Origin of the sequence: Actinoplanes italicus (assembly GCF_003001815.1) — a bacterium.
Classification (GTDB): domain Bacteria; phylum Actinomycetota; class Actinomycetes; order Mycobacteriales; family Micromonosporaceae; genus Actinoplanes; species Actinoplanes italicus.
Genome location: NZ_PVMZ01000019.1, coordinates 111,932 through 169,021, shown reverse-complemented (window position 1 = coordinate 169,021; position 57,090 = coordinate 111,932). Strand labels below are relative to the sequence as shown.

General features: G+C 70.7%; 53 protein-coding genes (2 of these 53 only partly in view). 30 read left to right on the top strand and 23 right to left on the bottom strand.

All coding sequences use genetic code 11. From position 1 onward, the window contains the following. Positions 1–184 carry the 3' end of a methyl-accepting chemotaxis protein gene (locus CLV67_RS36840; RefSeq protein ID WP_106326973.1) on the top strand. Its footprint begins 1,781 nt before the window's first position, so the window shows 184 of its 1,965 coding nt (coding positions 1,782–1,965); its start codon lies off the left edge, out of view; the stop codon is at positions 182–184. On the opposite strand, the gene CLV67_RS36835 is transcribed toward CLV67_RS36840, so the two are convergent. Continuing rightward, positions 178–1,191 (bottom strand): AraC family transcriptional regulator, encoded by a 1,014-nt coding sequence (locus CLV67_RS36835; protein ID WP_106326971.1) that lies wholly within the window; start codon positions 1,189–1,191, stop codon positions 178–180. The two genes, CLV67_RS36840 and CLV67_RS36835, sit on opposite strands and share 7 nt — an antisense overlap. A 32-nt stretch (positions 1,192–1,223) precedes the next feature. Then, positions 1,224–1,523: a hypothetical protein gene (locus tag CLV67_RS36830; protein WP_146169437.1), complete on the bottom strand. Its 300-nt coding sequence runs from the start codon at positions 1,521–1,523 to the stop codon at positions 1,224–1,226. Between the two features lie 96 nt (positions 1,524–1,619). Between CLV67_RS36830 and CLV67_RS36825 the strand changes: the two genes are divergently transcribed. Genes CLV67_RS36825 through CLV67_RS36815 form a run of 3 tightly spaced genes read left to right on the top strand, consistent with a single transcriptional unit; the run spans position 1,620 to position 2,701 of the window. Beyond that, positions 1,620–1,985, top strand: a complete 366-nt coding sequence (locus CLV67_RS36825) for a DUF2089 domain-containing protein (protein WP_106326967.1) — start codon at positions 1,620–1,622, stop codon at positions 1,983–1,985. Next, complete coding sequence (locus CLV67_RS36820; RefSeq protein ID WP_106326965.1) at positions 1,982–2,248, top strand: hypothetical protein; 267 nt, start codon at positions 1,982–1,984, stop codon at positions 2,246–2,248. The genes CLV67_RS36825 and CLV67_RS36820 overlap by 4 nt, the downstream gene beginning before the upstream one ends. Before the next feature lie 24 nt (positions 2,249–2,272). Further along, positions 2,273–2,701, top strand: coding sequence for an SHOCT-like domain-containing protein (locus CLV67_RS36815; RefSeq protein ID WP_106326963.1), 429 nt, complete (start codon positions 2,273–2,275; stop codon positions 2,699–2,701). Between the two features lie 7 nt (positions 2,702–2,708). Here the strand turns inward: CLV67_RS36815 and CLV67_RS36810 are convergent, their stop codons facing one another. Further along, entirely contained in the window at positions 2,709–3,122 is a 414-nt protein-coding gene (locus CLV67_RS36810; RefSeq protein ID WP_106326961.1) for a DUF6188 family protein, read from the bottom strand. Positions 3,123–3,208: 86 nt separating this feature from the next. After that, positions 3,209–5,203, bottom strand: a complete 1,995-nt coding sequence (locus tag CLV67_RS36805; protein WP_106326959.1) for an Hsp70 family protein — start codon at positions 5,201–5,203, stop codon at positions 3,209–3,211. A gap of 99 nt (positions 5,204–5,302) precedes the next feature. Here CLV67_RS36805 and CLV67_RS36800 point away from each other — a divergent pair, with 99 nt between their 5' ends. Further along, positions 5,303–5,758, top strand: a complete 456-nt coding sequence (locus tag CLV67_RS36800; RefSeq protein ID WP_106326957.1) for a hypothetical protein — start codon at positions 5,303–5,305, stop codon at positions 5,756–5,758. A gap of 5 nt (positions 5,759–5,763) precedes the next feature. Here the strand turns inward: CLV67_RS36800 and CLV67_RS36795 are convergent, their stop codons facing one another. The 5 genes from CLV67_RS36795 to CLV67_RS36775 all read right to left on the bottom strand — a co-directional run bounded on the left by CLV67_RS36795 (position 5,764) and on the right by CLV67_RS36775 (position 15,195). Continuing rightward, a complete protein-coding gene (locus CLV67_RS36795; RefSeq protein ID WP_106326955.1) occupies positions 5,764–7,233 on the bottom strand; it encodes a dynamin family protein in 1,470 nt (489 codons plus the stop codon). Beyond that, positions 7,230–9,014: a dynamin family protein gene (locus CLV67_RS36790; RefSeq protein WP_239166670.1), complete on the bottom strand. Its 1,785-nt coding sequence runs from the start codon at positions 9,012–9,014 to the stop codon at positions 7,230–7,232. The genes CLV67_RS36795 and CLV67_RS36790 overlap by 4 nt, the downstream gene beginning before the upstream one ends. A 61-nt stretch (positions 9,015–9,075) precedes the next feature. Then, positions 9,076–10,254 (bottom strand): hypothetical protein, encoded by a 1,179-nt coding sequence (locus CLV67_RS53815; RefSeq protein ID WP_106326950.1) that lies wholly within the window; start codon positions 10,252–10,254, stop codon positions 9,076–9,078. A gap of 121 nt (positions 10,255–10,375) precedes the next feature. Next, on the bottom strand, positions 10,376–12,631 hold the full coding sequence (locus CLV67_RS36780) for a helix-turn-helix domain-containing protein (protein ID WP_106326948.1): 2,256 nt from the start codon (positions 12,629–12,631) through the stop codon (positions 10,376–10,378). Positions 12,632–12,657: 26 nt separating this feature from the next. Continuing rightward, entirely contained in the window at positions 12,658–15,195 is a 2,538-nt protein-coding gene (locus tag CLV67_RS36775; protein ID WP_106326946.1) for a tetratricopeptide repeat protein, read from the bottom strand. 21 nt (positions 15,196–15,216) lie between these two features. On the opposite strand from CLV67_RS36775, the gene CLV67_RS52235 reads away from it, so the two are divergent. Further along, complete coding sequence (locus CLV67_RS52235; RefSeq protein WP_170154144.1) at positions 15,217–15,369, top strand: hypothetical protein; 153 nt, start codon at positions 15,217–15,219, stop codon at positions 15,367–15,369. 17 nt (positions 15,370–15,386) lie between these two features. Here the strand turns inward: CLV67_RS52235 and CLV67_RS36770 are convergent, their stop codons facing one another. Beyond that, positions 15,387–16,082, bottom strand: coding sequence for a hypothetical protein (locus tag CLV67_RS36770; RefSeq protein ID WP_106326944.1), 696 nt, complete (start codon positions 16,080–16,082; stop codon positions 15,387–15,389). After that, positions 16,079–16,573: a GNAT family N-acetyltransferase gene (locus CLV67_RS36765; protein WP_106326942.1), complete on the bottom strand. Its 495-nt coding sequence runs from the start codon at positions 16,571–16,573 to the stop codon at positions 16,079–16,081. Before CLV67_RS36765 ends, CLV67_RS36770 begins: the two co-directional genes overlap by 4 nt. Positions 16,574–16,631: 58 nt before the next feature. On the opposite strand from CLV67_RS36765, the gene CLV67_RS36760 reads away from it, so the two are divergent. After that, entirely contained in the window at positions 16,632–17,201 is a 570-nt protein-coding gene (locus CLV67_RS36760) for a TetR family transcriptional regulator (protein WP_106326940.1), read from the top strand. On the opposite strand, the gene CLV67_RS36755 is transcribed toward CLV67_RS36760, so the two are convergent. After that, a complete protein-coding gene (locus tag CLV67_RS36755) occupies positions 17,173–17,730 on the bottom strand; it encodes a TetR/AcrR family transcriptional regulator (protein WP_106326938.1) in 558 nt (185 codons plus the stop codon). The two genes, CLV67_RS36760 and CLV67_RS36755, sit on opposite strands and share 29 nt — an antisense overlap. An 85-nt stretch (positions 17,731–17,815) precedes the next feature. Here CLV67_RS36755 and CLV67_RS36750 point away from each other — a divergent pair, with 85 nt between their 5' ends. Further along, a complete protein-coding gene (locus tag CLV67_RS36750) occupies positions 17,816–18,703 on the top strand; it encodes an SDR family oxidoreductase (protein WP_106326936.1) in 888 nt (295 codons plus the stop codon). Here the strand turns inward: CLV67_RS36750 and map are convergent. After that, positions 18,700–19,497, bottom strand: a complete 798-nt coding sequence (map, locus tag CLV67_RS36745) for a type I methionyl aminopeptidase (protein ID WP_106326933.1) — start codon at positions 19,495–19,497, stop codon at positions 18,700–18,702. The genes CLV67_RS36750 and map overlap by 4 nt on opposite strands. 89 nt (positions 19,498–19,586) lie before the next feature. Here map and CLV67_RS36740 point away from each other — a divergent pair, with 89 nt between their 5' ends. The 3 genes from CLV67_RS36740 to CLV67_RS51310 all read left to right on the top strand — a co-directional run bounded on the left by CLV67_RS36740 (position 19,587) and on the right by CLV67_RS51310 (position 20,648). Beyond that, positions 19,587–19,856, top strand: coding sequence for a helix-turn-helix domain-containing protein (locus tag CLV67_RS36740; protein WP_106326930.1), 270 nt, complete (start codon positions 19,587–19,589; stop codon positions 19,854–19,856). Between the two features lie 270 nt (positions 19,857–20,126). Continuing rightward, positions 20,127–20,456 carry a hypothetical protein gene (locus CLV67_RS36735; protein ID WP_146169435.1) on the top strand — a complete coding sequence of 110 codons (330 nt, stop codon included), beginning with the start codon at positions 20,127–20,129 and terminating at the stop codon, positions 20,454–20,456. A 3-nt stretch (positions 20,457–20,459) separates the two neighbouring features. Next, positions 20,460–20,648 (top strand): hypothetical protein, encoded by a 189-nt coding sequence (locus tag CLV67_RS51310; protein WP_146169434.1) that lies wholly within the window; start codon positions 20,460–20,462, stop codon positions 20,646–20,648. A 16-nt stretch (positions 20,649–20,664) separates the two neighbouring features. Here the strand turns inward: CLV67_RS51310 and CLV67_RS36730 are convergent, their stop codons facing one another. After that, a complete protein-coding gene (locus CLV67_RS36730; protein WP_106326925.1) occupies positions 20,665–22,362 on the bottom strand; it encodes a polysaccharide deacetylase family protein in 1,698 nt (565 codons plus the stop codon). An 87-nt stretch (positions 22,363–22,449) separates the two neighbouring features. On the opposite strand from CLV67_RS36730, the gene CLV67_RS36725 reads away from it, so the two are divergent. After that, entirely contained in the window at positions 22,450–23,127 is a 678-nt protein-coding gene (locus CLV67_RS36725; protein ID WP_106326923.1) for a hypothetical protein, read from the top strand. Here CLV67_RS36725 and CLV67_RS36720 read toward each other — a convergent pair. Next, complete coding sequence (locus CLV67_RS36720; protein ID WP_146169433.1) at positions 23,093–24,460, bottom strand: hypothetical protein; 1,368 nt, start codon at positions 24,458–24,460, stop codon at positions 23,093–23,095. The genes CLV67_RS36725 and CLV67_RS36720 overlap by 35 nt on opposite strands. Before the next feature lie 199 nt (positions 24,461–24,659). On the opposite strand from CLV67_RS36720, the gene CLV67_RS52870 reads away from it, so the two are divergent. The 9 genes from CLV67_RS52870 (at position 24,660) to CLV67_RS36675 (ending at position 34,882) form a co-directional block, all read left to right on the top strand. After that, positions 24,660–24,887, top strand: coding sequence for a hypothetical protein (locus tag CLV67_RS52870; RefSeq protein ID WP_203737472.1), 228 nt, complete (start codon positions 24,660–24,662; stop codon positions 24,885–24,887). Positions 24,888–24,897: 10 nt separating this feature from the next. Beyond that, on the top strand, positions 24,898–25,875 hold the full coding sequence (locus tag CLV67_RS36710) for a DUF1152 domain-containing protein (RefSeq protein WP_239166669.1): 978 nt from the start codon (positions 24,898–24,900) through the stop codon (positions 25,873–25,875). Positions 25,876–25,912: 37 nt separating this feature from the next. Beyond that, positions 25,913–27,100, top strand: a complete 1,188-nt coding sequence (locus CLV67_RS36705) for an ROK family transcriptional regulator (protein ID WP_106326917.1) — start codon at positions 25,913–25,915, stop codon at positions 27,098–27,100. 36 nt (positions 27,101–27,136) lie between these two features. Next, positions 27,137–27,964, top strand: coding sequence for a LacI family DNA-binding transcriptional regulator (locus tag CLV67_RS36700; protein ID WP_106326915.1), 828 nt, complete (start codon positions 27,137–27,139; stop codon positions 27,962–27,964). 248 nt (positions 27,965–28,212) lie between these two features. Next, the gene (locus CLV67_RS36695; RefSeq protein ID WP_106326913.1) at positions 28,213–29,733 is read left to right on the top strand and encodes a GGDEF domain-containing protein; all 1,521 of its coding nucleotides are present in this window, start codon (positions 28,213–28,215) and stop codon (positions 29,731–29,733) included. A 707-nt stretch (positions 29,734–30,440) separates the two neighbouring features. Further along, positions 30,441–31,439, top strand: a complete 999-nt coding sequence (locus CLV67_RS36690) for a glycoside hydrolase family 26 protein (RefSeq protein ID WP_106326911.1) — start codon at positions 30,441–30,443, stop codon at positions 31,437–31,439. A gap of 68 nt (positions 31,440–31,507) precedes the next feature. Further along, positions 31,508–32,431 (top strand): CE1 family esterase, encoded by a 924-nt coding sequence (locus CLV67_RS36685; protein ID WP_106326909.1) that lies wholly within the window; start codon positions 31,508–31,510, stop codon positions 32,429–32,431. A gap of 463 nt (positions 32,432–32,894) precedes the next feature. Beyond that, positions 32,895–33,227, top strand: coding sequence for a hypothetical protein (locus CLV67_RS36680; RefSeq protein ID WP_146169432.1), 333 nt, complete (start codon positions 32,895–32,897; stop codon positions 33,225–33,227). A 38-nt stretch (positions 33,228–33,265) separates the two neighbouring features. Next, positions 33,266–34,882 carry a hypothetical protein gene (locus tag CLV67_RS36675; RefSeq protein ID WP_146169431.1) on the top strand — a complete coding sequence of 539 codons (1,617 nt, stop codon included), beginning with the start codon at positions 33,266–33,268 and terminating at the stop codon, positions 34,880–34,882. 96 nt (positions 34,883–34,978) lie between these two features. On the opposite strand, the gene CLV67_RS36670 is transcribed toward CLV67_RS36675, so the two are convergent. From CLV67_RS36670 to CLV67_RS36650, 5 genes are read right to left on the bottom strand one after another with little or no spacing between them, the layout of a single operon-like run. Then, a complete protein-coding gene (locus tag CLV67_RS36670; RefSeq protein WP_146169430.1) occupies positions 34,979–37,522 on the bottom strand; it encodes a carbohydrate binding domain-containing protein in 2,544 nt (847 codons plus the stop codon). After that, positions 37,519–39,960 carry a glycoside hydrolase family 2 protein gene (locus CLV67_RS36665; RefSeq protein WP_106326899.1) on the bottom strand — a complete coding sequence of 814 codons (2,442 nt, stop codon included), beginning with the start codon at positions 39,958–39,960 and terminating at the stop codon, positions 37,519–37,521. Before CLV67_RS36665 ends, CLV67_RS36670 begins: the two co-directional genes overlap by 4 nt. Further along, a complete protein-coding gene (locus CLV67_RS36660) occupies positions 39,957–40,778 on the bottom strand; it encodes a carbohydrate ABC transporter permease (RefSeq protein WP_106326897.1) in 822 nt (273 codons plus the stop codon). The genes CLV67_RS36665 and CLV67_RS36660 overlap by 4 nt, the downstream gene beginning before the upstream one ends. Beyond that, positions 40,775–41,698, bottom strand: a complete 924-nt coding sequence (locus CLV67_RS36655) for a carbohydrate ABC transporter permease (RefSeq protein ID WP_106326895.1) — start codon at positions 41,696–41,698, stop codon at positions 40,775–40,777. Before CLV67_RS36655 ends, CLV67_RS36660 begins: the two co-directional genes overlap by 4 nt. Next, positions 41,695–43,005, bottom strand: a complete 1,311-nt coding sequence (locus CLV67_RS36650; protein ID WP_106326893.1) for an ABC transporter substrate-binding protein — start codon at positions 43,003–43,005, stop codon at positions 41,695–41,697. Before CLV67_RS36650 ends, CLV67_RS36655 begins: the two co-directional genes overlap by 4 nt. Positions 43,006–43,196: 191 nt before the next feature. Here CLV67_RS36650 and CLV67_RS36645 point away from each other — a divergent pair, with 191 nt between their 5' ends. Next, positions 43,197–44,423, top strand: coding sequence for an ROK family transcriptional regulator (locus CLV67_RS36645; RefSeq protein WP_106326891.1), 1,227 nt, complete (start codon positions 43,197–43,199; stop codon positions 44,421–44,423). Beyond that, positions 44,420–45,247, top strand: coding sequence for a LacI family DNA-binding transcriptional regulator (locus CLV67_RS36640; RefSeq protein WP_106326889.1), 828 nt, complete (start codon positions 44,420–44,422; stop codon positions 45,245–45,247). The genes CLV67_RS36645 and CLV67_RS36640 overlap by 4 nt, the downstream gene beginning before the upstream one ends. Positions 45,248–45,256: 9 nt before the next feature. Here the strand turns inward: CLV67_RS36640 and CLV67_RS36635 are convergent, their stop codons facing one another. Continuing rightward, positions 45,257–45,847, bottom strand: coding sequence for a GNAT family N-acetyltransferase (locus CLV67_RS36635; RefSeq protein WP_170154143.1), 591 nt, complete (start codon positions 45,845–45,847; stop codon positions 45,257–45,259). Positions 45,848–45,863: 16 nt separating this feature from the next. Between CLV67_RS36635 and CLV67_RS36630 the strand changes: the two genes are divergently transcribed. Beyond that, positions 45,864–46,469 carry an HAD-IA family hydrolase gene (locus CLV67_RS36630; protein WP_106326885.1) on the top strand — a complete coding sequence of 202 codons (606 nt, stop codon included), beginning with the start codon at positions 45,864–45,866 and terminating at the stop codon, positions 46,467–46,469. Between the two features lie 37 nt (positions 46,470–46,506). On the opposite strand, the gene CLV67_RS36625 is transcribed toward CLV67_RS36630, so the two are convergent. Continuing rightward, entirely contained in the window at positions 46,507–46,932 is a 426-nt protein-coding gene (locus CLV67_RS36625) for a DUF6069 family protein (protein ID WP_106326883.1), read from the bottom strand. A gap of 108 nt (positions 46,933–47,040) precedes the next feature. Here CLV67_RS36625 and CLV67_RS36620 point away from each other — a divergent pair, with 108 nt between their 5' ends. From CLV67_RS36620 to fxsT (CLV67_RS36600), 5 genes are all read left to right on the top strand, one after another. After that, the gene (locus CLV67_RS36620) at positions 47,041–48,177 is read left to right on the top strand and encodes a sensor histidine kinase (RefSeq protein ID WP_239166668.1); all 1,137 of its coding nucleotides are present in this window, start codon (positions 47,041–47,043) and stop codon (positions 48,175–48,177) included. Further along, positions 48,165–48,827 (top strand): response regulator, encoded by a 663-nt coding sequence (locus tag CLV67_RS36615; RefSeq protein ID WP_106326881.1) that lies wholly within the window; start codon positions 48,165–48,167, stop codon positions 48,825–48,827. The genes CLV67_RS36620 and CLV67_RS36615 overlap by 13 nt, the downstream gene beginning before the upstream one ends. A 61-nt stretch (positions 48,828–48,888) precedes the next feature. After that, positions 48,889–51,015, top strand: a complete 2,127-nt coding sequence (gene fxsT / locus CLV67_RS36610; RefSeq protein WP_170154142.1) for an FxSxx-COOH system tetratricopeptide repeat protein — start codon at positions 48,889–48,891, stop codon at positions 51,013–51,015. Positions 51,016–51,074: 59 nt separating this feature from the next. Further along, positions 51,075–51,551, top strand: a complete 477-nt coding sequence (locus CLV67_RS52230; RefSeq protein WP_170154141.1) for a toll/interleukin-1 receptor domain-containing protein — start codon at positions 51,075–51,077, stop codon at positions 51,549–51,551. Positions 51,552–51,610: 59 nt separating this feature from the next. After that, the gene (gene fxsT / locus CLV67_RS36600) at positions 51,611–54,103 is read left to right on the top strand and encodes an FxSxx-COOH system tetratricopeptide repeat protein (RefSeq protein WP_170154140.1); all 2,493 of its coding nucleotides are present in this window, start codon (positions 51,611–51,613) and stop codon (positions 54,101–54,103) included. A gap of 5 nt (positions 54,104–54,108) precedes the next feature. Here the strand turns inward: fxsT (CLV67_RS36600) and CLV67_RS36595 are convergent, their stop codons facing one another. Beyond that, positions 54,109–54,906: a hypothetical protein gene (locus CLV67_RS36595; RefSeq protein ID WP_106326873.1), complete on the bottom strand. Its 798-nt coding sequence runs from the start codon at positions 54,904–54,906 to the stop codon at positions 54,109–54,111. 192 nt (positions 54,907–55,098) lie between these two features. Here CLV67_RS36595 and CLV67_RS36590 point away from each other — a divergent pair, with 192 nt between their 5' ends. Then, positions 55,099–57,090, top strand: the 5' portion of a protein-coding gene (locus CLV67_RS36590; RefSeq protein WP_106327103.1) for an ATP-dependent Clp protease ATP-binding subunit. Its footprint extends 435 nt past the window's final position; only the first 1,992 of its 2,427 coding nucleotides appear in the window; the start codon lies at positions 55,099–55,101; its stop codon lies off the right edge, out of view.

Genomic DNA, 57,090 nt, shown 5'->3' with positions numbered 1-57,090 from the left:
CGAGATGAGCCGCAGCGTCAACGAGGCGGCCGGCAACACGGGCCTGGTCACCGAGGCGATCTCGGACGTGGCCGCGTCGGCGCGCAATGCCACGGCGAACGCGCGCAGCGGTCAGGACGCGGTCGGTGACCTCAACCGGCTGGCGGGCGAGATGACGGCGCTGGTCAACAACTTCCGCTACTGAGGGGAACGGGCCTGGCGGCGCAGCGCGGTCGGGCTCATCCCCCACCAGCGGCGCGCGCAGCGGCTCAGCACGGCCTGTTCGGCGAATCCGAGCAGGCGGCTGATCTGCGTCAGGGGCATGTCGGTCGAGGTCAGATAGGCACGGGCGCGCGTACGGCGTACGTCATCGAGGATTTTCGCGAAGCTCTGGCCCTCCGCGTCGAGCTGGCGCTGCAGGGTTCGCGGATGCACCGCCAGAGCCCGTGCCACGTCGCCCAGCTCGACCGGGCCGGTGCCCAGCGACTGCGCCAGCACGGCACGCACCCGGGCGGCCGGGCCGGTCCGCGGATCGGGCGACTGCCGGGACAGGAAGGCGAGCGCCAGGCCGCGCAGGGTCGCGTCGACACCGGCGAGCGGCCGTTTCAGCAGGCTGGAGGGCAGCCGCAGCAGCGCCTGAGGCCGGCCGAACCGGACCGCGGCGCCGAAGGCCTTTTCGTAGCGGCCGGGCGGCGCGACCGGGCGGTGCGGCAGGTCCACCGATCGCAGGCCGTAGCCGTCGCCGACCAGGAAGCCGACGGCCCGGTGCACGAACAGCATCGTCATGTCGGTGGCCTGCGGCAGCGGGCGCACGCCGGGGCCGAACGAGTAGAGCAGCGCGGTCACGCCGGGCACGCCGTCCGGGTCGGGCACCAGCGACACGCTCAGGTCGCGGGCGTGCACGAACATGTAGCGCGAGGTGCATTCGAGGGCGTCCGCCACCGACGGCGAGTGCTGGATGGCGACCGCGAGCGGACCGAGCATGCTCAGCTCCTGGACCGACGCGACGCGCAGGCCGAGGTCGGGGCAGCGCAGTGTGGATGCGGCGATCTCCAGGACGGCGGCCAGGGCGGCGTCCTCGACGAGCAGGTCGTCGGCGTCGAGCGCACCGTCGGGGAGCCCCGCCTGGCGGGCGAACGCGTCGGCGTCGCCGCCCAGGGCTTCGACGGTCTGCCGGAACTTCTGCAGGCCGGCCGACCGAACCAGGGACACGCCACGAGGGTCACAGACTCGCGGCGGCAAGGTCAAATCAGCAGCGAGGCAGCGGCTCGCCGGTCGCGTCGTGCAGCACGTAGCTGTAGAGGCACCGCCAGCGCGGTCAGCAGGAGCACGAGCACCGGCACGAACCCCACCCAGGTCGGCCAGGTCCGTCCTTCGCTGATCCGGTACCGGGCGAACGGCCCGGCCACGAGCGCGGCCATCGGCAGCGCCGCGACGAGCCACCACAGCCAGGTGCCGAGAGCGCCGGCCACCCCGACGACCAGCCACACCGCGACCACCACGGCGTTCAGCACCGCGACGCGGCGCACGGTTCCCCACTTCACGATCACATTGTCGTACGGACGGCACGCACCCTCCGTACTGAAGAAAATTAAGGTACTGCCCTTGAAATGTTGAGAATATCAATGTACAAATTGAACATGGACTGGCAGGAACTGACCGACCTGACGCAGGGGCAACCGTTCACGGTCGAGCGCGTCCGCCTCACCGGCAGCGGGATCGCGGTGGAGGGCAGCTTCGAGCCACCGCAGCTGGCCCAGCTCAGCATCGACGACCAGGTGTTTGTGGCCGCTTTCGTGCGGTCGCACGGCTCGATCAAGGAGATGGAGCGGATCTTCGGGGTCAGCTACCCGACGATCAAGTCGCGGCTCAACCGGATCGCCGAGCGCCTGGATTTCGTCGACACCGACCCGGCCCCCTCCGGCGCGGCGGACACCGTCGACCGGTTGCGACGCGGCGAGATCACCGCACAGGAGGCCCTGGCCGAGCTGAGGAGGCCGCGATGACGCCGAGTGTGGTGACCGTGCGCTGGCGCCGGCCCGACGGCACCTGGCGCCGGGTCAACGTCTCCGTCGCGCCGGTGCTGCTGGCCCTGTCGCCGTTGCTGCTGCTCGCCGTGCTGGGAGCGCTCGTCGTGCACCGTGCCGTGCGGGCCGACATCGACGTCTCGGAGGCGGCGCGTGGCCTGCGAGGGCTGGTGCGGGCGCTGCCCGGGGCCGAGTTCGCGTTCGAGCAGGGCAGCACGGCCGTGCTCGTGAGCGTCATCTGAAACCCTTTCAAGGAGGAAACGATCATGAACGAGGAGCGCCGCCAGATCCTTCAGATGCTGGCCGAGGGCAAGATCACCGCCGAGGAGGCCGAGTTGCTGATCGACGCCCTGGAACGCCAGGCCGAGCCTCCGCCCGGTGAGCCGGCGCGCCCGAAGGCCCGCCCCAAGTACCTGCGGGTGGTGCTCAGCGCGCCGGAGGGCGGGGAGTCACCCTCACCGAGCCGGATCAACGTCCGGGTCCCGCTTCAGTTGCTGCGGGCCGGAGTCCGGCTGACCAGCCTCATCCCGCCGCACGCCCTCGACAAGGTCAACGCACAGCTGCTCCAGGCGGGCGTGCCGATCGACCTGGCCCAGCTGAAACCGCAGCACATCGAGGACCTGATCGAACAGCTCGACGACCTCACCGTCGACCTGGACGACCACGACTCCAAGATCCGCGTCTTCTGCGAGTGACCCGGTGTCAGGGGTAGCTCTGGCCGTCGGGCTGCCAGATCGCCAGGCCGCCGCCGGGCATGCTGACGATCAGCAGTTCGGCGTCGGACTTCAGCTGCCACGACTCGTACATATCGCTGCACGGCACGATGAGACTGTCGTCGCCGAACGCGATCGTCAGATCGCCGTCCCGGTCGACACTGGCCGCGGTCACGGTCGTCCCGAGCACCCGGATCAGCTGCTCGGCCACGGTCAGCCCGATCGGGTCGCCCCGCAGCTGCGACCCGTCCGGCTGCGGGAACCGTAGTTCGCCCTCGATCGTCAGCTCGTGGTAGGCGTCGTCGTCGAACTCCAGGCGGACGCCGATGCCCATCCGGAAGGCCAGCAGGTGGTGGCCGGTGAGGGCGCTCAGCAGCTGGTTGGTCAGTTCGATGTCGTCCATGGCTCCTCCGCGGCCTTCATTGTCGCGCGATCCTGGACGCTGGTCACCGCCCGCGGTCGTCCAAGATGGGGTCACGAGGCGCGGGACTACTTGCGGGTGATCGGGACGCAGTTGCCGGTTCTGTAGGTCGCGTTCTCGTCGGGTACCAGGCCGTGGCCGGCGAGCGCGATACGGGCACAGACCTTGGGCGCGTCGCCGATCGCGTTCTTGTAGCGGTTCTCGCCGGTGTCCAGGACGGACGGGTTGCGGTCCTCCACGTACCAATCGCCCTGGTCCTTCTTCGGGGCGTGCGAGCCCATGTCGTGGTCGGCGGGATAGGTGCCGTCGCCGCCGTAGACGTGCAGGTGGTAACCGCCGCTCACGTCCGGGGTGTCGCCGGCCCACTCGACCTCGTAGTCGATGGTGAACTTGCCGTCGGCGACGACCGCCGAGGTGAGGCAGACCCAGCGCGGGTTGCTCTTGATCTCGTCGGTGCACTGCTCGTCGGCAGGTTGCACGGAGGCGGCCACCGTCGGCGAAGCGGTCGCGCCGGTGAGCTTCCTGTCTCCCGCGCCGTCGGAACCGAACTGGGCGTAGGCGATGCCGGCGGCAACTCCGATCACGATGATCGCGGCCGCCGCGACGGCCAGGGTGCGCCTGCTTCCCGTACGGTTGCGGGCGGGCTTGCCGGTGACGGTGGACCAGGCCGATGCCGGCGCCGGTGCGGATGCCGCGCCCGCGGTCGGCCGCGTGGGGCGGGGTGGGACGCCGTGTGGTGACGGGCTCACCGGGTTGTTGACGCGCGGATAGGGCGCGGCGGCCGGCGGAACGGGAAGCGCGGTGCCGCCGCCCGAGACAGAACGTTCCGTCCCGTAGGCCGGCACGGCCGGCGCCGATCGTGCGACACCACCCGCCGACGAGGGAGAACGTTCCGTCTCGAAGGGGGGTTGCGGCGCTTGGCGTGTCGGCGGCGCCTGGCGCGTGGGCGGGGCGGTGGCGGAGGCTCGGCCGGCCACCGGCCGCCCGATGACGGTCTGGGCCGTTGCGCCGCTGGCCAGCCATGCGGCGCCGAGGGCCACGGCGTGCTTCGGGTGGGCGTCGACGGCCACCGGGCGGCCGAACTCGGTGCCGACGAGCTGGGCGACGATCGGCATTCGGGACGAGCCGCCCACCAGCAGGATCGAGTGCAGGCGCTCGGGCGTGCAGTCCGCGGACCGCAGCGCCCTCGTCAACGCCTCCACCGAACCGTAGAGCGCCGGCCGGACCATGGCCTCGAACTCGGCGCGCGTCAGGCGTACCTCGGTGGCGTGGTTGGGCAGTAGAACCGGAATCGTGGTGTCCGTGTCGGAGGAGAGCGCCTCCTTCGCGTTGACGCACTCTTCACGCAAGCGTGCCACGGCCGCGGTCGCCGTCGGGTCGTCCTCGTCCAGTTCCTCGAGCTTGCCGCCGAGCGCGGATCGGACGTGGTTGAAGACGGCGGCGTCGAAGTCGATGCCGCCGAGGCGCTCGATGCCCTCGGGACGGCCCAGGATGTCGAAGCCCATGCCGGTCTTGCGCAGCACGGCCGCGTCGAAGGTGCCGCCGCCGAGGTCGTAGACGGCGACGATCGCTCCGGGTTCGATGCGTTGCTGCTGGGCGTAGCTGACGGCGGCGGCCTCCGGTTCGGTCGTGTAGATCACCGGGCCGTCCAGGTCGGCCATCCGCACGGCCTGGCGCATCAGATCTGTCTTGTACGGGCCCCAATTCGCCGGATACGAGACGCAGATGGCCGCCGGTGCGCCGCCCTCCCGGCCGATCACCTGGTCGGCGACCGCGCGCAGAAGCCTGGCAGCGAGTGCCTCGGCCGACTGCGGTACCCCGCCGAGCAGGATCGGGGTGCTGTCGCCCACCCGGCGTTTGAACTCGCGGGCCACCCGGTGTGGTTCGGTCAGGCCCCGGCGGCTGGCGGCCTCGCCGGTCAAGAACGTCTCGTCCTCGCGCAGCAGCACCACCGACGGTACGGCGGCGGCGCGGCTGCCGAGCGCGACGATCTCCGCGTGGCCGTCGCGCCAGGTCGCGGCGGCGGTGTAGGTGGTGCCGAGGTCTATGCCTAGTGCGTACATCGCCGGGTGCTCCGTATCGTGTCGTGGTGGACCGGTTGGGGGGAACGCCGGGGGGTTTCCCCGAGACGTGCGGGCACTCGGCGCTCATAAGGTAGGTGCATGGAACCCGCCCGTCCTCTCCGCGAGGTGTTCGCCGAGCTCGCCGGCACCGGAAGCACCGGTGACCCGGGCGGTCTGCTGCGGGATCTGCCGGACGAGCTGGTCGCCGAGGCGGTGGTCAGTTACGCCGAGACCGCGCCGGTGGAGATCGCGGAGCATCTGGCGTCGTTCGTGAGCGCGCACAGCGCGGTCGGTTCCGAGGCGCCGGCCCTGGCGGGCTGGCTGGATCTGCTGGCCACGGCACCCGTGGAGGTGACCGAGGAGCCGGAGCTGGAGTTCGGCGCCGGGGCCGCCTCCGACACCACCACCGACATCGACGATGTCGAAGTGACCGGGATCGACGAGATCGCGGACCTGGACGAGGCCGGTGACCTCGAGAACTGGGACGAGCCCGTGATCGAAGGGCTGGACGCTGACGAGGACTGGCCGGAGATCGACGACGATCTGCTCGAGTGAGCGGGTCATCGCCGTCGCTCCAGCCCGGCGAGCATGCCCTCACAGGAACGGATCGCGACACGAGCGGCCACGGTCATCTCGTACGAGGTGAGTGGGTTCTCGGCACGGCGTTGCCAGCGGGCCAGTGCCGCCAGCGCGCCCGCGGACTGTTCGGTGGCCGCGGCGTCCGGCGGCAGCCGCAGACGGTCGGCGACCGTGCTGCCCGAGCCGCCGATCAGGCACTCCAGTTCGGCGACCACCTCCGGCTTGCCGGTGATCCACCCGGCTCGGAGACTCGACAGCACGCGCAGTTCGTTGAACGGGTGCGCGGACGCCATGATCTCCTCGACGCCCGCGGACACGGAGTCACTGCCGGTCCGCGGGCGCAGCCGCGTGATGTCGGCCAGCGCGAGCAGCGCGGACCGGCTCTTGAGCACGTCACGGCGTTCCAGGAACAGCGAGCCGATGATCTCGCGGAGCTGGGTGAGGCCACTGCGGTCGGCGAGTTCGCGGGACAGGCCGGTGGCGGTGCCGGCAACGTCTCGTCGCAGCAGGGTGCTTGCCAGCCGTACGCCGAAAAGTCCGAAACGGGCCAGCAACGCCTGCCGCTCCAGATCGGTGAGGCCCAGCTCCGGCATGGCCGACGCGAAGCGGTCGGCGGAGAGCAGCAGCTCCTCGGCCTGTTTGACCGGCAGGGCGGCGACCTTGCGCAGCTGTCCCACCTCGACCTCGGTGAGCGTCACCGCGGTCTCGGCGAGCAGGCCCGCGACCGGCACGACCGACTGCACCAGCCGCCGCACGTTGGGGTCGGTGCCGAGACGCGCGGCGATCCGGCGGGCCGAGGCCATCGAGTCGGGCCGGCCGGCGCCGATCTCGTCGGCACGTGACAGCACGCCGATGGCGTTGACCGGGCTGGGCCGGGCGACTTCGGTGTCGTGGAAGGCGCGCAGGAACTCGACGTCGCCGGGATGCAGGTGCCGCAGGAGGTAGACGACCGCGTCGGCGGGTGTCTCCTCGTCGTCGGGTACCAGCAGGTCCCAGGTGTGCCGGGAGTTCTGGTCGGACAGCGAGCCGATGCCGGGTGTGTCGATCAGGGTGAGGGTGCGCAACGCCTGCGACGGCCAGGTGACGGTGAGCTGGGCCAGGTCGTCGGCGCGCAGGCCGTCGAGGTCGATGTCGATGGCGCCGTCGTCGCGGCTGAACCGCAGCCGGTGCGGCTGTCCCTGTTTCGGGACGGCCTCGACCTGGTAGGTGTGGCCGTCGCGGTACCAGGTGACGATCCGGGTGCACTCGCCCGCGTCGGTGGGCGCCAGCCGCTCCCCCACCAGCGCGTTGAGCAGCGTGGACTTACCGGCCTTGACGCGTCCGGCGACGGCCACACGCAGTGGCGCGTCGAGACGGTCGCGGACGGCGGCGAGGCGGGCCGCGTCGGCGGTGCCGCGGTAGACGGTGATCGCCTGGTCGAGGGCGGCGCGGGTGCGGTCGACGAGGTTCATCCGGCCACCGCCTGCACGCGCTGGCGCAGCTGGCGTACGCGGGTCAGTTCGGCGTCGACGTCCTTGAGCCGTTTCTCGCGGTCGGCCTGGGTGCGTCTGGCGGCCTCGGCGGCGCTGGCCAGGGCCTGGGCGTTCGCCCGGTTCAGTTCCTCGGCCAGCCCCTGGTAGTGGTCGCGCAGCTGCCGCTGGACGCGGCGCAGGGTGTCGCGGGAGTCCTTGTTCGCCACGAAGCTGACCTCGTCGCAGTAGCGGCGGATGGCGTTGCGTGCTTCGGCGCGGCGCTTGGTGAGCTGGCGTTTCTTCTCGTCGCGCAGGCCGCGGTGTCCCATCACGAGGCCGATGCCGATGCCGATCGGGCCGAGCGAGACGCCGACCAGGCTGCCCAGGATGATGAACATCAGGGCGCCGCCGTACGCGCTCTTCAGCGCCACCATGGCCTGTTTGGCGATCCGCATCCGCTGCAGGTTGATCTTGTGCTGGAAGTCGGCGACGCTCGCGAGCGGGGTCGGGTCGGCCACCGCCGGGCGGCGCATCAGCATCGTGGACGCCTCGTGGAAGTGGTCGCCGACCCGGCCGCTGAGCTCGGCGGCCCGTTTGCGCAGCAGCTCGTAGTTGAGCAGCAGCTCGTTGGCCATCCGGGCCTGGAGCCAGGCCTCCATCTCGGGCCACGTGTCGGCGGGGTCGGCGTCGTCGATCGCCGTGTCGCCCTCGGCGATCACCACCCGTACGCGGGCGCGCAGGTCGTGGTCGACGTCGGCGGTCAGGTCGGTGACGCCGTCGCTGAGGGTCTGGTTCCACTTGGCGGCGGCGCTCTTGAGTGACTCCACCCGCTCCTTGACGCCGGTCAGCTCGCCCACCACGCGGGCCGCGGCCTCCGGGTCGGCCAGCGCGGCGCGCTCGTTGGCGAAGTGGCTGTCGAGCTGGTCGCAGAGGGCGCTCGCCTCGGCCATCGCCTCGGTCGCCAGCCGCTCGGCCGCGGACCGGCCGATCCGGTCGTTGAGGAACCTCACCAGTGGGGTGAAGCCGGACTCGGTGTTGAGCGCGGTGTCGTTGACCTTCACGGCCCGGGAGCGCAGCACCGACGACACCGGCATGAGCGGCATCGGGCAGTGCGCCGCCAGGTGCTTCTCGTCGAGCTCCCGGATGCGGCGCCAGGCCGGGTAGAAGTCGGTCTTGGTCAGGACGCAGACGACCACCGGGCACAGGGCGTGTGCCCGCTGCAGGAAGTCCACCTCGCTGCGGGTCAGCTCCTGCGCGGCGCCGGTGACGAAGACGACGGCGTCGGCCATCGCCACGGCGGCCAGGCTGGCGGCGGCGTGCGGCGAGTTCAGGCCGCCCACGCCGGGGGTGTCGACCAGGATCAGGCCGCCGGCGAGGATCTTGCGCGGGATGCGGACCTCCACCCCGGTGACCCGGGTGCCGTCGGCGCCGGCCCTGTCGCCGCCCTCCAGCACGTAACGGCGCACGTCGGCGACCGGGATCGTGGTCCGGCGGCCCGGCTCGAACAGCAGGGCCGCCTGTGGTTTCTCGCCGTGCCGCACGTAGGTGGGCACGGCGGTGGCCACGTCGTCGTCGACCGTGCAGACGGCCGCGCCGACCAGGGCGTTGACCAGCGAACTCTTGCCCTGTTTGAACTCGCCGGCCACGACCACGTGCGACACGGGGTCGGCCAGTGATTCCTTGGCCGCAGTCAGCCGGGCGGCGGCGTCCGGGCGGTCGTAGGCCGTACACGCACGCAGGGCCAGATCGATCACGGCGACCGCCTTCGCGACGTCTGCCACGGCTCCTCCATTCAACGAGCAGTCAGCGGGCCGGTCGGCCCGCTGACGTGGTGTGCCGGGATCAGGCGTTGATGACCGAGTCGTCGACGTCCTCGACGGTGTCGTCGTCGGAGCTGACCGTCGTGGTGTCGATGTCGGTGACGCTGGTGTCGTTGTCGTTGACCGTCGTGTCGTTGTCGTTGACCGTCGTGTCGTTGTCGTTGACCGTCGTGTCGATGTCGGTGACGGTCGTGTCGTTGTCCTCGTTGTTGCCGCTCGCGTCCCCGACGCCGGCGATTGCCGACCCGTCGTCGGCACTGTTGTTGGAGACATTGGAGGCGTTGCCGCCGCCGAAGGTCACCGCGGAGTCCTCGATCTCGGCGTCCGGCAGGTTGTTGACGTCGCCGTCGCCGAAGTTGAACACCGACTCGTCGGCGCCACCGTCGACCTGCGCGGTCTGGTTGCCGTCGCCGACGACCGCGTCGTCGAGCTCGTCGGCCACGATCCCGGTGTTGACGCCGGTGTTGACCGCGCCGGAGATGTCGTCACCGGCCTGGACCGCGCCGTCCCCCGTGTTCGCCTGGCCGAAGTTGTTCCCGTCGACGAGCAGGCCGCCGTCGCCGCTGACCGAGTTGACGTCGCCGTCGATGACCGACGAGCCGTCGCCGGTGGCCGCGTTCACGTCCCCGTCGCCGGAGTTCGCGACCGCACCGTCCCCGGTCGCGGCGTTCACGTCGTCGCCGCCGGCCACGGCGCCCTCGGCGGTCGCCGCGTTGACGTCGTCGCCCCCGGCCACCGCGCCGTCGCCGGACGCGCTCACGTTGCTGGCGTCGATGTCGCCGAAGACGTTGCCGTCCACGTCCAGGTCGAAGCTGTTGTCGGCGATGCTGGTGACGTTGAGGTCCAGGTTCTGGGTGATCGTCTCGTCGCCCTCGTACGTGGCGTAGGTGACGTAGTTGAGGTGCTGCACCACGTGCTCGACCGACTGGGTGCCGGCGGCCTGCGCGGGCGGGGCCCCGCCGCCACCCGGGCCGCTGCCGGTGTAGCTGTTCAGGGCCGAGCGCGCCTCGGCCGGCACTCCCGGCTCGGTGGCGGCGTCGCCGACCACGGCGGGAACGTTCACGCCGGACAGGTCGACATCGGTGAGGCCCTCGGTGGTGAGGATGCCGTTGGGGTCCTCGGAGTAGCGGGCCGCGAACTCGCGGTCGGACAGCAGGTTGACGACGAACTCTTTGAGAGCGGCGGTGGCGTCGGTGGTCATTTCGGTCTCTCCTCGCTTGGTGGACTGGCACCAGCGTGCGACCCCCGGACCGGTCCGGGCATCGGGGTGTCCCCCGTGGTATAGGGGGTGCGCTAGGGGATCCCTAGGTACTTGTCCTAGATCAGTCGCCGAGCATTTCGCGCAGCATCGCCAGCAGCTCGGCGCGGGTGTTCGCGCCGAGCTTGCCGCGGATCCGGGCGACATGGTGCTCGACCGTCTTCGGTGCGATGTAGAGCTGCGCGCCGATCTCCCGATGGGTGCTGCCGGCGAGCACCAGCCGGGCCACCGTCACCTCGCGTTCGGACAGTCCTCCGGCCGCCTGTCGCGGGGTGTCGGTGTCCGGTTCTGACAGCTCACGGGCACGTTCGAGCAGGCGACGGGCGGCGGTCGCGTCCGAGGTGCGGATCGCCGCCTGCCCGGCCAGCCGCGAGCCCTCCCACGGCAGCTGCGCCGCAAGCAGGTCCTCGGTCGCGGCGAGCACCGCCTCGGTGTCGACCTGCCCGGCCAGCACCGCCGCCCAGCGCCCGGCCGCGACACACTGCGCGAACGGCCGTGGCTCGGCGCTGTCCACGCCGGCCAGCCGCCCGGCCACCTCGGCCGCGGCGGCCGGGTCGTCGGTGGCGATCGCGGTCTGCAGCCGCAGCCAGTCCAGCGCCACCACCCAGCTGACCGGCCCGCCCAGCCCGGTGACGATGTCGTCGAGCAGGCCGACGATGGGTTCGACGCGGGCGAGCCGCCGCAACCGGGCCGCGGCGACCGCCAGTTCCTCGACCACCTCGAGCTGCCACAGGTCGACGACCCGGCGGGCGAGCAGCGGCTCCACGCCGGTCCAGGCGTCCCGCAGCCCGGCGATGTCACCGCGCCGGCGGGCGATACCGGCGGCCAGCGCGGCCCGCACCAGGCGGTCCCGGCCGGACGTCTCCACACCGTCGGGACGGCGCAGCTCCCGCAGGGCGGTCTCGTAGCGTCCCGCCCGCATCCGCGCCCAGGCCAGCAGCAGCCGGTGCCGCTCGTCGGCGACCGGCCCGCCGATCCGCGCGGCCCGGGCACGGGTCAGCTGATGTTCGGCGGAGGCCACATCTCCGGCGGCGACCGCCACGACGGCGGCCAGCGCGTGCGGGGTGTCCGGCAGCACGACCTGCGGTGTGCCCCGCTCGGCGGCCTCCGCGGCCTCGATGAGCAGCGGCAGGGCGACCGCGGGTTCCCCGGCGGCGAGCACGCCTTCGGCGAGACGCAGGAACGCGGCCGGTGCGACGGTTGCGGCCGCCTCGCGGGCCTCGGCGATCTGTCCGATTCCGACCAGCGAGGGTACGGCCAGAGCCGGCCCCGGAGCGGGCGCCGCGTTCAGCAGCGACGCCGCACGGGCGGCCCGTCCCTGGTGCGCGGCGACCGCGCCCGCGAGCAGCGCCGGCCGGCCGCCGCCCTCGGGAACCTCGGTCGTGAGCCCGAGCAGCGCACTCGCCTCGGCCCGGCCGGGCGCCAGATCGACGGGCTCGGCGCCGGCGTCCGCCGCGTCGTCGAACCAGCCGAGCGCGGCGGCCGGGTCGGAGAACCGCAACCGCTCGCCCGCCTGCCGATAGACGCCGGCGGCGATCGCGCTGCTCGATCGCGCCGCTCTCAACTGCCCGGCCGCGGTGATCGGGTCGGCGCCCGCCTCGATCAGCGCTCCCGCGACCGCGTCGTGCAGCCGCCGCCGCTCGGCGCCGGGCAGCTCGGCGAGCACCGCCTCGGCCATCGCGGGGATCATGCGCTCGAAAAGGATCAGACCTTCGTCGCGCAGTGTTCGCAGTGCCCCGGTCAGGGTGGTCACATCGATGCCGCAGGCCGCCGCGACGATCCGGTCGGCGAGGTCGAGTCGCAGCGCCAGCACCCGGGCCGCGGTGACGACGACGCTGTCCAGGACGGCGAATCGCCGCTGCACCCGGGCCAGCAGCGGGGGCGGTGTCGATCCGGCGGGTGCCGCGGCCAGGGCGGCGGCGATGGCCGGCAGCCCGGCCGAGGCCTCGTGGACGGCGGCCGCGACGTCCGGCGACACCGGGCGGCCGGTGACCGTGGCGACCAGGTTCGCGATCCGGTCGCGGTCCAGCGGGCCGAGCACTTCCACACCGTCGGCGGAGGCGGCCTCGTCGAGTTCAGCCAGCTCGGGCCGGTCGACCGTGGGCCGCCGCGACAACAGCACGGGCACTCCGGCCCGGCAGGCGGCGGTCAGTTCCCGCAGCGCCGCCGCGTCCAGGCGGTGGGCGTCGTCCACGACGACGAGCCGGTTCCCGGCCTCGGCGAGCGCGGCGGGCCACCAGAGCGGTCCGGTCACGGTGGCGGCGAGCGTGCGCAATCGATGCGTACGCCCGGAGCCGTCCACCCCCACCACGACCGTCACCCGAGCCGCCCCATATCGACGGGACTCTACTCCCTGGAACGGTGCTCGCGGATCGCCGCGACGAGCTCGCCCTGACCGGCGGTCCACGGGTCGTCAGGTCCCAGCACACGGAGCATCGCCTGCCAGAGTCCTTCCGGGACGGACAGCATCAGGTCCTCCGGGTCGCGGATCAGTGCACGCAGGAACGCGGCCTGAGCCGTCATCGGATGCGCCGGGCCGACCACCCGGATCAGGTCGTCGAGCACCTCCTCGGGCTCGCCGCGGCCCGCGTCAACGAGGTTCAGCCGGGTCCGTAGCGTCTCCGGATGGTCCGGGCCGAGGATCCGCAGCTGATCGTCGAGCAGGGCGGCGAACCGTCCGGCCGGGTCGGTCTCCCGGCCGGACCGCGTGGTCGCGTGGATCAGTTCGCTGCGGGTGGAGAGGGTCTGCGGATGGTCCGGTCCCAGCACCCGGATCCGGTCGGCGAGCAGGGCCTCGAACTCCGCGGCGGCCTGCTCCGGGTTCTCCGCGGCGCTGCGCCACCGGGCCAGCTCGTGGCGGCTGCTGAGGGTGTCCGGGTGATCGTCTCCGAGGACCTCGCGGGTCTTCGCGAGGACGTTCTCGAACTCGTCGGCGGCGGCTGCCGGATCGTTCTCGCCACGGCAGGTGGCCAGGTTGTGCCAGGCGGTGAGGGTGTCCGGGTGCGCCGGCCCGAGGATCGCGGTCCGCGTCCGCAGGATCGACTCCAGCTCGGCCGCGGCGCTGTCGAAGTCGCCGTCGCGCATGTGCTGGCGGGCCAGGGTGTGCCGGGCGGTGAGCGTGTCCGGGTGGTCGTCACCGAAGACACGGCGCCGCGCGTCGACCAGCTCACGGGCGGTGGTGGTGCTGGCGTGGTCGCCGGTCTCGCCCTGCCAGATCGTCCGGTTGCCGAGGGCGGCCAGGGTGTACGGATGGTCGGCGCCGAGCCGCTCGGCACTGAGCGCGTGCAGTTCCCGGAAGTGCTCGGCAGCCGCCGCGACCTGCCCGGCCTCCCCCAGGCTGCGCCCGGCCACGGTCAGGACGGCGTGGTACTCGTCGCCGGTCCACAGGCTGCCGCCGGTGTGGCGGTCCAGTGCGGCGGCCGACGCCCGGAAGCTCTGCGCCCGAGCCCCTTCGTCGTACGGCCACGCCGCCAGCAGCGCGTCGCCGGCCGCCCACGCCACCGCGTCGAGCCGGTCGGGGTCCGTCCGGTCGCGGACCGCGCGTTGCACCAGGTCGTGCACCCGTACCAGCCCGTCCTCGAAGGTGACGAGGCTGAACAGGTGCAACCGGCGAAGCCCGTCGCGGATCTCGTCGGCGCCGCGCTCACGCCACTGCGGTGCGCCGCTCTCGGTCGGGCCGGTGTAGCTGAACCAGGTGCGGGCCGGTTCCGCCGTGAACACGTCCGCCGGGATGCCGCCGGAGTCGAGCACGCCGGCCATCTCCAGCAACGGCCGCGCCAATCCGGCCGGCGACGACCGGTCGGCCGCCTCGATCGATAGTGACCAGGTCACCGGAACGGTCCACCGGTAGTCACCGGGCACCCGGTCCTCGGCCGGGAACAGGTCGTCCATCCGGCGGCGCCGGTCGGCGAACCGGCGCCGGTACTCGGTGCAGCTGATGTCGAGATCGGTCATGTAGGCGGCCGCCTGCGCCATCGCCACCGGCAACCGTCCCAGGTCGGCGCTGACCCCGGCCACGTCGTCGGCGAGCCGCCCGGGCAGGGCCGCCCGCAGGTATCCGCCGGCCTCCGCCTCGGTGAACACGCCGATCTCCACCGGTTCGCCGTGCTCGACGGCCGCGGTGTCACGCAGTCTTGTGGTGATCAGGATCTGCCCCGCGGCCGTACCGGCGGGCGGTTGCAGTCCGCGCAGGTCACGCGGGTCGGCCAGGTCGTCGAGCACGATCAGCCACGGCCGGGATGCGGTGGCCAGCCAGCTCAGGAAACGCTGCGCGGCCCGTTCGGGGTCGGCCGGGGTGGCACGGGAGAGTTGCTCACCCGCATCGGCCCAGCGCGAGACGATCGCGTCACGTGATGACGCGTCGGCCCAGATCACCAGGTCACCGGCGGCGAGCCGGGCGCGCGCGTGAGCGGCGGCCAGCTGGGTCTTGCCGACACCGCCCAGCCCGGACAGCACCCGGACACCGGCCTCCGCGACGGGACGGGACTGGAAGTGGGTGGCCGCCGGTGGGATCAGCCCGATCAGCCGTACCGCTGATGTCGATGTTCGCCGTCCGGCCTCGTAGAGGCTCCGCCACTGAGCCGGGTCACGCTGCTCGGCGGTCAGTGGCCGGCCGCTGCGGCGGGCGTGCCGGACACAGGCGTCGACGAGCGCCGCGACCGTCGGCCAGCTCGCGCCCGGCTTGGTGAGGGCCTCGTCGAGGGTGGACCGGCCGACGTGGTGACCGCCGAGATCGGCGTCCTTCTTCAACTGGGAGCGACTCGGTTCACCGGCGGCGAGATGCAGCCGTCTCAGCTGGTCGAGCAGGGTCGTGGTCAACGGCTCACCGTCCGGCGTCCGGATCCGGACGGCACCGGACGGCCTGCCGCCCAGCCTTGAGGGCATCGAACCACCGAAAGGATCGTCATGATGCTCTCCGACCTCCTCTCCACCGTCTGGACCTGGCTGCCCGAGGCGACCGTCCTGCTGCGGTTCGTCACCGCGTCGATCGGGTTCGGCGTCGCTGTCGCGGCGATGGTCCGCAGGCTCCGCCGGCGCCGCACCCGGCAGCGACTGTAGACGGTGGACGATCGGGCTCACCCGTCCGTGTCGGGCCGCGGGCGGAGGCTGTCGGCGTGGTCCATCGCGGCCCGCAGTTGCTCGTCGTCGAGGCGACGGGCCGCCCAGGCCAGCTCGACCAGGTCACGGGGCCACGGACGGGAGCCGGTCCACGGCAGCTCGGCGACCTCACGGTCGATCAGGACGGCCAATTCAAGAACGGGGATTCCGACGGTACGGGCGAACGCGTTGACATAGTCGTCGGACAGCGGCACACGCTCGGCGAGGGCCATCCGGTAGGTCGCGGTCGACATGTACGGCCCGGCACCGAGCTCGGTCAGCAGGGAGTTCCGTACACGCAGATTGCGGTTGGCCAGCAGGCGCCGCAGGATCGTGCCGGCCGTCAGCTCCTGACCGTCGGAGGGGAACGGCGTGGTCCGCCTCACCGGACGAGCCGGGAGCCCGTCGACGAAGTCACGCAGCCGGGCCCGCCCCTCGGCGTCGAGTTCGTGAGCGCGCCAGGCGACCAGGGACTCGACATCCCAGGGCCCGGTCAGCTCGGCGGGCGCCAGGTCGTCGGGCAGCGTCCGGCCGGCGAAGACGAACAGGTCGGCGGTGTGCAGCCCGAGCACCGGGGCGAGCCGGCGCAGCGTGTCGTCGCCCGGTTCCGCGAGGGTCACGGCGGCTCCGCGGCGCTCCAGCAGCCGGGCGACGCGGATGCCGAACGGTGTCACAGCTTCTCCAGGGTCCAGGTCTGCCCGGCGACCTCGTGGCCGAAGCCCGGGTGTGGCTCCTCGCCGGCCAGGACGAACCCGGCCGCCTCGTAGATCTTGCGGGCCGAGCTCAGCCCCGCGACGGTCCACAGTGTCACCCGTTCGTAGCCGCTCGCGCGAGCGAAGCCGAGGCACTGCCCGACCAGGCGGCGACCCGCGCCGAGCCCCCGGGCCGCCTCGGTGACGATGAGGACCCGCAGTCTCGCGGTGCCGGGCTCCTTGTCGGCCACCAGCATGACGCAACCGACGCGTTCGCCGTCGGCCTCGGCGATCCAGGCGGCCTCGCGGGCCGGGTCGTGACCGGTGGCGTAGTCGGCGACGATCCGGGCGACCAGCTTCTCGAACCCGGTGTTCCAGCCGAACTCGCGGTGGTAGACCTCCCCGTGGACCATCACGATCCAGCCCAGGTCGCCCGCCCGGTCCGCGGGCCTGATCTCCAGATTCGTCGACATGAGCGCCGCCTTCCCCACCTACTGAAACGACTGTTTCAGTAGCGGGTAGGCTACCCCCGTGTCCGAGAGACCGACAACCACGTCCCCCCGGCGGGCCGAGCTGCTGGAGGCGGCGTACGCGTATGCGCTGGCACATGGCCTGGCCGACCTGTCGCTGCGACCGCTCGCCGCCGCCGTCGGCTCCAGCCCGCGCGTGCTGATCTTCCTGTTCGGCAGCAAGGACGGCCTGGTCCGGGCGTTGCTGGAGCGTGCACGCGGCGACGAGCTGACCCTGCTGGACCGCGCCGGGCAGCTCAGCGGGAGCGAACCGATCGGGCTCGCGCCGGCGGTCGAGCGGGTGTGGGCGTGGCTCGCCGCCGAGGAGCACCGGCCGCTGCTGCGGCTGTGGGTGGAGGCGTACGCGCGCTCGCTCGTCGAACCGGACGGCGCCTGGGCCGGCTTCGCCCGCGCCACGGTCGACGACTGGCTGACGGTCCTGGCCGCCTGCCAGCCCGACGACGAGCGGGACAGCCCCGAGGGCCTGATCCGCCGCACCCTGGCACTCACGGTGTTGCGCGGAGCCCTGCTGGATCTGCTGGCGACCGGTGACACCGACCGGGTCAGCGCAGCAGTGCGCGCAGCCTGCTGAACACGGAGTATTGGATGTCGGCGAAGGTGCGCTTCTCCCCGTCGGCGACCCACACCGCGAACGCGGTCCGGAAGACGGTCACGGCGGATTCGGCGGCCAGTGCCGCACTGGCCGCGTCGACACCGCGGCTGGTCAGCGCCCGGGTCAGGGCGAACGCCAGCGACGAGAGCTTGAGCAGCTCGCGCTCCTGCAGCGCGATGTTCGCGATGATCACCGCCTGACGGGCCCGCGACCAGGGGCGGCGCTCCTCCGGGAAAAGGGTGGCCGCGCCGTCCAGAACGCCGCTGATCAGGGCCATCGGGTCGTCACCGGACTCCGGCAGGCCGCCCAGGAAGGCCCGCTCGAACTCGTCCTGGTCGACGAAGAGCACCTCACGCTTGTCGGCGAAGTGGCGGAAGAACGTCCGTTCGGTCAGACCGGCGGCCGCCGCGATCTCCGCGACGGTCGTTCCGTCGTACCCCTGCGTGGTGAAAAGGCCGAGTGCCGCCTCCCGTAGGCGTTCGGAAGCGCCGCCCTGCCATCTCCCCATGATCCTCATCATAGTGATGTCAGGGACTGACATCGCGAGGTAGTGTCATGTCAGTCCCTGACATCACCTTGCAGGAGGTCGCGCCATGCGCGTGTTCGTAACCGGAGCCAGCGGCTGGATCGGCTCGCACACCGTCGACGAGCTGCTCACCACGGGCCACGAGGTTCTCGGCCTCGCCCGCACCGACGCCGCCGCGGCGGCACTGCGGGACAAGGGGGCCGGCGTGCTGCGCGGCGACCTCGACGACCTGGACGCCCTGCGGCGCGGCGCCACCGACGCCGACGCGGTCGTCCACCTGGCCAACAAGCACGACTGGGCGAACCCGGCCGAGTCCAACCGGGCCGAGCGGAGCGCCGTGCAGACCCTCGCCGAGGCTCTGACCGGCTCCGGCCGCCCGCTCGTGTTCGCGTCCGGTCTCGCCGCCCTGGCGCTGGGCCGGCCGTCCACCGAGAACGATCCGTCACCCTTCAGCGGTCCGGAGGCACCGCGCGGCGGCGCCGAGAACCTTGCCTTCGAGTACGCCGAACGAGGCGTCCGTGCCATCGCGGCGCGCTTCGCCCCCACCGTGCACGGCACCGGCGACCACGGTTTCGTCGCCATCCTGACCGCGGCCGCCCGCCGCAACGGCGTGGCCGGCTACATCGGCGACGGCTCGTCCACCTGGTCGGCGGTGCACGTCCGCGACGCGGCCCGCCTGGTCCGGCTCGGCCTCGAGCAGGCACCGGCCGGCACCCGGCTGCACGCGGTCGCCGAGGAGGCGGTGCCCACCCGGGACATCGCCGAGGCCATCGGCCGGCGCCTGAACCTGCCGGCCAAGCCGGTCGAGCCGGACGAGCTCGGCTTCCTGGGCCGCTTCTTCGGCACGGACATGGCGGCGTCCAGCGAGATCACCCGGACCGCGTTCGACTGGCACCCGACCGGCCCGGCCCTGCTGGAGGACATCGCGGCCGGGGCGTACGACCACGCTGTTTAAGCGGCGGCCGCCGGCTCGGTGGTCTGGCCGGGGCGGCGGGTCAGCACCCGCGGCCCGCCGGCCGTGATGGCGACCGTGTGCTCGGAGTGGGCGGTGCGTGAGCCGTCGGCGGAGCGGATCGTCCAGCCGTCGTCATCGAACCTGATCTTGTCGGTCGAGCGGCAGAACCACGGTTCGATGGCGACGGTCAGGCCCGGGTCGAGCCGCATACCGCGACGCGGCCGGCCGCTGTTGGCGACATGCGGGTCCTCGTGCATGGTCCGGCCGATGCCGTGGCCGCCGAACTCGCCGTTCACGCCGTAGCCGTAGGTGCGGGCCACCTCGCCGATCGCCGCGGAGATGTCGCCGAGCCGGCCGCCGGGCTGGGCGGCGACGATGGCGGCCTCGAGCGCGACCTCGGTGGCCTCGATCAGCTTCAGATCCTCGGGGTCGGGCGTGCCGACGACGAAGGAGAGCGCGGAGTCGGCGACCCAGCCGTCGATGCCGACCGCCATGTCGATGCTGAGCAGGTCACCGTCGCGCAGCACATAGTCGTGCGGGAGCCCGTGCAGCACCGCGTCGTTGACCGACAGGCACAGCACGTTGCGGAACGGGCCGCGCCCGAACGAGGGAGCGTAGTCCCAGTAGCACGACTCGGCGCCGCGCTCCTTGATCCGGCCGCGGGCGTGGTGCTCGATCTCCATCAGGTTGACGCCGACGGCGGCGAAACCCTTCAGCTCGGCGAGCAGTTCGCCGACGAACTGGCCGGTCACCGCCATCCGGCCGATCTCCTCGGCGGACTTGAGCTCGATCACGACGCCTCCCCTTTCCCGTGCGGTACTTTAATACCGGTATTTTTATACCACGTCAGGCCCGGGCCGATCCGGAGGGATATCCTGCTCGCATGGTTCGCCAACCGCTCACCGCCGAACAGATCGCAGCGGGCCAGCGCCTCGGAGCCGCCCTGCGGTCCGCACGCGCCGGCCGCAGCCTCGTCGAGGTGGCCCTGGCGGCAGGCATCTCCCCCGAGACCTTGCGCAAGATAGAGACGGGTCGGCTCCCGGCGCCGGCGTTCGGCATCGTCGTCTGCCTGAGCCAGGCCCTCGACGTCCCGCTGAGCGACCTGGCCGACGTCTGGCTCGCCGCCGACACCCCGATCCGCCAGGCCTCCTGACCCGGCGAACACGCCGCCATCGTCCGGACCGTCAGCCAGTCCGGCGCAGGAGCCGGCTTTCGCGCGTCACCCGTTCGGATGACTGGAGACAGCCGGCCCGATGTCGTCGGCAAGCTCAGCGCGCCCGGCTCATAGCATGATCACCCGCTTCGCAGGTGTCCGATTACCGTCGCGGCGCGTTCCGTTGATTACGGTTCAATTGATCTCACGCGAAGGCCTCGGCGCCGTTCCCGTGGATCGACGCCGACCCAGGCAACCTGGGAGGTGCAGATGATCGAGGGCTTTCTCTTCGGCGTCGTGTTCTCCTGCGTCATGGTGCTGCCGTTGTACGCGATCACTCGCTTCGCGTTCCGGCGCAGCGTCCTCCTGCGGCGAATCCCCGTGGTCCGCCGGCTCCCGTTCCCCATCGCGGCACTGTTTCCCGCGCTGTTCCAGATCGGGGTCAGGTCCGGTCCGTCAGGTAATCAGGAGGCCGCCTGGCGGACCGCCGACCTGGCGGCCCTGGCCGGCAGCCTCACCGCCGCAGCGGCACTGATCCTGGTCTGGTGGCTGCTGGCGGTCAGCCGGAAGCCCTTCGGCAACCACACCGACGAGAGGTGAACGATGCGCCGAGTCTTCGATATAACCGCGGTGATCCTGCTGGTCACCCTCTCGACCATCTTCATGGTCATCGCCCTGCTCTTTCCCGCCCGGGGCGTCCGCCTGGCCGCCAAGCACATCGCCCAGGCGCTCGGCAACGCGGCGACCAGGATCAGCACGCCTCAGGTTCCCCCGCACCACCATCCGCGGTGAAGGCCGTAGCGCGGGGTCACCAGTGCAGCGGCAGGGCCTCGATGGCGGTGGTCAGTTCGGCGGCGAGCAGGGTGTGGTCGTCGAGGGACGGGTGCCAGTCGCAGCCGAGCTGGTCGAGCTGACTGCTGTAGTGCAGGGACCGGACCCGGGTGTCACCGGCAGCGTTACGCCCGGCGACGACCTGCTCGATCGAGTCGGCCATGGCCGTGGTGTTCCACAGGGTCGGGTAGGTCAGGATCAGGTGCGCTGCCGGGCCGTACCGCTCCCGCAGCTTGCCGACGAAGCCCTCATAGGCGGACCGGTAGTCGGCGGCCAGTTCGTCGATGGTCGCCCACTTCTCGCCGGCGTGTAGGTCGGTGGAGAAGTCGTTGATGCCGAGGCCGATCACGATGACCTGCGGCTTCCACGAGGCCGGGCGCGGCAGGGCGGTGGTGTCGACGGCCTGTAGCGTGCGGTCGTACCAGGTGCGGTAGTCGGTTCCGGCGTCGCCGCCGTTGTAGTTGCGCACCATGCCCCGGCCCGACCAGGCGTTGAGCTGGTAGTCGGCGCCGAGCCCGCGGGCGGTCAGCGCGCCGAAGGTCCGGTCGGCGTTGCTGTTGCGGTCGACACCGCCGATCGCACTGCAGTCCCGGCTCGTCGACATGTTGCCGTAGCCGGCGGTCCACGAGTCGCCGATGAACTCGATCTGCCGGGTCCGGGCGGCCGGTTTTCCGAGGATCAGGCCGCCGTCACCGGCGACGAAACCACCGAACTGCCCGGCGGCCCAAGGGCTTTCGGTACGTTTGGCGACGCGCACGGTGTGCTCACCACGGCCGAGCCCGGTGATCCAATGGGTGGTCCGCCCCGGTGTCACGAGGTTGACGGGCTCCCGGTCGTCGACCCGGATCTCGTAGTCGTTGACCGCGTCGTCGAGGACGATCCCGACACTGCCGCCCCGGAACCGGCCCTCGAAGTAGACGCCCGGCCAGGTGTAGCGCACGGCGCCGGCCCGGTCGTCGACCCGTCCGGCGGTGTGCGCCCGCTCCAGCGGCCGGGTCTCCGGCGCGCCCGGCGCCACTGCCCGGCCGGTCACCGGGGAGATCTTGCCGGTGCAGAGCCCGCGTTCCCGGAGTTCGGCGACGACCTGCGGGATGGCCTGGACGGTTGCTGGCGGCCAGTCGTGCATGAGGATGACGTCACCGGCCTTCATGCCGCGGGCGGACGCGACGATCTCCTCGACGGTCGCGTTGTTCCAGTCCTTCGAGTCGGCGTCGGTGTTGATCTCGGTGAGCCGGTAGCGCCGCTCGACGGCCCGCAGCGCGTCGTTCGTGTCGAGGTAGGGCGGCCGGAACAGCGCCGGGGCGACACCGGTGGCCCGGCGGATGACGTCCTGGGTGCGGGCGATCTGGTCGGCCTGCTGCTCGGCGGTCAGCTGGGTCATGAACGGGTGGTCCCAGCTGTGGTTGCCGATCCACATCCCGGCTCTGACCTGCGCTCGGGCCAGCGCGGGGTTGGCCTCGACGTTCTGACCGGTGTTGAACATGGTGGCCCGGGCGCGGGCGGCGCGCAGCGCGTCCAGCAGCGCGGTGGTGTTCCCCGGTGTCGGCCCGTCGTCGAAGGTCAATGCCACGTATCCGGCACAGTCCCGGCCACCGGCCCGCGCCGCCGTGGGCGCGGCGGTGAGTCCCGCGAGGACGGCGAGGGCCACGAACCCGTGCAGATACGTTCGCTTCATACCGTTCCTCCGAACCGGGAGCGCTCCCAAAACGTCGCCCGAGCATAACGCTGCATCGCCGATTATCAATGCCCGTACGATCCTCCGGTGGAACGATCACGGCCCGAGGGCTCCCTGTTCGTCATCGGCCTGTTCCTCGACCGGCACACCGACGCACAGTCCCTCGACCTCGTCGGCGCGGCGCTGCTCGCCCGGGGCGCCCGGTTCACCGGCGAGGCATGGCTAGGTACCACCGATCCCGGCCCGTTCGACTACGTCACCGATCTCGCGCTGGTGTCCGTCGACGACTGGCCGGCGCCACGGGAGGACCTGCGCCCGTACCGGACATGGCTGATCATCGACGGGCTGGGACCCGCCGTGCTGAGCTTCGGCAAGGGCGACAAGCTGGGCGGACGCCCGGTAGAGATCCTTCTCGAGACCGACCTGTGCGACGTCCCCGGTGAATATCTGGACGACGACGAGCGTGCCGAAGCGGCGCAGCGGCGGCGGTCGGTGGTCACGCTCTGCCGGGAGCTGTGCGAGGAACTCGATCCGGCGTACGGCACGATCCACGTGGAGGAACCGACTCCGACGCCGACCAGGATGCGGGCCGGCGAATTCTTCTGGCCACTACCCGACGATCTGTTCGTGTCCGCCCGGCTCGGGCTCCCGGAAGCCGGGATGCACGAGAGCGCCGGCGCCAGGGACCCGGCTGCGCTGAAGGAGCTGTGGCAGCGGATCGGTACGGCCGTCAGCGCGCTGGGCTGGGCGGATCGGAGCGGGTGACGGCGCCGACCAGGCCCTTGCCGCCGGACGACTCGACCAGGTCGAGCGTGTTCGGATCGATGCTCCAGGCGTCCGCGACCCGCATGACGTCTCGCTCACTGACACCGGACCAGTCGTCGGAGACCGCAGCGGGCACGTCCAGCTCGGCCTCGACCGGTGTGAGCGGGCCCTCCTGCTCGAACGTGCCGCTGCACCCGTCGTAGAACATCCGGCGGACGAGACGACCCCCGATCGCGTACGCCCACTGGTGCGTGTCCGACACCCGGTAGCTGCCGAAGTACTGGACCTCGGTGCCGAGCCGGCCACTCAGCCACGCCACCGACCTGCCGCCGAGGTCGAGCAACTGCCCCACGACGAAAACCCAGCCGCCTGTCGGCGGAGAGACGAAGACCTTGCGGTCGTACGCCGACTCGACGCCCTCGTCCCAGTCGGACTCCACCCGGTCGTCCAGCCCGACGGCATCCGCGACCTCCTCGGTCGTACCACCGCGGACGGCCAGCCAGGAGCACTTGAACCCGAAACGCGCGCCGGTGGGCGTACCCGGGGGAAGGTGTTCGTTCGGTAGTTCCGGAATCATCCGTGCCACCTCGGCGCACACCGCGGCGAGGCCGTCGATGCGACCTGTCGTCTCCTGCCTGCCCGCGTAGCGGTTACGGCGGCAGCCGGCGCCCTTGATCTCGACCGTGCCGTCGGACAGCTCGTCGAGTGTCACCTCGGCGTTGCCGTGCAGCCAGTGCGGGTCGACCCCCGCCGCGACCAGCGATTGCCGGTACTCGGGCGCGCCGGTCCGTTCCGCGTCGGCATCCGCGAAGGCCTCCCGCACCACCGGCAGCAGGGATCGCTCGTCGGGATCGGCGACACGGGCCGGGCCGACGGTGTAGGCGCCGATGTTCGGCATCACGACCAGCCGGCCGGTCGCCGTCGTGAAGATCATGACCCGGCGGACCATCGGCCACCGTGGAGCGAGCGACTCCACGTAGCCGAGCAACGTGGCGCCCAGCGCGGCCGGACCGTCGGCGGCCGGCACCCGGCGGATCTCGGCGTCCGGGTCATGGCTGTCGGCCACGACATTCCAGACACCGTCAGAGAGGTAGGCACGGACCCGCTTCTCCGGCCCGTACCGCAGCATCGTGACGCCGACGACGTCCTCGCAGAACACCTGCCACGGCGACCGCTCACGCGGGGAGGTGCCCACCGAAGGACGGGCGTGCAGCGCGAGCATCACCGCACCGAGCCGTTCACCGGAGACGCCGTCCTCGACGGCGACACCGGTGCTGGCCCAGCCGCGTGTGGCGTACATCCGGCCCTGAAAGACATGGATCTCGATACCCACGGGCGCCAGTATGGTGCACCGATGGCCGACTTCGCCGTCCCACCGTCGTTCGCAGCGAGCCCCCGCTGGTGGAGGCACGACACCGGCTGGCTGGACGGATTGCCCGCCCTAGTCCGGTCACAGTGCGCACGCTGGGACCTGACCGTCGACGGCGAACCGGCGCACGGCTCCAACGCCGTCGTCGTCGCGGCGGCTCGCGGTGCCGACCCCGGTGGACGTGCCGAGCACCGCCACGGTCGTCGCCGAGCGGATGACCGCGCTGGAGACGGCATCCGGCCACGCGGTCGACCCGGTGTTCGTCCGCGACCACGGTCGGGACTGGGTGCTGTTCCGGACCGTCGACTACTGGCTGTGGGGGCTCGGCGCCGGACTGACCGAGGATCCGGTCCGCTGCCACCGGCTGGCCGGGATCTTCGCCGATGGCTGATCATGGTGCAGTGACCGATTCTGATGCGCCGTCGTTCTCGCTGGCCACTCCCCCGCTGTTCGCCGCGCTGGCGCCGGCCCGGCGGGTGCTGATCGCCGGTGCGGGCGGCGGCTTCGACGTCTACGCCGGTCTGCCGCTCGCTTTGGCGCTGTGGCAGGAAGGCGTGGACGTACACCTGGCGAATCTGTCGTTCTCCGAACTCGAACTCGTCGACCGGTCGTCGTGGGTGGACCGGCACGTCGTCGAGGTGACCCCCGCGACCGCCACGCCGGACTGGTACTTCCCGGAGGGGACGCTGGCGAAGTGGCTGGCCGCGCACGATCTTCCCTCGACGGTGTACGCGTTCCCGCCGCTCGGAGTGCAGACGCTGCGCGAGGCCTACCGCCACCTGATCGAGCGCCTCGGCATCGACGCGATCGTGCTGGTCGACGGCGGCACCGACATCCTGATGCGCGGCGACGAGAACGGGATCGGCACACCGGTCGAGGACCTGACCAGCGTCGGCGCGGTCGCCGGGATCGACCTGCCGATCAAGCTGGTGACATGTCTCGGGTTCGGCATCGACGCGTACCACGGCGTCAACCACGTGCAGGTGCTGGAGAACCTCGCCGCGCTCGACCGGGAGGGCGGCTACCTGGGCGCCCTGTCGATTCCCCGTGACAGCCGGGAGGCGCGGCTCTACCGGGACGCGGTCGCCGACGCGCAGGCCGCCACACCGCAGCGGCCCAGCATCGTCAACGGCCAGATCGCCGCCGCGATCGCCGGGGAGTTCGGTGACGTCCAGTTCACCCGGCGCACCAGCGGCAGCGCCCTGTTCGTCAACCCGCTGATGGCCGTCTACTTCACGGTCGACCTGGACCGGCTCGCCGCCCGCTGCCTCTACCTGGACCGGATCGAGCAGACCGTCGGCCGCAGCCAGGTGATCACCCGCATCGAGAAGTTCCGCGACGAGGTCGAGACCCGGGTCCCGCGCGTCTACCCGCACTGAAGGACGGGCTGAGCGCGGGGACGATACGGTTTCGCCCATGGCACGTCGAGAAACCCCCGCTGCCGGGCCCGGCAGCCGCGCCCTGGTCGTGGATGTGATCCGTTCGGCCAGGTCGATCAGCCGGGTGGAGCTGGCCGAGGTGACCGGTCTGACCCAGCCGTCGATCTCCAACATCGTGCGGGTTCTCATCGACGACGGCGTGATCCACGAGACCGGTTCCGCGGACTCGACACGTGGCAAGCCCCGCATCCTGCTGTCGATCAACCCGTACAGCCGCTTCGGTATGGGTTTTCATCTCGGTGCCGAGACGCTGACGTGCGTGGCCGTCGACCTGACCGGTGGTGTGGTGGGCCGAGAGGTGGTGCCGCTGGCCACCGGGGAGAACGGTGGTGACCTGGCCGGACGGCTCGTGGCCCGGTTCGCGGACTTCACCGACGGGCTCGACCTGCCGGTCAACCGGATCGAGGGCCTGGCCATCGTGGCGCCGACCGCCCGGCCCGGATTCGAGTCGGCGGGGCCCGACCTGGCGGCGGTCCGGGCCGAGCTCGCCGACCGGCTGCGGATGCCGGTGCTGGTGGAGAACGACGCGGCGGCCGCTGCCCTCGGCGAGTTCTGGAGCCGCCGGGTGTCGCGGGAGCAGGCGTTCGGCAGCGTCTACCTGTCCACCGGGATCGGCGCGGGCCTGGTGTTCAGCGGCGCGCTGTTCCGGGGCGCGAGCTTCGACGCCGGCGAGCTGGGCCACCTGTCCATCCGCTATGACGGCCGGCCCTGCCCGTGCGGCAATCAGGGCTGCGTGGAGCGGTACGCCTCGATGGCGGCCGTGGTCGAGGACGCCCGCCAGGATCCGGAACTGGCCGGGCGACTGACGCTGGACGGGAGCGTGTCGTCGGCGTACGACGTCATCGCCCGTGCCGCCGTCAGCGGTGACCCGCAGGCGTTCGCCCTGATCGACCGGGCGGCCACGCATCTGGCCGTCGCCGTGGCGTCGATGGTCAACCTGCTCGACCTGGGCCGGCTCGTCCTGACCGGCCCGGCCGTCGCGAGCGCCGGCTCGATCTACGCCCGCCGGCTGCGCTCCCACCTCGCGCGGACCGCGCACGCCCGCAACCGCCACCCGATCGCCGTCGAGCTGTCCGCCCAGCCTCGAGACGCCGCGAGCATCGGCGCGGCGGCCCTCATGGTGCAGGCGGCCATCGCGCCGGGGCACACCACGAGCGCCCACTAGTCTTTACGGACGGTGACATTGAGTACGGAGGAATCGGTGGCAGAGGCGCAGCGGCGGGTCGGCCTGGTTCTGGCGCGGGCCTCACGGGTGCTCGGCGAGGAGCCGTTCTATCACGAATTCATCGAGGGGCTGGAGCGCGTGCTCACCCCGACCGGCGTGTCGGTGCTGGTCAAGGTGGTCACCGACCGGGAGGCCGAGAACGAGTCGTACGAGCGGTGGGCCGAGCACAAGCGCGTGAGCGGTGTCATCCTGGTCGACCTGTCGCCCGACGACGACCGGGTGGAGCTGGTTAAGCGGCTGGAACTGCCGGCCGTGGTGCTCGGCGCCCCGTCGACCGCTTTCGGGCTGCCGACGGTGTGGACCGACGACACCGACTACGCGCGGGAGGCGATCCGGTTCCTCGCCGACCGCGGTCACCGGGTGGTCGGGCAGCTCAGCGGCCCGCTGTCGTTCGTGCACACCCGGCTGCGCCGCGACGGCGCTCAGGCGGAGGCGGAGACACTCGGGGTCTCGCTGATTCAGGCCGAGGGCGATTATTCGTACGAGTCGGGCCGCGCCGCGACCGTCGAACTGCTCGCCGGCAAACCGACCGCGATCGTCTGCGACAACGACGTGATGGCCCTGGCCGTTCTCGACACGCTGCGCGAGCACGACCTGGCCGTGCCGGGTGACGTCTCGGTGGTGGCGTGGGACGACTCCGGCCTGTGCCAGCTCGCCGTGCCGGCCCTGTCGGCGATCAGCCACGACGTGGTCCGGATCGGTGAGATCGCGGCGAAAGCCATGCTCGACGCGATGGCCGGCGAGCCGCCCGCGGTCTACCAGGCGCCCCCTGCGCACATCGTCGCCCGCGACAGCACCACCTGATCCCACCTGACCCTCCCGCCACCCGAAGCCACCTGGCCCTGCCGCCACCCGAAGCCACCTGGCCCTGCCTCCACCCGAAGCTGCCTGGCCCTGCCTCCACCTGAACCCAGCTCGAGCCTGACGCCAGCTGAATCCAGCTCGGCAGTCCCGCTTCCTGCTCCCCGCTCGGCCATCTCGCCACCCGAGTTCAGCTCCGCGGGCCGGTTGCCTCATCTCAGCTCGGCGGGTCCGCTGCCGATCAGGGGCCCGTGCAGGGAACCCTCACGCGCGCCGGCTTCGCCGTGCCGCCCGCCGTCTCGGGCGTGCTGGCGCTGCTCAGCGTTCTCTGGTTCGCGGCCAACGCCCCCGCGCCCTGGGGCCCGGGCTGGATCGGCTGGGTGTTCGCGCCGCTGGTCATCGTCATCAACCAGGCCCAGCTGGCCCGGCTGCGGCGTGATCCTGGCGTCTCGCCGGAGGGCCGCCGGTTCTGGCTGCACCTGGCGATCGCCCAGGTCGTGATCGTGCTGGCCACAATGGTCACGGCCTGGGACACACTGTCGCGTGCCCAGACGGTCACGCTGGCCGGACCGGCCAACACCCTGTTCGGCATCGCCATCGTCACCGTGCTGTGGGCGTTGATCCGGCTGCCTGCACGCGACTCGATCCGGGGCACCGCGATCGTCCGGTTCGGGCTGGACGCCGCCGTCGTGATCTTGTCGGTCGGGCTGTTCGGCTGGTTCCTGTACTTCCGCAACTACGACCAGCTGGTCTCAGCGGTCGGCGCGCCCGGACCGGTGCTCGGGCTGATGCTGTTCGCGTGCGCCGCGGCGCTGGCGTTCAGCAAGCTTGCCATCGCCGGCGCCCGCGGTGTCGACCGGCGGACCATGTACTTCCTCGGCGTCTGCGTCGTGGTGTCGTCGCTGGTCGGCGGGCTGTTGCCGCGCTTCGCCACGCGGCCCGACCTGAACGCGATCGGTGTCAGTGTGCCGCTCACGTTCTTCCTCTTCAGCCTTGCCATCGAACGTGAGCGTTCACTCATCGGGCGGCCCCTCACGGAACGCGGGCCACGCCGGCCGTTCAGCCTGGCGCCATACCTGGCGGTCGCCGCGACCGACGGGCTGCTGCTGCACACCCGCGGTAGCTCGGCGACGGTGGTCGTGGTCGCCGTGTCCCTGACCGCGATCGTGGTGGGCCGGCAGATCCTGGCGTTCTACGACAACGCCCGGCTGTTGCGCGAGCTCGACGCCAGCCTCGAGGAGGTCCGGCAGGCGCAGGCGCAGCTCGCCCACCAGGCTGACCACGACTCCCTCACCGGACTGGCGAACCGGCGATTCTTCGAACGGCGCCTTTCCGCCTCATTGGTCGCGGGGCAACCGTTCGCCGTCGTGCTGATCGACCTCGACGACTTCAAGGGCGTCAACGACACGCTCGGCCATCACGTCGGTGACGCCCTGCTGATCGCGGTCGGTGACCGGATGCTGTCCAGCGTGGGCGACGACGATATGGTGGCCCGGCTGGGCGGGGACGAGTTCGCGCTGATCCTGGGCCCGGACTCGGCCGTCGATCCGGCGGCGGTGCTCGACCGACTGGCCACGGCCCTGGCAGTGCCGGTCACGGTCGGTTCTCATGAGCTCCCGGTACGGTGCAGCGTCGGCTGGGCCGCTCACCAGCCGGACACCGACGCGGTCGAGCTGCTGCGCCGCGCCGACGTGGCGATGTACGCCGCGAAGGGCGCCGGCAAGGGCCGCACCGCCGCCTACGACGCGACCATGGACCTGGCCTTGCGCTGACCACACCCACCCCACACTGCTCCGCCGCCCCGCCCTGCTCCGCCCCGCCCTGCTCCGCCGCCCCGCCCTGCTCCGCGCACCCGTCGCCGCGATCTTGCGAGGTTCCGGCCGCCATCACGGCACAACCCCACAAGATCGGCCATGAAACGGCCACACCACACGGCGACCACCAGGACACGGGGCGCCGTCGGTCCAGCGACCAAACCAGCGAACCCGCGTCCACCGACGCGACGCGACGCACCATTCGCCGCGACCTTGTGAGATTGCGGCCGCTAACACGGCATAACGTCACAAGATCTGCGAGGAACAGGCGACGCCGCGCGATGGCGCGACCAAACGGCGGCACCAGACCAACGGGGGCGCAGGCAGAACAGGCGCGGGCGACACGACAGCGCGGCGCGAGTGGCTACGCGCGCGGCGCGGAACCGCGAACGGCGCGGAACCGCGAACGGCGCGGCGCGGCGCAGAACGGCTACGCGCGGTGCGGAACCGCGAACGGCGCGGCGCAAAACGGCTACGCGCGCGGCGCGGCGTGGCGTGGCTGTGGGCGCGGGTGGAGTGATGACTACGCGGTGGAGGTGGGGCGCCGTGGTGGACGTACCCGCGCAGGGTTTTTCTTAGATTATTAATCTAATGTTGACACGGCAGCAATGACTGACGCATGCTGGGCCGCATCGAAGAACCCCGTAGGTCCCCAACGGAGGTAAATGGTGCGAATCCCCCGTCCCGCCATCGCCCTGGTCAGCACGTTGGTGCTGCTCGGCGGCGGCATCGTCTACACGGCCTCGACCGCCAACGCGTTCACGGCCACGTCCAAGGCGACCGTCATCAACTACCTGCGGTCGATCACCGGTACGTCGATCGTTTCCGGACAGCACAACAAGGAGCCGGCGACCGCGCCCGGCGCGTACACCCAGCAGGTCAACGCGGTGACCGGCCAGTGGCCGGGACTCTGGGGCGGCGAGATGATGTTCCGCTCCAGCGACCAGGCCAACCGGCAGCGCGTCGTCGACCAGGCCAAACAGGAGTGGGCCAACGGCTCGCTGGTGGCTCTCACCTGGCACGCCTGCTCCCCCACGGTCGGCGCAACCTGCGAGTTCGAGGGCGGCGTCAAGACCCGGATCACCGACGCGCAGTTCCAGCAGGTCGTCACCGGCGGCACCGCGCTGAACACCACGTGGCGCAGCCGGATGGCCGCGGTCGTGCCCTACCTGCGGCAGTTGCGTGACGCCGGGATCCCGGTGTTGTGGCGGCCGTTCCACGAGATGAACGAGACGTGGAACTGGTGGGGCGGGCGGCCCGGAGCCAACGGCGGCGCCAAGATCTACCAGCAGATGAAGGACTACTTCGACAGCCAGGGACTGACCAACCTGATCTGGGTCTGGAACGTCCAGGACAACCCGACCGCGAACTGGTCGCAGTACTACCCGGGCTCGAACTACGTCGACGTGGTGTCGCTGGACGTCTGGTACAAGAACCACCCGTCGTCCGGTGACTACTCGCAGATGCAGTCGATCGCGGCCGGCAAGCCGATCGCGATCGCCGAGATGGGCAAGGTGCCGAACGCGTCGCTGCTCACCTCGCAGCCGCGCTGGGCGTACTTCATGGTCTGGTCCGAGCAGTTGCGCGGTAGCAACAGCAACGCCGAGATCCAGGCGGCGTACTTCCATCCCCGTGTCCTGAATCAGGGCGAAGTCCGGTTCTGATCACGCCGACGCCCGTCCGGGTCACCTTCCCGGGCGGGCATCCCACCTTCCGGGGAGGAAATTTCCGTATGAAACGGCTCATGGTCTGCGCGATCACCGCGCTGTCGGCGGTGGCCCCGGCGACACCCGCGTCGGCCACCGGATGCACACGACTCCCCGGCCGGCACACGCTCCCGGTCGTCTTCCAGGGCCAGCAGTATCCGGTGGACGTCTACATTCCCGCCGGCGTCCGCCCCGGCGCCCGCCTGCCGGCCGTCGTCAACCTGCACGGCACCCAGAGCACCGGCGCCAACCAGCTCGAATACAGCAACATGAAGCAGGCGCGCCATTTCGTCCTCGCCCCGACCGGCGTGATTCCCGCCGGCGCCGGCTACGGCTGGAACGTCCCCGGCGCCGGCACCCCGCCCGCCGGCGCCCGCGACGACGTCGCCTTCCTCGACCGGGTCATCTCCACGGCCGTCACGGCCCTGTGCGCCGACCCGGCCCGCGTCTACGGCACCGGCTACTCCGGCGGCGGCCGCATGATCTCGGCCTATGCCTGCGCCCGACCGGAAATGATCGCAGCCATTGCCCCCGTTGCCGGTCTTCGAGCAGGACGGCCGGACCCCGGCGACAATGCAAAACCAGACCCCTCATCGTGTACGCCCGGACGACCCGTTCCCGTGCTGACCTTCCACGGTGATCAGGACTGGACGAATCCGTTCGCCGGTGGCGGGTCGGTGTACTGGGGATACTCGGTGCCGGCAGCCCTGACCCGCTGGGCGGAGATCAACCGTTGCGCACCCCGGCCGCGAACCACCGAAGTCACCGACCAGATCTCGAAGATCACCTACGGATCGTGCCGCCGGGGCGCGGAGGTGACCCTGTACCGGATCGCGAACGGCGGCCACACCTGGCCCGGCACCCCCGTCGACAACGGCAACGGCACGGTCACCCACGAGATCGACGCCAACCAGCTGATGTCGCGCTTCTTCCAGCGCCACCGCCGGTGAGTTGACCGCGGTTGATTTGATCATCGCGGAACGGGCGTGCCGTCCTCGGCACGCCCACATGCGAATCGGGGACGACCATCTTCTTCGTCGAAGGGGAGCGCAGGAGTCTGCCGAAACCGCGATCCGCGCTGGCTGGTTTCCGCGCGCTGGTGTTCGGCGGCGCTCTTCTCCTGGTACTGACCGTGGCGCTGCAGCCGGCCCTCGACACGACCGGCTGCTCGAACTACGGCGGCAACGGCAACGGCACGGCTTTCTCCGACGGAATTTGGGACCTGATCTACCCGGGCCTGCTGTTCAGCTGGATGCTGGCGGTCCTCGTCGAACAGTTCGTCCCGGTCACCTGGAAACGGCCGCAAGGCGATCGCGATCCTGGCCCGGGCTCTCCTCGCCCTCGCGGCGGTCGTTGTCGTCTCGTGCGGTGCCGCGTTCCAGCTGCTCCTGCTCTGCCGTTAGGGTCCGCGGGATGAACGAGTTGATGCCGCTGACCGACGTGTGGTGGGACTGGGAGGCGGACCGCTGGGACGCGTCGGGACTCTGGCTCATCGCCGACAACGACCTGACGTACCACCATGCCGTCGAGGTGACGTTCAGCGAGGTGGCGTGGGTCGCCGTCGCCGACCGGTTCCACCACCCGATCTTCCGCCCGCCGATGGCGGACGAGGAGCAGTTCGCCCGGCAGGCCGGCGGCCAGGGACTTCGGATCTTCACCTGGGACGCCGAGACCTCGACCGGAGCCGTGCCGATGATGGTCGTCGCCCGCTCCGTTCAGGTCGTCGAGGGCAGCTTCCCACGTTGAACGCAACCGCACCGGACGGTTCAGGCAGGATGTCCGGCGTGCCACTGACCATCGACGACCTCCTCGACGACGCCCTGGCGGAGAACGAATCCGCCACGCGTGTCGGCGCCGTGGAAGACCTCGTGCCGTACCTGTCCGGTTCGCAGCGGAGCCGGGCCTGGGCCGCCACGGCCGCGGCTGTGGGGACCGTCCGCGCCTCGACGGTGCTCCGGGATCTCGCCCCCTTCGCCGGGCCGGACGAGCTTGCGGCGGCCCTCGATGCGCTGCGCCGGCTCCCCGCCTCGAGCTCCCGGCATCACGGGATCGCCGCGCTGCTGCCGCACCTGACCGGAACCGATCGGCAGTCCGTCGAGAACGAGCTGATCAGGGCCATCGCCTCCGACACCGGCGGGTACCTGGACGGCCTGGTGTACTTCGCCCGGGCCGGGTTCACTTCGGACGGTCTTGCCCGCGTGGTCGGCGCGACGATCGAGGCCGGACGGCCCGGTGAGGCCGCGACCCTGCGGGAGCTGCTTCCGCCGGACCTGCGGCGGGCCGTCATGATCGCCGGTGCGGCGCTCACCGACGAACACGCTCGGGCCGCGGTGCTGAATGCCATGGCGCCGACGCTCACCCAGCAGGACGTGGCCGATGTCGCGCCGGCGGCCCGTGCCATCACCGACCCGCTGCTGCGGGCACGTGTCCTGACCACCCTCGGATGCGTGTCGGCGCCGCTGGCCGAGGAGGCTCTCGCCACCGTGCTGGAGTTCGAGGGAGAAATAGATCGGCTGCTCTGGATCTTGCCGGATCTTGCTCCTCGGCTGAGCCGCATGCAACTGGACGAGCTGATCGACCGCCTTGCCGTGGAGAGGTCCGGAGACAGCCGCATGTGGACCATCGGGAAGCTGACGCCGTATCTCGACGCCGAGCAGCACGAGCGGGCGCTGGCCGCGGTCGGGGTGCCGGACATGCCGGAGATGTGGCTGTACGGTGCTGCCGAGTTCCTGCCTCATCTCCCACCGGAGTTGCGTGTTCCGCTGCAGAACCTCTGCGTCCGGTTGATGTCCGATCGCGGGATGCGTGGCGGCACCGGTGGGATGGTGTCGCACCTTCGGGTCGAGCAGATCGATCAGCTGCTGCGTCAGATGGCGGGCCCGGACGGTGACCTGTCGATGCTGTATCTGCTGGTGCCGAATCTCTCGGACGAGCAGGTGGGATTCGCCCTGGAAGCGGTACTCGCCCATCCGGATGCGGGCACCCGTGTCGACGCCGCCGAGGCCCTCGCGCCCCGCCTCGACGCGGCCATGGCTGCGCGGACGGCCCTCGCCCTGTTCGGTGCCGGCCCCGAGCGCCCGGACGGGGTCGATTCGTCGGCTTTCGTCGCTGCGTGCGGGGCGCTGGCGGCTCGGATCGACGGCGAGTCCCGGAGGGCGCTCATCGAGGCGGGCGCCGCCGCCGCGGAGAAACAGTCCGGCTACGGCGGCGCATGGGGCCTGATCGAACTGGCGCCGGCCGCAGTCGACGAGGCTCATCGCGACGCGCTCCTGGCCAGGGCCATCGCAGTGGTCTCCGCCGGCGACCGGACCGGACACTCGACGATTCGAAAGCACGCCGCCGAACTGCTCGCCACCGGCCGCCCCGCCGTCCCGCCGGCCAGCCGCTTGGCGATCTTGTGAGGTTGCGGCAAGGCTGACGGCGCAGCCTCACAAGATCGGCAGCCTGAGTGCCGACAAAGCCGATGAAGGTGACGGAAAGGCGCTCCCTTCGAGACGTCAGCGGGTGGGTGGGAAGGCCTTCACGTCGTCGATGGTCAGGCGACCGCCGGCTCCGCCGAGGTAGAGGGAGAGTTGGGTCACCTTCTGCAGGTTCAGGTCTCCGCCGGGGGCCCACGGCGGTGGGGCGAACGCCGTGAACGGCACCCGGACCAGGCCCGAGGCCGTCGTCGCGGGCAGGGTGTGTTCCCAGTAGACGCCGCCCGCGACGAACTGGACGGTGATCGTCGCCTGGGTGGCCGAGCGGTCCAGCTGGAACTCGATGCCCTCCTGGCCCCACAGGTCCAGCGGAGCGGGGAACGTGCGGCTGACCCCGGCGTAACCGGACGATCCAGCGATCACGTCCAGCGCCATCGCCCTCCCGTCGCCGGACAGGGCCGGCACCAGGGTGGACGTCACCGGGTCACCTCCGGTGTTGCGGACGTACGCGGCGGTCAGGGCGGCATCGTCGGCGTAGCCCTCGAAGTCGTCGATCGTCACCGGTGCCGCCGGGACGGCCCGGGTGGTGAAGGCCGCGACCGGAGTCGTGGTGCTGCCGGCGGCGTTGACGGCTCGGACGCTCCAGTACCAGGTCGTCGCCGGGTCGAGTCCCTGCGGCGGTTCGTAGACGGATTCCGGGAGGCCGGTCGCGGTGATCACCGGATCGGACAGGTTCGCGCTGCGGGAGAGGGTGAGGGTGTAGTAGCCGGCGCCGTCGGCGGGCTGCCAGGAGAACGAGTCCGGGCCGATGACCTCGGTGGCTCCGGCGGCTGGGCTCACCACCGCGAAGGCGGGCGGCGCACCGGTGACCGGCGTGGGGTCGTCCGACCACAGGGTGGCCCGGGTCAGACCGGCCCGCCGATCGCCCGTCCAGGCGAGCCGCACGTGGTCGACGCCGGGCAGCGTCGCGTTCACCGAGTAGCGGCCGTCGCCGGACCGGTCGACCGAGGCCCGGACAGTTCGCCAGGCGGTCCCGTCGTCGGAGACCTGGACGGCGAGCCCGGACCGCCGGTCGGCTGCCGTCGAACGATGGTCCGCCAGATGGGGCCGGGCGGACGTCAGGAGGTCGAAGGTGACGCGCCTGGTCGACGCGCGGTGCCAGCTGATCCACGCGGGGCCGGCGCCGGTCGGGTGCGCGGCCGTGTCATCGGCGCCGGGACGCAACTCGAGTCCCGCTTGACCGCCGGCCAGGTCGAACGTCTCGAGCGGGTCGACGAGGACCGTTTCGCGCCGTCCGGCGTACATCGGATCCGAGGTCTTTCCGGTCTTGCCGTTCTTGAGGGGTGTGACGCGGTACCAGACGTCACCGGGGGCGGTCAGGTCGGTCCACGGGGTGTCGTTGTCGGTGATCAGGCCGTTGTGGGCCGGACGCCACGGGCCGCGTTCCGAGCGGGACCGCTCGACCCGGTAGGCGTCGGCGGCGGCCGCGCCCCGCCACTGCACGACGTTGAGGCCGCCGCGCTTGGTGATCTCGGTGATCAGCGGGGTTCCGGCCGGCTTGCGGGCGGTCGAGGCGCCCAGGGCCTCGGCGTACGCGATCTGCGCCCGGTTCGCGGCGGTCATCCGCTCGTCGTCACCCGGGTAGTGGAAGGTGAAGCCGTCGTCGTGCTGCACGAACCCGTGGCGGTCGTGGTGGCCGAACAACGACCACGACAGCATGCCCGTGACGTTCGGGTCGGCCACCAGCGGGGTGAGGAGTTCACTGCTCGCGGCGTTCGAGGCGTACTCACCGGCGATGTAGACCTTGCCGGCGGCCGCGACGGTGGCGGCGTCGGACCGTACCTTCACTGCGGTCGGCGGGTAGTAGTGCACGTCGACGATGTCGATGTCCGGGGCGGTCAGTGTGTCCGCGTCGATGTCGAAGCGGCGGCCCGCGGCGATCAGCTGGCGCGGCGCCCATGCGGAGAAGACTGCCGCGTTCGCGTTGATCCATTCAGCTGTCATGCCTTCGAGCTCGTTGCCGAGTTCCCAGGCCATGATCGTCGGGTCATCGACGAGCCGCTTGCCGGTGAGCGGGTTGACATGGTGCATGACGTGCTTGACGTACGCCTGGTAGTCGGCGATGACCCGCGGGTCGGTGTAGAAGGCCTCACCGGGCAGGCCGTACGGCTTGGTGAAGTCGGCGTGCCCGCCGTGGTAGTAGGCCCAGTTGTCGGTGAGCGGCAGGATCAGCCGGATGCCGGCCTTCCCGGCGTGTGCGACGGCGTAGTCGATGGTGTGGAACGCCTCGTCGTTGAATCCGGCCTCCTTGGAGGGCAGGAGCGCCTTCGGATGGCCGGTCGAGGCGAGCATGTGCGACCGGACGACGGTCATGCCCATCGCCTTGGCCGTGTCGAGGGCGTCGCGGATGCGGAAGTACGTGGGGTGGTCGACGCCGCCGACGTTCTCGTCGAGGCCGAGCCAGTAGAGGTTGGTGCCGGCGAAGCGGAACGGCTTCTTACCGATCCTGAGCTGGGTGCCGTCCCGGGTGACGAACTGGTTCGAGGCATGGGCGAACGCCGGGGCAGGGACTACCGCCGAGGCGGCGAAGGCGGTCATGGCGATGATGGCGGTTCTACGTTTCACAGGTTTCCCTGAAGGGCTGAGGCCAGGTCGGTGACGACCCAGGGGGACTTGATGGAGGCGGCGTCGAGGTCGACCGGCGCGCGCACGTGCAGGACCGTCGATTCGCCGGGCAGCAGGGTGACGAAGCCCTGGTCGACCACGGCTTCCGGGTGGATGCGGTCGGGCTGCAGCAGGATGTCGCGGGCCAGGCCGGTGGCGTGCAGGCGTACGTCGAGGCCACCGGGCACGACTTCGGCGGTGACCGTCAGACCGGCGTCCGGGGTGGGGTCGCCGATGAAGTGGAACGCGCGGGCGTCACCGAGCGTGGCCACGACGAAAGCGGCCTCCACCTCGTCGATCGGCGTCAGCGCGACCGATCGGGCGGCCGTGGTGACCGGGGTGACCGACACGGCGAGGACGGCACCGCCGGCGTCGCGGTGTTCGATCCGCAGCTCACCGGTCCACGGCGACGCGTGGTCGTTGAGGACGGCGACGACGTGACCACCGTCGCGGGGCTGGATCGTCAGGCCGCGGCCGGCGTAGACCGAGCGCAGCGCGAAGTACAGCGGCTTGAAACGTCCGGCCCCGTCGATCGCCGCCCACGAGGTGACCGGCCACAGGTCGTTGAGCTGCCACACGATCGTTCCGCCGGTGTGCGGCCAGTGCGAACGCCAGTGCTCGATGCCGGTACGCACCGCGCGCACCTGGTTGAGCTGTGTCAGGTAGTGCCAGGCCTCGGTCGACGCGGGCGCCGGGAAGTGGGGCTCCAGGCCGCGGGCGAGTTTGCCGTTGCCGTCCTCGGCCTTCTGGTGGTGCAGCACGCCGGGCGAGTCGGGCAGCAGCGGCTCGTCGGAGACGGCGTCGCGCAGCGTGGTCCACGCCGGTGGCGCCTGCCAGCCGAACTCGGCGACGAACCGCGGGGTGGTGTCGCGGTAGTTCAGGTAGTCCTCGCGGTTCCACACCTCCCACGAGTGCATGGTCTGGTGGTCGGGCGAGTTCGGTTCGTGCTCCCACGACCCGGACCAGGGGCTGCCGGCCTGGTAGGGGCGGGTCGGGTCGAGTTCGGCGACGACCGCCGGGAGCAGGTCGAGGTAGTAGCCGGGGCCCCACGTCAGGTCGCCACCGGGTTCGTTGTTCCAGCCCGAGGCCTCGTACAGCCAGAGGTTCTCGTTGTTGCCGTTCCAGGTGATCAGGCTCGGGTGTGGCGACAGGCGGGTGACGTTGTCGCGGGCCTCGGCGACGACCTCCGAGCGGATCGGCTCCTCCTCGGGGTAGCAGGCGCACGCGAACAGGAAGTCCTGCCAGACCAGGAGCCCGAGTTCGTCGCACAGCTCGTAGAACGCGCGGTCCTCGTAGAGGCCACCGCCCCACACCCGGATCAGGTTGACCCCGGCGTCGGCGGCCTGCCGCAGTCGCAGCTCGTAGCGTTCGCGGGTCATCCGGGACGGGAAGATGTCGTCGGGGATCCAGTTGACGCCCTTGACCAGGACGGGTTGATCGTTGACATGGACGACGAACCGGGTGCCGGTCTCGTCTGGACTGCGATCGATGTGGACGGTGCGGAATCCCGTCAACTGTTGATAGCGGTCCAGTTCGGTGTCGTCGTCAACTGCAGTCAACACGACAGTCAACATGTACAGCTGTGGATCGCCGTAGCCGATCGGGTTCCACGGCGTCACGCCGGGCACGTCGAGTTCGGTGCGGACGCCGGTCTCCCCGGCCGGGATGTCCAGGACGGCGATCTCCCGGTCGTCGATCAGGACCCTGGCGCGCAGGGCGCGATCCCGCGTTCGCTCGACGTCGGCGGTCAGGTCCAGCTTCCCGCTTTCTCGGTCGTACGTTCCGAGTGGACGGACCGTGGCCAGCCGGGCGGTGCTCCAGCCCTCCAGGCGGACCGGGCGCCAGATACCGGCCGTGACCAGGGTCGGTCCCCAGTCCCAGCCGAAGCTCGCGGCCATCTTGCGGATGAACTGGAACGGCTCCGGGTACGCGTTCGGCCGGTCCCCGAGCAGGTCACGGACCCGTTCCGCCTCGGTGTAGGCCGACGTGAAGTGAACGGATAGCGCTCGTGATCCGCCCACCCCGGCGCTCTGCGAACCGGCCGGCCCGGCGGACCCGGCACTGAGCAGCGCGGTGATGTCGAAGCGGTAGGCGCGGTGCATGTTGCGGGTCGATCCGACGACCGTGCCGTCCAGCTCGATGCGGGCGACGGTGTCCAGGCCCTCGAAGACCAGGTCGACGCGGTCACACTCCGGGCCGTCCCAGGTCAGGTCACGGGAGTAGGTCCAGTCCTGCCTGCCCACCCAGGCGACCGCGAGCTCGTTGTCGTCGAGGAACGGGTCCGGGATGCGGCCGGCGGCGAGCAGGTCGGTGTGCACGCACCCGGGCACGGCCGCCGGAAGGTCGACGCCGATGCCGCGCAGGTTCCACGTACCGCCGAGGTCTTGGGTGTGTTTCATTTCGTTGCTCCCGCGGTGATGCCGTTGTAGATGAAGCGCTGCAACAACAGGAAGATCACCACGGTGGGAATGATGACGATCATGGTGCAGGCGGCGATGGTCTCCCACTGCGCCCCGTAGGGACCCTTGAACTTGAACAGAGCGGTGGATATGACGTTGAGATCGGGTGATCGCATGTAGAGGAAAGGAATGTAGAACTCGTTGTAGACGGCGATCCCCTTGATGATCACCACGGTGGCGATGGCCGGTTTCATCAGCGGCAGGATGACCCGGCGATAGATGGTGAACCGGGACGCGCCGTCGATCATCGCGGCCTGGTCGAGGCTCGGCGGAATCGACTGCATGAACTGGATGAAGATGTAGATGGAGATGATGTCGGTCCCCATGAACAGCACGATCGCCGACCACGGTGTGTTGACCAGACCCATCGACTTGACGATCTGATAGGTCGCGACCTGCGTCGTGACGCCGGGAACCAGCGCCGCGACCAGGAAAAGGCCGAGGATCAGGCGTTTGAACGGGAAGACGAAACGACTGATGGCGTACGCCGCGAGCGTTCCCACCGCGACGGTGCCGGCCAGGGACACCACCAGGATGAGCGTGGTGTTGAGAAAGCCGCGGAACATGTCGCCGGCGGTCCACGCGGTGACGAAGTTGTCGAAGTTGAACCAGTTCTCCGGCGGCGTCAGCGACCCGGTCCGGCTGTATTCCTCGTGCGTCTTGAACGAGGCGAACAGCAGCACCACCAGGGGCAGCAGGACGATCACCGAGGCCAGCACGAGCGAGGCGTACTTGGCGGCGCGGGCCACACGACTCATGACAGGTTCACCTCTTCGTCGGGCAGCACGCGGCGCTGGATCCAGGTGACGAGCAGGACGAGCAGCAGCAGGACCACCGCCATGGCCGAGGCCAGGCCGATCTGCCGGAACTGAAAGGCCGTCTCGTAGGCCTGGATGACGAACGTGCGGGTGCCGTTCGCGCCGCTGGTCATGATGAACGGGATCTCGAAGACCGAGAGGCTGCCGGAGATCGCCAGGATGAAGGAGAGGCTGATGATCCGCCGGATGCCGGGCGCGATGATGTGCCAGAACTGGTGCCAGCGATTCGCGCCGTCGATCTCGGCGGCCTCGTAGATCTCCCCCGGAATGGACTGGATCGCGCCGAGGAACAACACGAAATTGAGCCCGGTGAACCGCCACACCGACGTGCCGGCGAGCGACAGATTGGCGACGTCCGGATCGCCCAGCCAGAGTTTCGTGTGCTCCCCCAGCCCGACCAGCCGCAGCACCGTGTCGAGCGTGCCGTCCGGCTGGAACAGATAGAGAAAGACGAAACCGACGGCAACCCCGTTGAGCAGGTACGGGAAGAACAGGATCCCTTTGAACAGGTTGCGGAAGCGGGTCTCGAACGACAGGACGACCGCGAAGTACAGGGCGATCGCGATCTGCGCGAACGAGGCGGCGAAGTAGTAGAGGCTGATCAGGAAGACCCGCCAGTACCGTTCGTCGGTGAAGACCTTCACGTAGTTGCCGAACCCGACCGGGTCCATCGTGACGTCCAGGCCGTCCCACTTGTGGAAGCTGTAGAACAGCATGTTGCCGACCGGCACGTAGGTGAAGGTGAGCAGCAGGATCAGCGCGGGAGCGACGTACAGCCAGGGGTAGTGCTTGAATTTCGGCCGCCGCCGGCGCCGGCCCGCCGTGACGGCGGGCCGGACCTCGACGAGTTGACTCGTCACTTCATGACCGTGGACTGGGCGGCGCTCCAGCGCTTGTTCAGCTCGGCGAAGTACGACTCCTTGTCACCCTTGGCCGCGCCGCGGGCGATGTCGACGAGCTTCTGCCGGTAGATCGGGCCGGCCAGGTCGATCTCGGCCTCCTTCATGATCAGGTCTTCCTTGCCGCTGTTCGTCGTGGCGGCCGGGAGCTCCAGGAGCTCGACGCCGGTGGCGGTGAAGTCCTCCAGGGCCTTGGGCAGCGGCTGGCCGACGGCGGTCGGGATGGCCTGCTGGTCGGCGGCGAATCCGGACTCGGTCACGAACCACTCGAGCCAGGCCTTGGCGGTGGCCTTGTTGGCCGAGTTCTTGCTGACCGCGCCCTTGTAGTCGCCCTCGATGCGGGCGTGGAACTTGCCGTCGGCCTGGTACGGGAAGGGCCAGAACGCGATGTCGTCGGGGTTCGACCCGGCCGCGGTGGCGGCGTCGCGCATCTGCGGGACCGCCCAGGAGCCGAGCAGCATGCTGGCGACCTTGCCGGTGCCGAGCATCGGCTTGGAACCCTCCCAGTTGGTGGTGAGCGGGTCCTTCTCGTTGAGCCCCTGCTTGACGATGTCGAAGAGCAGGCCGTCGGTGATGTGCTGAAGCTTGCCGGGCTGCCACGGCTGCGCGTCGGCCGGGAAGTTCTCGTTGACCTTCGGGTCGTTGAGGATCGCGCGCTGGCTGTTGAAGAAGCTCAGCGGCCAGCCGTCCTTGTAGTTCGTGTAGAACGGGACGGCGCCGGTGCCGGCGACCGCCTTGAGCGCGGTCAGGAACTCCTCGGGCGTCTTCGGCGGTGCGGTGACGCCGGCTTGCGCGAACACCCGCTTGTTGACCACGAAACCGTTGGCGACACCGCCCAGCGACAACCCGTAGACCTTGCCGTCGTACGCCTTCTCGTCGATGAACCGGTACTTGGCCTTGAGCTCGTCGACCGTGCCGAGCGGCTCGAAGAACTGTCCGAGCTGGTCGAACGCGACAGTGTTGGGGATGAGCAGCACGTCGCCGTACTCGCCGCCACTGAGCTGGGTGGTGACGTCCTGCTCGTAGTTCGTGACGCCCTCGAACGTGACCTTCGTACCCGGATACTTGGCCTCGAACTTCTTGGCGTACTCCGGGAGCTTCGTCGTCACCAGGTCGGTCCGGTTGGTCAGGACCGTGATGTTGCCCTTGACGTCGCCGGAGAAGTCGCCGGACGTGCCGCTCTCCTCGCCTGCTCCGCCGGTGCAACCGGCCAGCAGGGCGAGCGCGGTCAATGCACCGACGCCGATGAAATGCCTTCTATTGATCATCGCTTACCCGTTCTGGATAGCTCGATACCGGCGGATGTCTCACCGCCTCGTTGAGCGCCCAGCATGGTGGCGGCGTTACGAGCCTGTCAAGGTTAGATTACTAATTTATTTTCCTCCGATGCAGGTTAAGGTGGGTGCGCCCGATAGGCTCTTGCGCAACCAGCAACACGGAGTGGAGACACGTCACCGTCATGGCACGTCGAGAAACACCCGCGGCAGGGCCGGGCAGCCGAGCCCTGATCGTCGATGTGGTCCGCTCCGCGGTGACCATCAGCCGCGGCGAACTGGCCGATCTGACCGGGCTCACCCAGCCGTCCATCTCCAACATCGTGCGAGACCTGATCGCCGAGGGGATCATTCACGAGATCGGCTCCACCGGAGCGGGTCAGGGCCGGCCGCGCAAGCTCATCGCGATCAACCCGGCCAACCGGTTCGGTGTCGGCTTCCACATGGGACCCGACACGCTGACCAGCGTCGCCATCGATCTGACCGGCGGTGTGATCGGGCGCGAGGTGGTCCCCCGGCCGCCGGACGGATCGTGGTCGCCCGAGCGGCTCGCCGAGCGGTTCCACGACTTCACCGAGTGCCTCGACCTGCCGGCCGACCGCATCGAGGGACTCGCCGTCGTGGCGCCCGCCTCGGTGCCGGTCGAGGCCGACCTGCGCGCCGAGCTCACCGACCGCATCGGTGTGCCGGTCCTCGTCGAGAACGACGCCGCGGCGGCCGCGCTCGGCGAGTTCTGGAGCCGTCGCGTGTCCCGTGAGCAGGCCTTCGGATGTGTCTACCTGTCCGCCGAGGTGGGGGCCGGGTTCGTCTTCGGCGGCGCCCTCTTCCGCGGGGCGGGCTCCGGGGCCGGCGATCTCGGGCACGTGTCCATCCACTACGACGGCCGGCCCTGCCCGTGCGGCAGCCTCGGATGCGTCGGGCAGTACGCGTCCACGACGGCCAGCGTCGACGCCGCCCGCGAGGATCCGGAACTGCGGGCCCGGCTGCCGCTGGACGGCAGCGCGTCCAGCGCGTACGACTCCATCGCCCGTGCCGCCGTCAACGGCGACCCGGCCGCCTACACCGTGCTCGACCAAGCCGCCGAATACCTCGGCATGGCCGCCACCTCGATGGCCAACCTGCTCGACCTCGGCCGGCTCGTACTGACCGGACCCGGCGTCGCGCTGGCCGGCTCGATCTACGCCCGGCGACTGCGCAGCCACCTGGCCCGCACCGCACACTCACGACAACGGCACACCCTGACGGTCGAGCTGTCCGCGCAGCCGCGCGACGCGGCGGGCATCGGCGCCGCCGCCCTCGTCGTCCAGGCCGCCGTCGCTCCGGGCCACGGCGGTCTTGCTCTCCAGGGCGCTGCCGTTCCGGCCGCTGTCGTTCCGGCCGCTGTCGCTCCCGGCCACGGGAGCGAGCGATGACCCGCGTCGGGCTCGTCATGGCGCGGTCCGCCCAGGTCATCGGTGAGGAGCCGTTCTACCACGAGTTCATCGAAGGACTCGAACGCGTGCTCACACCCGCCGGGGTGTCGCTGCTGGTCCGGATGGTCGGCGACCGGGCCGCCGAAGCGGACGTCTACGAGTCCTGGTCGGCCCGGCAGCAGGTCCGCGGCGTTATCCTGGTCGACCTCGTGCCCGACGACGACCGGGTCGCCCTGGTACGCCGCCTCGGACTGCCGGCCGTCGTACTCGGCGACCCGTCGACCGCCGACGGCCTGCCCACGGTGTGGACCGACGACGCCGGGTTCGCCCGTGAAGCGGTCGGGTTCCTCGCCGGGCGCGGGCACACCGTCCTCGGCCACGTGAGCGGACCGCTCGGCTTCGCACACACCCAGCTGCGCCGCGGCGGCGTCGAGGCCGAGGTCACCGACCGCGAACTGACCCTGCTCACGGCCGAGGGCGACTACTCCCTGGAATCCGGGCGGGCAGCCACGGCGCTGCTGCTCGACACCCGTCCGGAGCGCCCCACCGCCATCGTCTTCGACAACGACGTCATGGCCCTCGGGGGCTTGGAGACCATTCGCGCGTACGGGCTACGCGTACCCGAAGATCTGTCCGTAGTCGCCTGGGACGACTCCGCCCAGTGCCAGCTGGCCGTCCCGGCGCTGTCGGCGATGAGCCACGACGTGGCCCGGATCGGCGAACTCACCGCCGGAGCGGTCCTCGACACCTTCCTGGACGCCTCGGCCCGTACCGTCTACGAGGCGCCCAAGGCCCACATCGTCGAACGTGACAGCACCCGCTGAGGTCCGGCGTCAGGGCAGGTCACGCATCATGTCGACGGTGCCGTCGACCTCGCCCGTCTCGACGAAACCGTGACGGGCGTAGAACCGGCGCGCCCGATGGTTGCCGGCGTGCACCCCGCCGAACAGCACCACCCGCTCCCGGCCGAACAGCCGGATCGCGTCCCACGCCGGCGGCAGCAGCGCCGCCGCCAGGCCCCGGCCCTGCCATTCGTTCGCCACACAGGGGCCGAACCGGGCCGTGCGCTCCTCGTCGAGCTCGATGCCGTACGCCGCATATCGGGTGATCTCGAAGCCCTCCGGCAGCGAGAAACTCAGGTCCACCACGCCCGCCAGCCGATCCTCGCGGCCCGGTTCGTGCGCGACGAGCCGCAGCTTGTCGTACCGCCCGATCGCCTCGATCCAGCCCGCCGCCTCCTCTGTGTCGTCCGCGTCGCCGTGCCAGAAGCGGCGGCTGTCGCAGGACAGCCCGGCCAGGAAAGCCGTCAGCGCGGTCGCGTCCTCGGCACACAGGCCCCGGACGACGAGCGGCACACCGTCCACGACGACCTCACGCCTCAACGGCGACGGATCAGCGGCGAGTCCGGCGAGGTGGTTCAGCACGATCACAATCTAGGCTGTGGACACCTTCCTGCTCGATATCGACGGCACTCTGATCGACTCCCGCGCCGTCGTGGAGGACGCCTGGCGTGACGTGGCCGCCCGGTTCGGCGCCGACCCGGAAGCGATTCTGGCCGTCTGCCACGGCCTCCGCGACGAGGATGTGATGGCCGAGTTCTTCGAACCGTCCGTGATCCCGGCCGCCCTCGAGCGCATGGCCACCGTCGAGCAGGACCGCGCTGCCGAGGCTCGCCCGATGCCGGGAGCAGCCGCTTTCCTGGCCTCCCTGCCGCAAGGCCGTTGGGCGGCGGTCACGTCCGGCTCCCGGCGGTTGATGGAAGCGCGCCTGCGAGGTGCCGGCCTGCCGCTGCCCTCGGTGCTGATAACCGCCGACGACGTACGTCACGGCAAGCCCCACCCGGAGGGCTACCTGACCGCCGCGGCCCGTCTCGGCGTCGCGATCGCCGACTGCGTGGTCGTCGAGGACTCCCCCACCGGCGTGGCCGCTGGTCGCGCCGCGGGCGCTCTCGTCGTCGGCCTGGCAGCTGACCCGGCCGCACTCCCCGACGCCGACGTCGTGGTGCCCGCCCTCACCGACATCCCCGCAGCCCTCCGCCGGTCGTAGCCGAGAGACGCCGGAGGACGGCCGGCGAGGGGAGGGGTCAGCGGCAACGGCGGCCGGGCAGGCCGATGATCAGGGCGAGGCCGACCGTGAGGTGCATGCCGAGCAGGGCCAGGCGGCTGCCGGTGCCGGTGCCGGCCAGCGGCCCCACCAGGGAGATCAGCAGCACGATCGAGGCGATGATCCGGAAGGTGCGGGCCGGGCGGCGAACCGTGCGCTCAAGGATCGCGAGCAGCGCCCAGGCAGCGAGCCCCGCGAGGATCGCGGTGATCGCGACGGCCACCGGACCGACCTGCTGGACGGTGCCGCCCCGGTCGACGGTGAGCGCGATGCCGCCCCAGTGGTCGACGGTCCACAGCAGCAGCGACCCGGCAGCGCCGGCGGCGACGGTGACGGCACGACCGGCCCGGCGGGCCGCGGGACGGTCGGTGGTGGTGTTCCGGCCGGTGGAAGCGATGTTCGTCATGCCGATCAGAGTGGCCGCCGGCGACGGTCCGCCACATCGGGCCGAAGGCGGCCGGCCACCGACTTTGGATGGTGTCGGCGACGTCCCGCCGATCGATAACCTCGCCGGGTGAACGGCAACCCCACCGGCGACCGCCGTCGCGGCGTCGTCATCGTCATGGTCGCGGCCGGCCTGCTGATCGCGGCGTCGACCGTGGGCCGCTGGAGCGACACCCCGATCGGCCCGTTGCTCGCGCTCGACGTCACCGCCGGTGTGCTGGCCTGGCTGCTGACGCCGCTGATGCTGTGGCGACCGGTCGCCGCCACCGCGGTCCTCACCGTCCTGGCGGCGCTGTCCCCGGCGGTCACCCCGCCGGCCACCATGGGCGCACTGCAGGTGGCCCGGCACCGTCCTCGGCGCGTCGCGATCGCGGTGTCGGCCGGTGGCGTGGTGGCGCACGCGGTCCAGGGGGCGTGGCGGTCCAACGGCGGCATGTCGTACGGCTGGTGGCTGGCCCTGGTGGTGATCGCCTACGGCGCGCTGCTCGGCTGGGGTTCCTGGGCCCAGGCCCGCGAGGCGCTGGTCCGCTCGCTGGAGGAACGCGCCCGGCGCGCCGAGGCCGAACAGGGCCGCCGCGTCGCCGAGGCGCGCATGTCGGAACGCCGCCGGATCGCCCGCGAGATGCACGACGTGCTCGCGCACCGGCTGTCGCTGCTGGCCACGTTCGCGGGTGCGATGGAGTTCCGGCCCGATGCCCCGCCCGAGCAGCTGTCGAAGGCGGCGGGCGTCGTGCGCGGCGGCGTGCACCAGGCGCTGGAGGAGTTGCGGGAGGTGATCTCCCTGCTGCGCGACGACGACCCGGACGGCGACGGCGTGCACCCGCAGCCGGTGCTGGCCGACGTTCCGCGGCTGGTCGACGAGTCACGCGACGCCGGAGCGGAGGTGCTCCTGCACGAAGACGTCGACGACCCCCTCCAGGCGCCTCCGGCGGTTGCGCGTACGGCGTACCGCGTCATCCAGGAGGGTCTGACCAACGCCCGGAAGCACGCCGCCGGTCAACCGGTGACGGTGACACTCAGCGGCGGACCCGGAACCGGGCTCGCGGTGGAGGTGCGCAATCCACTGGCCGCGCCCGGCACCCTGCCGTCCGGCGGCGCCGGCCTGGTCGGGCTCACCGAACGCGTCAGCCTGGCCGGCGGAGAACTCGATCATCAGGAGTCCGGGGGCGAATTCCGGCTGCACGCGTCGATACCATGGCCGGCGTGACCAGGCCGGTGCGCGTGCTCGTCGTCGACGACGACGCGCTGGTCCGCGCCGGACTGACCATGATGCTCGACGGAGCACCCGGCATAGCGGTCGTCGGCGAGGCCGCCGACGGTGACCAGGTGCAGGCAGCCGCAGACGCGCACGCACCCGACGTGGTCCTGATGGACGTGCGGATGCCGCGCGTCGACGGGATCACCGCCACCCGCCGCCTGCGGGCCCGGCCGCGGCCACCGGAGGTCATCATGCTGACCACCTTCGACACCGACGAGAACATCCTGCACGCGTTGCGGGCCGGTGCCAGCGGCTTCCTGCTCAAGGACACCCCACCGGCGCGGATAGCGGAGGCCGTCCGGCTGGCCGCGGCCGGCGAGCCCATCCTGTCCCCGAGAGTGGCCCGCCGCCTGATGGACCGGGTCGCGGTGCAGGCCGGCGCGTACGAGAAGGCACGCTCGACCCTCGCGACGCTGAGTCCCCGCGAGCGGGACGTGGTCCTGGCGATCGGCCGGGGCCTGGGCAACGCCGAGATCGGCGCCGAGCTGGACATGACGCTGGCCACCGTGAAGAGCCACGTGTCACACATCCTGACCAAGCTGGCGCTCGACAACCGTACCCAGATCGCGTTGTTGACCCACGACGCCGGCCTGGCCTGATCCCACGCGCCCACCCGATCGGTGGTCGTTTTCCGGCAGTCGTTCGTGCAGTGTGGACGACGTGGACGACCGCATTCTCATCTCCCACGCGGGCAAGGATCGCGCCTGGGCGGAATGGGCGCGCTGGCACCTGGAGAAGGCCGGCCACGCCACCGAACTGGACAGCGTCGACTGGGCGCCGGGCACGAACCTCATCGAGGCCATGAACCGGGCGATGAAGAGGGACAACCCACTGCTCGTGCTGCTGTCGTCGGCGTACCTGGCCCCGGAGAGGTTCACCACCGACGAGTGGACCACCCGCCTGGCCCAGCGACGCCGGGATCCCACCGCGAAACTCATCCCGCTGCGAATCGAGGACGTCGACCTCCACGACGGGCTCTGGGCACCCATCCTCGTTCCCGATCTGTTCGACCTGGCACCGGACCAGGCGATCGCTCTCCTGCTGGACGCGGTCCGGCGGGTGATCGAACCGGCATCGCAGGGGGCGTTGTCCATCACCTCTCCCCCATATCCCGGCCGCCCGGCGGCCAGTGCCACGGCTGATGGTCCCCGGCCTCCCGGATCGATGCCCGCGGTGTGGAACCCGGCTCGCCGTAATCCGGGTTTCACCGGTCGCGACGGCATGCTCAATCAGCTGCACGACACGCTGCGCGGCGGCCGCCGGGTGGCGGTGCAGGCGCTGCACGGGCTGGGCGGAGTCGGGAAGACCCAGCTGGCGCTGGAGTACGCCCACCGGTTCGCCGGCGAGTACGAGCTGGTCTGGTGGATCCCGTCCGAACAACCTGAGCTGATCGGTGACCATCTCGCCGCGCTCGCCCGTGAGCTGCGGCTGACCTCACCCGACACGCCCATCCCCGACGCGGTGAAGTCGCTCCGTTCCCATCTCAGGCTGGCCCGGCGATGGCTGCTCGTGTTCGACAACGCGGAGGACCCGCAAACACTCGACCCGTGGCTGCCCGACGGGCCAGGCGACATCCTGATCACCAGCAGAGATCCGAACTGGACAGGAATCGCCGCCCACGCCTTGGACGTGGACGTCTTCGTCCGCACCGAGTCGACCACGCTGTTGCGTACCCAGTTGCCGCATCTGGTCGAAGCCGACGCCGACCGGCTCGCCGAAGCACTCGGCGACCTGCCCCTGGCCTTGGGCCAGGCCGTCAATCTGCTCGCCGAGACCCGCATGCCCGTCACCGGCTATCTCGACGATCTCGCCGCTCACACGGCCGACCTGATGAGCGAGGGCTGTCCACCGATCGGCTATCCCGTATCGCTGGCAGCCACCGTCACGCTGACGGCCGAGAGGCTCGGCACCATCGATCCGGCTGCCGGTCAGCTGTTGCACCTGTGCGCCCAGTTGGGCCCGGAACCGATTCCCGCCGACCTGTTCACCCGCCACCCCGGCCTGCTGCCCGAGCCTCTCGCCGCCGTGGCGCGCAGGTCGGTGGCGTTCCACAGGGTCATGGCCCAGCTCGGCCGCTACGGTCTGGCACGCCTCACCGGCACCGGCGCCGTTCTGCACCGCCTCGTTCAGGCGGTGCTGCGCGACATCGATCCGAACCCGGATCAGCACCGTGACACCGTCGTGGACCTGCTGGTGGCCGCCGCACCGGAGGAGAGCAACGATCCGCGAAATTGGCCGCGGTGGACGGTGCTGCTGCCGCACATCATCGCCGCCGACCCCGCCGCCTCGGACAACGCGGGCCTGCATCGTTCCGCCAGCCGAGCGCTGTGGTACCTCATAATCCGCGGTGACGCACGCACCGCCCTGCCCCTGGCCGAGAACTTCTACGAGATCTGGGCCGGCCGGTACGGCCCGGACGACGACTCGGTCCTCACCATGGCGCTCACTCTCGCCGGTATCCATACCGAACTCGGCAACCATCAGCAGGCCCATGACCTCGACCTGGACGCCTACAACCGGTACCGACGGCTCTACGGCGATGACCACCCCGGCACGCTCACGGCGGTCAACAGTCTCAATGTCGACCTGCAGGAACTGAACGAATTCGAGCAGGCTCTCGGCTATGCCGAAGACACACTGACCCGCTGCCGCCGGATATTCGGCGACGACCACCCCGAGACCCTCCGCTCGGCCGCCAACCTTGCCGGTAATCTCAGCGCGCTGGGCCGGGAGGCCGAGGCGGACGACATCCGGAGGCAGTTCCTGCCGGGGCCTGATCAGGCCTGACCTTCCGGCCACCCGATCGGTGGTCGCTTTCCGGGAACCGTTCGTGCAGTGTGGACGGCGTGGCCAACCGCATCTTCATCTCGCACACCGGTAGCGATACCACATGGGCCGAGTGGGCCCGCTGGCATCTGGAGACCGAGGGCCATCCCACCGAGCTCGACAGCGTCGACTGGAGCTCCGGCACCAACTTCATCGAAGCCATGGACAAGGCGCTCGACAAGGACAATCCGCTGCTGGTGCTGCTTTCGGAGGCCTACCTGGAGAAGACCAGGTTCACCAACGACGAGTGGACCGCCCGCTTCGCCCAGCGCCGGCGGGATCCCAGGGCGAAGCTGATCGCCATCCGGCTGGAGGACGTCGACCTGTCCGGCGGAATCTGGGCGCCGATCATCACGTACGACCTGTTCGGCATGGATCAGGACGCCGCCGCCAAGGTCCTGCTGAAGGCGGTTCTGCTGGCGCTCGACCCGGACGCGGCGAGGAAGCTGCCGCCGACGCCACCACCCTTCCCCGGAGGCCCGGCGCAGACCCGGTGAACCTTCGGCCACCCGATCGGTGGTCGTTTTCCGGCAAACGTTCGTGCAGTGTGGACGGCGTGGCCGACCGTATCTTCATCTCCCACACCGGCAAGGACCGTGCGTGGGCGGAGTGGGCGCGCTGGCACCTGGAGAAGGCCGGGTACGCGACGGAGCTGGACAGCGTCGACTGGGCACCGGGCACCAACTTCATGGAGGCCATGAACACGGCGCTGCGGCGGGACAACCCGCTGCTGGTGCTGCTGTCCGCCACCTATCTGAACCCCGAGAGGCCCAACACCGACCACTGGACCACCCGGCTGGCCCAGCGCCGCAATGACCCGGACGCCAAACTAATCCCGCTGCGGGTGGAGAACGTCGACCTGCACGACGGTCTGTGGGCACCCATCGTCATCCCCAGCCTGTTCGATCTGGACCCGGACCAGGCGGTTGTTCTCCTGCTCGACGCGGTCCGCCAGGTGATCGAGTCCGCGCCGGCCACAGCACGGTCGGCTGTGCCTCCGGCCTTTCCGGGCCGGACGGCGCCGAGCGCCCCTGCCGACGGTCCGCGGCCTCCCGGCTCGATGCCCGCGGTATGGAACCTGCCTCGTCGCAATCCCGGCTTCACCGGCCGCGACGACATGCTCAACCGTCTGCACGACACGCTCAGCAATGGACGCCCTGTGGCGGTTCAGGCCCTGCACGGCATGGGCGGGGTCGGCAAGACCCAGCTGGCTCTGGAGTACGGCCACCGGTTCGCCGGCGAGTACGACCTGGTCTGGTGGATCCCGTCGGAACAGCCTGAGCTGATCGGCGACCACCTGGCGGCACTCGCCGAGAAATTGCGGCTCGTCCCGGCGGGCACGGCGACACCGGACGCGGTCGAGGCGCTGCGGGACCACTTGAGGCAGTCCGGACGGTGGCTACTGTTGTTCGACAACGTCGAGGCCCGCGAGGACCTCTCTCCGTGGCTGCCGGTCGGGCCAGGCCACCTACTGATAACCAGTCGGAACCCGAACTGGATCGGCATCGCGGATGCCGTGGACGTGAACGTGTTCGCCCGCTCTGAATCTGTCGAGTTGCTCCGGACCCACCTGCCTCGGATAACCGACCACGACGCGGATCTGCTCGCCGAGGCACTGGGCGACCTGCCGCTGGCGGTCGGACAGGCGGTGGACCTTCTTGCCGAGACAAGTACACCCGTCAAGGATTATCTTGACGATCTCGCGGTCCATACGGCGGAGCTGATGGGTGAAGGGAGGCCGCCGGTCGGGTACCCCGTGCCGCTGGCCGCTACCGTCGCCCTCACCGCCGACCGTCTGTGCGCCACCGATCCCGCTGCGGGCCACCTGCTCTACCTCTGCGCCCGGTTCGGACCGGAGCCCATCCCCGCCGACCTGTTCACCGCGCGTCCCGACCTCCTCCCCGAGCCTCTGGGCACCATCGCCGGAAAGCCGATGGCGTTCCGGCGTATCGAGGCCCAACTCGGCCGATACGGCCTCGCCCGCCTGACCGACACCGGTCTGATCCTGCACCGGCTGGTCCAAGCTGTCCTGCGCGACACCGACCCCGACCCGGCCGGTCACCGCGACACCGCCGAGCGCCTTCTGGTCGCCGCAAGGCCCGACGATGGCACTCACCCACAGTGGTGGACTCGCTGGAGCGTGCTGCTGCCGCACATCCTCGCCGCGGATCCCGCTACCACCGACAGCCACAGCCTGCGCGACACCACCAACAGCGCTGTATGGCACCTGATTGCCCGCGGCGATGCCGGCACCGCCCTGCCCCTGGCCGAACACCTGCGTCACTCCTGGAGCCGCCGCTACGGTCCCGACGATCAGGCCACTCTCTCCATCTCCGAGATTCTTGCGAACATCCATAACGAACTCGGCAACTACCAGAAGGCTCACGATCTCAGCCAGGACAGCCTGGCCCGAGAACGCCGCCTTCACGGTGACGACCACCCCCGGACTCTCACCGCCGCCACCAACCTCGCCAACGACCTGTATCGCCTGGGGAACTTCGAGCAGGCCCGGGCCCTGGACGAGGACACCCTGACTCGACGTCGACGGACACTCGGGGACGACCACCGCGACACGCTGGCGTCAGCCGGCAACCTCGCCGACGATCTCCGCAGGCTGGGCGAGCATGAACGTGCATGGCGGCTGGACGAGGACGCCCTCGCCCGACGGCAACGGATCCTCGGCGACGACCACCCCGACACGCTGATGTCAGCCAGCAACCTCGCCGTCGACCTCCGCCAGCTCGGCCAGCACGAACGTGCACGACAGCTGGACGAGGACACCCTCACTCGACGGCAACGAATCCTCGGCGACGACCACCCCCACACGCTGCGCTCCGCCAACAACCTCGCCATCGACCTCCGCCAGCTCGGCCAGCACGAACGTGCACGACAGCTGAGCGAGGACGCCCTCACTCGACGGCAACGAATCCTCGGCGACGACCACCCCGACACTCGGAGGTCGGCCCATGACCTCGCCAACACACTGGATGCGCTGGGCCGGCCCAACGAGGCTGAGGAGCTACGGAAGCGGTTCGGGCGGCGATTGTGAAGCCGCTACAGCGCCCCGACGTTGTCGGACGTCGCGACCTCGTGTCCGGTGGGTGGGCCGTCTGAGGACCACGTGACGGCTGTGACGATGCCGGTGGGGGTTCGGGTGCCGGGGGCGTCGCCGCCGAACGTTGACACCAGGACGGCGTCGAGGGTCTGGCGGGCGCCGTCGAGGGAGCCGCGCAGGCTCGTCGAACGGAGTTCGCGGCCGAGCGTGACAGCCGCGTCGCGTAAGTGCCGGTCGGTGCCGTTCGAGGCTGCGGTGAGGGCCGCGTCGACGCGGGCCCACAAGCGCCAGCGCTCCTGGTCGAGCAGCAACCGGGCGGCGCGGTCCAGGTCCGAGCAGGTGAAGTCGACGGCCGTCTCCTCGCCGAGCTCGGCGGCCCAGGCGAGTTCGTCCCGCGGCGGAAGACGGTGCGGGCTCTCGTGCAGCAGCACGGCGTACAACATGGACAGAACGGTCTCCCTGCCGTCGCCGGCGTAGAGGGGACCGGCCCCACCGGTGGCCCGCATCGGCGGGAAGCGCCGGACCAGATGGGCGGCGCGGCCGAGCGGGAGATCCACCGCCAGGCGGGTGTCGGTCACCCGGGAGTGGAAGGTCCGTTGTTCGCGGGCAGCGAACATCCAGGCGCGGTGCTCGTCGACCGGATGCGGGAGTGACGGGTGCGGGAGCGAGGCCCGCGTCTGCTGTTCGAGCAGGCGTGCGGCCACCGAGTACGCCACCCCGAGCTGGGCGGCGAGGGCTCTGATGGCCCGCCTGCGGGCACGGTCGGGTACGGATCGGCGGCTGCGGGTCACGGTCATCGGACACCTCCCGGCCTCATGTTAAGCACAAACCGTTGTACGCTCGGGGGGCAGCAGCGCCTGCACGAGCGTAGCGAGGCCACCCACGCGGGCCGCGCGTCAACGCCAAGAGGCTCCGACTCAGCGCACGCGACTTCAGCCTGTCCTCCTTCGGCGAAGTGCGTGGGGCTTCGCGTTGGAGACGTGATCATCGTGTTCGAACGCTTCACCGACCGTGCCCGTCGTGTCGTCGTCCTGGCCCAGGAAGAGGCCCGGATGCTCAACCACAACTACATCGGCACGGAACATCTGCTGCTCGGCCTTATCCACGAGGGTGAGGGTGTGGCCGCCAAGGCATTGCTGAGTCTCGACGTCGAGCTCGACGCGGTGCGGCGGCAGGTCGAGGAGATCATCGGTCAGGGGCAGAGCGCACCGGGCGGGCACATCCCGTTCACGCCACGCGCCAAGAAGGTCCTCGAACTGTCGCTGCGGGAGGCGCTGCAGCTGGGGCACAACTACATCGGCACCGAGCACATCCTGCTGGGGCTGATCCGCGAGGGCGAGGGCGTCGCGGCGCAGGTGCTGGTGAAGCTCGGCGCCGACCGTGACCGCGTTCGCCAGCAGGTGATCCAGCTGGTCGCCGGGAGCACCCCGGCCGAGACCGGCAGAGCGGTCGGCACACCCGCTCAGACCAGGGAAGGGCTTCTCGATCAGTACGGCACGAACCTGACGCAGGACGCGCGTGAGGGCAAGCTCGATCCGGTGATCGGCCGGGAGCGCGAGATCGAGCAGGTCCTTCAGGTGCTGACACGGCGGCGCAAGAACAACCCGGTGCTGATCGGTGAGCCGGGTGTCGGCAAGACGGCGGTGGTCGAGGGCCTGGCGCAGGCGATCGTCAAGGGCGAGGTGCCCGACTCGCTGCGCGGCAAGCAGGTGTACACGCTGGACCTGAGCTCGCTGGTGGCCGGTTCGCGCTACCGCGGTGACTTCGAGGAGCGCCTGAAGAAGGTGCTCAAGGAGATCCACTCACGCGGGGACGTCATCCTGTTCATCGACGAGATCCACACGCTGGTCGGAGCGGGCGCCGCGGAGGGTGCGATCGATGCGGCGTCGATCTTGAAGCCGCCGCTGGCCCGGGGCGAGCTGCAGACGATCGGGGCGACGACGGTCGACGAGTACCGGAAGGTGTTCTCCAAGGACAAGCCGTTGAGCCGCCGGTTCCAGGAGATCGGAGTCGGTGAGCCGTCGCTGGCGCACAGCATCGAGATCCTCAAGGGGCTGCGGGACTTCTACGAGGCGCACCACCGGATCAGCATCACGGACGCGGCCCTGGTCGCGGCCGTGAACCTGGCCGACCGGTATGTCGCGGACCGTTTCCTGCCGGACAAGGCCATCGACCTGATCGACGAGGCGGGCGCGCGGGCACGGCTGCGCGCGATGACGTCGTCGCCGGAGCTGCGGGAGTTCGACGAGCGGGTCGCCCAGGTACGCCGGGACAAGGAGGCCGCGATCGACGCGCAGCACTTCGAGCGGGCCGCGCAGCTGCGCGACACCGAGAAGAAGCTGCTGGGTGAGCGGGCGCAGGTCAGCGAGCTGGACGTGGCGCTGGAGGTCGACGACGAGCAGATCGCCGAGGTGCTGGCGAACTGGACCGGGGTGCCGGTCTACAAGCTGACCGAGGAGGAGACGTCGCGGCTCCTGCGGATGGAGGAGGAGCTGCACAGGCGCGTGATCGGTCAGGACGACGCCGTCGCGGCCGTGTCGAAGGCGATTCGGCGTACACGTGCGGGACTGAAGGATCCGAAGCGACCGGCGGGCTCCTTCATCTTCGCCGGGCCGTCCGGCGTCGGGAAGACGGAGTTGTGCCGGACGCTGGCGGAGTATCTGTTCGGGTCGGAGGACGCGCTGATCCAGCTGGACATGTCCGAGTTCCATGACCGGCACATGGTGTCGCGGCTGGTCGGCGCGCCGCCCGGCTACGTGGGTTACGACGAGGGCGGTCAACTGACCGAGAAGGTACGCCGTAAGCCGTTCAGCGTGGTGCTGTTCGACGAGATCGAGAAGGCGCATCCGGACGTGTTCAACACGCTGCTGCAGATCTTGGAGGACGGCCGGCTGACCGACGGCCAGGGACGGATCGTGGACTTCAAGAACACGGTGATCATCCTGACGACCAACCTGGGCACCCGTGAGGTGGCTCGTTCG

Coding starts and splice junctions, on each gene's coding strand:
- CLV67_RS36825 (WP_106326967.1), top strand. CDS start 1,620: ATGGACTGGCAGGAACTGACCGACCTGACGCAGGGGCAACCGTTCACG.
- CLV67_RS36820 (WP_106326965.1), top strand. CDS start 1,982: ATGACGCCGAGTGTGGTGACCGTGCGCTGGCGCCGGCCCGACGGCACC.
- CLV67_RS36815 (WP_106326963.1), top strand. CDS start 2,273: ATGAACGAGGAGCGCCGCCAGATCCTTCAGATGCTGGCCGAGGGCAAG.
- CLV67_RS36810 (WP_106326961.1), bottom strand. CDS start 3,122: ATGGACGACATCGAACTGACCAACCAGCTGCTGAGCGCCCTCACCGGC.
- CLV67_RS36805 (WP_106326959.1), bottom strand. CDS start 5,203: ATGTACGCACTAGGCATAGACCTCGGCACCACCTACACCGCCGCCGCG.
- CLV67_RS36800 (WP_106326957.1), top strand. CDS start 5,303: ATGGAACCCGCCCGTCCTCTCCGCGAGGTGTTCGCCGAGCTCGCCGGC.
- CLV67_RS36795 (WP_106326955.1), bottom strand. CDS start 7,233: ATGAACCTCGTCGACCGCACCCGCGCCGCCCTCGACCAGGCGATCACC.
- CLV67_RS53815 (WP_106326950.1), bottom strand. CDS start 10,254: ATGACCACCGACGCCACCGCCGCTCTCAAAGAGTTCGTCGTCAACCTG.
- CLV67_RS36775 (WP_106326946.1), bottom strand. CDS start 15,195: ATGCCCTCAAGGCTGGGCGGCAGGCCGTCCGGTGCCGTCCGGATCCGG.
- CLV67_RS52235 (WP_170154144.1), top strand. CDS start 15,217: ATGATGCTCTCCGACCTCCTCTCCACCGTCTGGACCTGGCTGCCCGAG.
- CLV67_RS36765 (WP_106326942.1), bottom strand. CDS start 16,573: ATGTCGACGAATCTGGAGATCAGGCCCGCGGACCGGGCGGGCGACCTG.
- CLV67_RS36755 (WP_106326938.1), bottom strand. CDS start 17,730: ATGGGGAGATGGCAGGGCGGCGCTTCCGAACGCCTACGGGAGGCGGCA.
- CLV67_RS36750 (WP_106326936.1), top strand. CDS start 17,816: ATGCGCGTGTTCGTAACCGGAGCCAGCGGCTGGATCGGCTCGCACACC.
- CLV67_RS36740 (WP_106326930.1), top strand. CDS start 19,587: ATGGTTCGCCAACCGCTCACCGCCGAACAGATCGCAGCGGGCCAGCGC.
- CLV67_RS36735 (WP_146169435.1), top strand. CDS start 20,127: ATGATCGAGGGCTTTCTCTTCGGCGTCGTGTTCTCCTGCGTCATGGTG.
- CLV67_RS51310 (WP_146169434.1), top strand. CDS start 20,460: ATGCGCCGAGTCTTCGATATAACCGCGGTGATCCTGCTGGTCACCCTC.
- CLV67_RS36730 (WP_106326925.1), bottom strand. CDS start 22,362: ATGAAGCGAACGTATCTGCACGGGTTCGTGGCCCTCGCCGTCCTCGCG.
- CLV67_RS36705 (WP_106326917.1), top strand. CDS start 25,913: ATGGCACGTCGAGAAACCCCCGCTGCCGGGCCCGGCAGCCGCGCCCTG.
- CLV67_RS36690 (WP_106326911.1), top strand. CDS start 30,441: ATGGTGCGAATCCCCCGTCCCGCCATCGCCCTGGTCAGCACGTTGGTG.
- CLV67_RS36685 (WP_106326909.1), top strand. CDS start 31,508: ATGAAACGGCTCATGGTCTGCGCGATCACCGCGCTGTCGGCGGTGGCC.
- CLV67_RS36680 (WP_146169432.1), top strand. CDS start 32,895: ATGAACGAGTTGATGCCGCTGACCGACGTGTGGTGGGACTGGGAGGCG.
- CLV67_RS36665 (WP_106326899.1), bottom strand. CDS start 39,960: ATGAAACACACCCAAGACCTCGGCGGTACGTGGAACCTGCGCGGCATC.
- CLV67_RS36660 (WP_106326897.1), bottom strand. CDS start 40,778: ATGAGTCGTGTGGCCCGCGCCGCCAAGTACGCCTCGCTCGTGCTGGCC.
- CLV67_RS36650 (WP_106326893.1), bottom strand. CDS start 43,005: ATGATCAATAGAAGGCATTTCATCGGCGTCGGTGCATTGACCGCGCTC.
- CLV67_RS36645 (WP_106326891.1), top strand. CDS start 43,197: ATGGCACGTCGAGAAACACCCGCGGCAGGGCCGGGCAGCCGAGCCCTG.
- CLV67_RS36640 (WP_106326889.1), top strand. CDS start 44,420: ATGACCCGCGTCGGGCTCGTCATGGCGCGGTCCGCCCAGGTCATCGGT.
- CLV67_RS36625 (WP_106326883.1), bottom strand. CDS start 46,932: ATGACGAACATCGCTTCCACCGGCCGGAACACCACCACCGACCGTCCC.
- CLV67_RS36615 (WP_106326881.1), top strand. CDS start 48,165: ATGGCCGGCGTGACCAGGCCGGTGCGCGTGCTCGTCGTCGACGACGAC.
- CLV67_RS36595 (WP_106326873.1), bottom strand. CDS start 54,906: ATGACCGTGACCCGCAGCCGCCGATCCGTACCCGACCGTGCCCGCAGG.